Origin of the sequence: Rhizobium sp. MHM7A (assembly GCF_005862215.1) — a bacterium.
GTDB lineage: Bacteria > Pseudomonadota > Alphaproteobacteria > Rhizobiales > Rhizobiaceae > Rhizobium > Rhizobium bangladeshense.
Genome location: NZ_VCHT01000023.1, coordinates 1 through 57,671, shown reverse-complemented (window position 1 = coordinate 57,671; position 57,671 = coordinate 1). Strand labels below are relative to the sequence as shown.

Below are 57,671 nucleotides of genomic sequence, written 5' to 3'. Positions count from 1 at the left end.
TGGGCGCTGATCTTCATGTACATCTGGGCCGGTCCGCATCATCTGCATTACACGGCATTGCCCGACTGGGCCCAGACGCTCGGCATGGTTTTCTCGATCATGCTCTGGATGCCCTCCTGGGGCGGCATGATCAACGGTCTCATGACCCTTTCGGGCGCCTGGGACAAAATTCGCACGGATCCGATCATCCGTATGATGATCGTCGCCATCGCCTTTTACGGGATGTCGACCTTCGAAGGCCCGATGATGTCGGTGAAAACCGTCAATTCGCTCAGCCACTATACCGAATGGACGATCGGTCACGTGCATTCCGGCGCTCTCGGCTGGGTGGGAATGATCACCTTCGGGGCGATCTACTATCTGACGCCGAAGCTCTGGGGACGCGAGCGTCTCTACAGCCTGCGGATGGTCAACTGGCACTTCTGGTTCGCAACCCTCGGGATCGTCGTCTACGCCGCCGTGCTTTGGGTTGCCGGCATCCAGCAGGGGCTCATGTGGCGCGAGTACAATTCCCAAGGCTTCCTCGTCTATTCCTTCGCGGAGACGGTCGCGGCGATGTTCCCCTACTACGTGCTACGCGCCGTGGGCGGAACGCTTTACCTGGCGGGCGGCCTCGTCATGGCCTGTAACGTGTTCATGACGATCCGCGGCCACCAGCGCGACGAAGCTGCAATCCCGACCACTTTCGTACCCCAGGCACAGCCTGCCGAATGAGGTGAGACATGGCATCGATATTGGATAAACATAAGATCCTCGAGAAAAACGCGACGCTTCTTCTGGTCGGCTCGCTGCTCGTCGTCAGCATCGGCGGCATCGTTGAAATCGCACCGCTGTTCTACCTGCAGAACACGATCGAAAAAGTGGAAGGAATGCGTCCTTACACGCCGCTGGAGCTCGCAGGACGCAACGTCTACATCCGTGAAGGCTGCTATCTCTGCCATAGCCAGATGATCAGGCCTTTCCGTGATGAAGTCGAACGCTACGGCCATTATTCACTGGCCGCAGAATCCATGTACGACCATCCGTTCCAGTGGGGATCAAAACGTACGGGGCCGGATTTGGCCCGTGTCGGCGGACGTTACTCGAACGAATGGCATGTCCAGCATCTCGCGGACCCCCGGGCAGTCGTGCCGGAATCGATCATGCCAAGCTACGCCTTCCTCAAGGAGCAGGAAGTGACGGTCAAGGATGTCGTAATGGACCTCAAGGCCAACGAGGACGTCGGCGTGCCCTACAGCGACGACATGCTGGCGAATGCGGAAGCCGACATGAGGGCTCAGGCCGATCCGAACGCGGACACGACGGCCCTGCTCGAACGCTATCCGAAGGCGAAGGTCGGCGATTTCGACGGCGACCCGGCCAGGCTGACCGAAATGGACGCGCTCGTCTCCTACCTGCAGATGCTCGGAACGCTGGTCGATTTCTCGACCTATGACGACGCGACCGGCTACCGTTGAGGTGATCCATGGAAACCTACACAGCAATGAGACACTTCGCCGACAGCTGGGGCCTCCTGGCAATGACGGCATTCTTCGTCGGCGCGGTTGTGTTCACCCTTCGCCCAGGCAGCAAGCAGACGGCGAAAGAGGCCGCCGATATTCCCTTGAAGGATGATTGAGATGTCGGAAAAACACATCGATGAATTTAGCGGCGTCGAAACGACCGGACATGAATGGGACGGCATCCGCGAACTCAACAATCCGATGCCCCGCTGGTGGGTGTGGACCTTCTACGCCACCATTGTCTGGGCGTTGGGCTATGCGATCGCATATCCCGCGATCCCGATGATTACCGACGCCACGAAGGGTATGCTGGGCTTTTCCAGCCGCGCCGAGCTGCGGCAGAACCTGGATCAGGCCAAAGCATCGCAGACGGCGCTTCATGATCTGATCGCCGCCAAGACGGTGGACGAGATCGATTCCGCTTCTGCCCTTCGCGAATTCGCGATCGCCGGCGGCGCATCTGCATTCAAGGTGAACTGCGCGCCATGCCATGGCTCGGGAGCAAGCGGCGGCCCGGGATTTCCGAACCTCAACGACGACGATTGGCTGTGGGGCGGAGACCTGGATGCCATCCAGGCGACGATCGCGCATGGGATTCGCTTCGACGGGGATGCGGACACTCATGCTTCCGAGATGCCGCCCTTTACCGATGTTCTGGATCCCCTCCAGACAAGACAGGTCGCGGCTTACGTCTGGGGACTGACCAATACACCGTCGGACCCCGGTCTCGCAGAGGCCGGAAAACAGGTCTTCCTCGATAACTGTGCCGCATGTCACGGCGACGACGCCAAAGGAAAGGCCGACATGGGCGCGCCGGATCTCGCCGATGCGATCTGGCTGAAGGCACGCGGCGAGGATGCGATCATGCGCCAGGTAGCCGCTCCCAAACACGGCGTCATGCCTGCTTGGGCAGGGCGTCTCGGCGACACGACGGTCAAGGAACTGACGATCTTCGTCCATTCGCTCGGCGGCGGAACCTAAGGAGGATGCCATGTCAGATCATGACCACAATCCAATCCTCGGCCTCTACGGCACGCCGCGCGCCGACATCCGATCGCGTATATCGGAACGCGCTGGGACGATGCCCCCATTATACGATCAGGACGATCCGGCAAAGATCGGCAGTTCGATCGTCAGTTTGACCCGCCTCAAAAACCACCAGCAGACAAGCCGTTAACCGTAATTTTGTCGAGGACGTCCCAGCTGTGGTTGTTCCCCGCAGCTCAGGGCCACGCCTCTCCGGAGGCGTGGCGTTTCGCTTCGCGGGAAGGCCCTCGCTCTTGATCTGCATCAAGGACGGTTGCGCGGCAGATGGGACAACGGCAGGTGAAATCGGATAGGTCCTATGAACCTCTACACTGCATCAGATCCCGAAAACATCAAAAGGCTCAGTGTCAAGCCGGTCAATGCCCGTCGCAATCGACAGCCTCTCTACGCACCTCGAAAGAAGGTTTTTCCCAGGCGTACAGAGGGACGTTTCCGTCGGTTCAAGTGGATCGTGATGCTGATCACCCTCGGCATCTACTATCTCGCGCCATGGATTCGCTGGGATCGCGGTCCTTACGCGCCTGACCAGGCAATCCTCATCGACCTGTCTTCACGGCGCTTTTTCTTTTTCTTCATCGAAATCTGGCCCCAGGAATTTTATTATGTGGCGGGTCTGCTCGTCATGGCGGGGTTCGGCCTGTTTCTCGTCACTTCCGCGGTTGGCCGCGCATGGTGCGGTTACGCTTGTCCGCAGACCGTCTGGGTTGATCTTTTTCTCGTCGTCGAACGTGCGATCGAAGGCGATCGACACGCGCGAATGAAGCTTGATGCTGGTCCCATGAGCTTTGCCAAGCTGAGGAAGCGTGTGGTCAAACATTCGATCTGGCTGCTGATCGGCGTCGTCACGGGCGGAGCGTGGATCTCTTATTTTTCCGACGCGCCGAGCCTGCTTGTTTCACTATTCACCGGCCGCGCGCCTGCAGCCGCCTACACCACCGTCGCCATCCTTGCTGCAACGACCTATGTGCTCGGCGGTCTGATGCGAGAGCAGGTGTGCACCTACATGTGCCCGTGGCCACGTATCCAGGGTGCGATGCTCGACGAAAATTCTCTCGTCGTCACCTACAATGACTGGCGGGGCGAGCAGCGGTCACGTTACCCGAAGAAAGCTCGAGCCAGGGGCCTGCTGGTCGGGGATTGCGTGGATTGCAATGCCTGCGTGGCGGTGTGTCCGATGGGAATCGATATTCGCGACGGACAGCAGATGGAGTGCATCACATGCGCGCTCTGCATCGACGCCTGCGACGGTCTCATGGAAAAGCGGCGGAAGCCTCGCGGCCTGATCGCCTACGCCACGCTGAGCGAATACTCGAGCAATATGTCGCTCGCCACGGACGAAGGACGAACGGCCGTCCAGCCGTCCAGGGTTCGAAATCAGGATGGGACCTTCGTTCCAGCGATCCGACGCTTCAACTGGCGTATCATCTTTCGTCCGAGAACCGTGTTTTACGCAGTCGCCTGGGCGTCGGTCGGCATGGCCATGCTGGTCCATCTCGCCTTTCGGGAGCGCCTTGAACTCAACGTCGTTCACGACCGAAACCCCCAATATGTTCTGGAAAGCGACGGCTCTCTGCGGAATGGCTACACGCTTCGTGTCCTGAACATGGTGCCGACGCCGAGGGATGTGAACATAAGCCTGGTCGGGCTGGAGGGGGCGACGATGCGCATTCCCGAGTTCGGCAAGGAGGACGCTCGCAGCTTTACAGTCCATGCCGAACCCGACGCGGCCACGACGCTGAAGGTCTTCGTTACGCGCAAACCTACCGGAGCCGCGACCAATGAATTTCTGTTCGTTATCGAAGATACCGATCATGCCGATCGGGCAACCTACCGCGCGGCGTTCAATGCACCGGGAGACATCAAATGAAGACCTCCACTCAAGGTTTTACAGGCCTGCACATGCTGCTTTCGACCTCGGCATTCTTTTGTGTGGTGATCGCGGTGAACGTCACCATGGCCTTCTATGCTTCCTCCAGCTGGAGCGGTCTGGTCGTGGAAAATACCTATGTCGCCAGTCAGGAGTTCAACCGCAAAGCGGCGGCGATGAAGGCAATGGCCGCTTCCGGCGTCGCGGGCGATCTCTCCATAAGAGGGCATCAGATCCGCTACGACATTCACGACAAGAGCGGCGCGCCTGCGGCCGTCGACGACGTCGTGCTGAATTTCAAACGGCCCGTCGGAGACCACGAGGACTTCCACCTTGCACTCAGGAAGACAGCCGCGGGGCGGTTCGAAGCGGAGCATGGCCTAGCCGAAGGTGACTGGATCGTCGAGGTCATCTCGCGAAACAACGGCGTTGTCGTCATGCATGAGGCAAAACGCATCGATACCGCGGAGTTAGGCCAATGACCTGCTGTACCATGGACGCGGAAAGCGTGCTTGCCCTCAGCACGACATCATTCAGTGCCGAAGAGGTCCGCCTTGCCAGCCAGCCGCTCGGCGAAGGATTGCGCCAGTTGGACCTGAGCGTTTCCGACGTCCACTGCGGCGGCTGCATTTCGACCATAGAAGGGGCGTTACTGACACTTCCTTTCGTCAAGACGGCGCGCGTCAATCTTACGGCTCGAAGGGTAACCTGCGTCTACCAGGAGGAGATGGAGACACATGCCGCCGATCCGTCCGAGATCCTCGCAGCGATCAACTCGGCCGGATATCGCGCGCATCTGTTTACCCCCTCGGCCGCCGAAAACGACAGAACCAGAAATCAGCTTCTCCTGGCGATCGGCGTTTCCGGCTTTGCGGCCGCCAACATCATGTTGCTCTCGGTATCGGTCTGGTCTGGCGCAGATGCCGCAACACGCGACATGTTTCATTGGATCTCGGCGATGATAGCAGCGCCCGCGCTGGTTTATGCCGGGCGTTTCTTCTTCAAATCGGCCTGGAATGCGCTCCGCCACGGGCGCACCAACATGGACGTTCCGATCTCTCTCGCCGTGACGCTCTCCTATGCCGTTTCACTGTGGGAGACCATCCATCACGGTGAACATGCATGGTTCGACGCGTCGGTTTCGCTGCTCTTCTTCCTGCTGATCGGCAGGACCCTCGATCATATCATGCGGGAAAAGGCTCGGGCGGCGATCAACGGACTTGCAAGGCTGGCGCCGCGCGGAGCCTTGCTGATCAATCCGGACGGGTCCCGACGTTACATTGCGGTAGAAGAGATCGCGGTGGGAGATGAAATCTCGATAGCGGCAGGCGAAAGGGTTCCCGTCGATGGCGTAGTCGTCAGCGGAGAAAGCGACGTGGATCTCTCCATCGTCACCGGCGAGAGCAGCCCCGTCGCCGTCGCCGGTAACAGCGAGGTGAGTTCGGGCGCGATGAACCTGACCGGCTCGCTCGTCCTGCGCGCGACGCGCATTGCCAAGAATTCGCTTCTTTCGGAGATCATCGGCCTGATGGAAGCCGCCGAGGGTGGAAGAGCTCGCTATCGCAGGATCGCCGATCGCGCTGCGGCGCTCTATTCGCCGGCCGTGCATCTGTTGGCGCTGGTCTCCTTTCTTGCCTGGGGCCTCCTCGGCGGAGACTGGAAACAGGCAATGCTGGTCGCGGTAGCGGTCCTGATCATTACCTGCCCATGCGCATTGGGCCTTGCCGTGCCCGTGGTCCAGGTCGTCGCCGCGGGGGAGCTTTTCCGCAAGGGCATCATGGTGAAGGACGGTTCGGCACTCGAAAGACTGGCCGAGACCGACACTGTGGCCTTTGACAAAACGGGCACCTTGACGATGGGCAGTTCGCGCCTTGTCAGAGTGGACGCCATGGACGAGAGCGCCACTGCAATCGCCCGTGGATTGGCAGCGCATTCACGGCATCCTCTTTCTCGGGCTCTGGTGCGGGACACCGAAACTGCCCCCATCTCCTTCGACAGGGTCACGGAAATCCCCGGCGGGGGACTGGAAGCCAGGAACGGAGCGGATATCTATCGCTTGGGCAACGCGGCGTTTGCCTGCGGAACCAGCTTCGTGCCCCGCACCGCCGATAGTCCGTTCTCGGAAGTGGTCTTGTCGCAGAACGGCGTCGATCTTGCCCGCTTCTTCTTCGATGACACGCTTCGCCCGGGCGCTCGCGAGGCCATCGGCCAGCTCGACGCAGCCGGCCTTGAAACGCTGATCGTGTCCGGCGACCGTCAGATCGTCGTCGACAATACGGCGCATGCTCTGGGCATCGGGAGGGCTTTGGGCTCTCTGACGCCGAAACGGAAGGTCGATGAATGCCAGAGGCTGAACGGCGAAGGTCGTCGCGTGCTCATGGTTGGCGACGGGATCAACGACGCCCCGGCGCTTGCTGCCGCGCATGTCTCGATGGCGCCCGCCACGGCCTCCGATATCGGCAGACAGGCGGCCGACCTCGTCTTCTTCAACGATCGCCTTGACGCTGTTCCGGAAGCGATCGCCGTTGCGCGACGATCCGCCAGCCTCATCCGGCAGAACTTCGCTCTCGCCATTGGTTACAACGTTCTGGCGGTGCCGATCGCCATCGCCGGATTGGCGACGCCGCTGATAGCGGCGGTGGCAATGTCGACATCTTCGATCATCGTCGTGACCAACGCACTGCGGCTGAACGCCCTCAGCAAGCGTCCGGATATGCACACTCGAGGAGGGATCGGCAGGAGTGCGGAGGTCAAAGCCGCATGAACATGTTGATCTATCTCATACCGATCGCGCTGCTGATGGGAGGAATAGGACTCCTGGCATTCCTTTGGTCGCTGAAGAGCGGCCAGTATGACGACCTTCAAGGCGCCGCCTGGCGAATCCTCGCCGAGGACGAAACCGATCAACGAGAACCCTGACCGCACACTGGGTCCAAACACGATAGGAAGATGGACAGTCGCGACAAACTGCATCGTCGTCGTTTGTCGGCTCCGCGACAAATGCCCTTTCGCAACCAACTTCACTGCTCGCCATAAATCACTGAAACTTAAGCATATTCTTTTTCGGAATCCGGTCGATGGTTTGGCACGTTTCTTGAAGGCTATTACGCGCCGAGGCGCCAAAGTTGCCTCAAGTGGTTCATGATGCCAAGCACGTGCCAATTTCACGTGAAGGCATCGATCGCCGTACCCTGAGGTCATGATCAGGCATGGTCCCACGAATTAAGTGGAATTCTATCATGAAACTGTCCGCCAATCTCTTACAGCGCCAGACCCAGTCCCTGGTGATGACAGCGCGACTGAGGCAATCCATCCAGTTGCTGCAGATGACGCACTTCGAAGTCAACCAGTTTATCGCTCAAGAAGTGGAACAGAATCCGCTACTCGAATTTCCATACAACGATGATGATGAGGCGGGCGGCGAAGCCGAAGATGATCGATATGCTCATCAGCCCGAGGATGCCGGCTCCGACGACGGCTACGACAACCGCACCGAGGCGCTCTCCAGCGACTGGTATGACAATGGCGGCAGTGCCAGCACCAGCCGGCTGAACGACGAACTCGACGCCAATTACACCAATGTCTTTCCTGATGACGGTGCCCCGCAGCGCCTCGATGCGCCGGAACTCGTCAGCCAGTGGAAATCGATGCCGGGCAGCGGCGAGGGTGCCGATTACGATCTCGACGATTTCGTCGCCGGCCAGGTGTCGCTGCGGGATCATCTCGCCCAGCAGATCCCCTTCGTTCTGCCTGACATGGCCGACCGGCTGATCGCGCAGAATTTCGTCGACCAGCTCGACGACTGCGGTTATCTGCAGGCCGATATCGTCGAGGCGGGCGAGAGATTGGGGGCGAGCCTCGCACAGGTCGAGCGGGTGCTCGCCATTCTCCAGGGCCTTGATCCGCCGGGTGTTTTTGCCCGCAGCCTCGCCGAATGCCTGACGATCCAGCTCATGCAGAAGGACCGGTACGACCCCGCCATGCAGGCTCTGGTCGAAAACCTCGAACTGCTGGCCCGGCGTGATTTTGCCACATTGAAGCGGCTCTGCGGCGTCGACGAGGAAGATCTCCTCGACATGCTCGGCGAGATCCGCCAGCTCAATCCCAAGCCCGGCAGCGGTTACGAGGCGAGTGTTTCCGAAGCGATCATGCCCGATGTGATCGTCAGAGCCTCCTCGGATGGCGGCTGGCTGGTCGAACTCAATCCGGATACGCTGCCGCGCGTGTTGGTCAACCAGTCCTATTTTTCTCGCGTGACCAAGACGAAGGATGCAGAGGTTCAGGCCTTCCTCTCGAATTGCATGCAGACCGCCAACTGGCTGACCCGCAGCCTCGATCAGCGGGCAAATACCATTATGAAGGTGTCAAGCGAAATCGTCCGCCAGCAGGATGCCTTCCTGTTGCACGGCGTCGATCACCTGCGGCCGCTGAACCTGAAAACGGTCGCCGAGGCGATCGAGATGAGTGAATCCACCGTCAGCCGCGTTACGTCGAACAAATATATGCTGACGCCGCGCGGCCTCTTCGAACTCAAATATTTCTTCACCGTCTCGATCAGCGCCGTCGCCGGCGGCGACAGCCATTCGGCCGAGGCCGTGCGTCACAAGATCCGCGCGCTGATCCTGCAGGAGAGCGCGGAGGCGGTGCTTTCTGATGACGATATCGTTGACATGCTGAGGAAGGGCGGCGTCGATCTCGCCCGCCGCACCGTTGCGAAATACAGGGAGGCAATGAACATCGCCTCTTCGGTCCAGCGCCGCCGCGAGAAGCGGGCGCTCGCCAAGGTCGCGGGCTTCTGAGGCTATCATGCTTGGACCTGAACTGAAAAATCCTGCCCCAAGCGGCGCGACTCTATGAAAGCTAGCCCTTGGGTGAGTTTGGATCACGCCCGCGGTGCTTGCGCTGGCCAAGTCTGCCATGTCTATTTTCGGCGCGGCTCCTGTTTCTGGGTCTTAGGCGGTCAAGGAATGTCTTGTGTCGAGATGTGCCCGGCAACGCGCGCTTAGCGTCGCAACAGCAATGGGGTTAGATGGTACCCTGCGCTCGAGCTGGATCAAGAAGTACGGCGGCTATGAAGGCATCTGCGACAGCAAACTCAAATCTCAGATATCCCAGCGCAGAAACAGAAATCGCGGCGCCCCATTATACGACGGAGACGTACAATTTTTCGACAAGCGAGAGCCTGCCCTTTGCGCCATGCCGCGACATCTGCACGATTGTCCGGTACGCAATCTTCGGGAATAATCGTGCCCCTGGGACAGGATTGGGATCTGCCGTGTAGACGCTCTTAACATCTGAATATATCTGGCAGGCTTGCTCTCCCCACATAGCTGCGGTCACGACTGCTGTCAGATCTGAGCTGTTTCTGCCGAGGAACGTTAGTCTGCCCGACTGATCAATTGTCTGACCACCCGCGGCAATGACACTGTCATGCTCCTTGTAGTGCAGCGCTGATTGGCTGAGGATCCACGCTTTTTACTTACGCTCGGCCGAAGTCTGAACTAGAGCGGGATTGTTTTAGGCCTGTTCATATCCGGCTTCCTTGAAGTAGTTTTGGCACTCTTTCAGCGAGACGGTTTGAAGGGTTGCTGCTAGCGCGTCGTCGATGGCCTATCGGGTTCGGGCCTGCGCCTTGCGCAGCTCGTGTTTGATCTTGGCGAAGAGTTTTTCGATCGGATTGAGATCGGGGGAATACTGCGGCAGGAAGAACAATCGGGCGCCGGCCTTGCGGATGGCGGCGCGGATCGGTTCTGGCCTTATGCGAGCCGAGATTATCCATGACGACGATGTCGCCAGGTTTGAGCTCCGGTACCAGCACCTTCTCGAGGAAGCGTTCGCCATTGACGTGCCCCCAATAGTTTAGGCCATTTGGAACTGGAATTTTGCCCTTATGATCCCAGGTGGGAAGAGAAGAAGAGGAGAACTCGATGAAGGCCTCGAAGTTTTCGGAAGCGCAGATCGCATTCGTGTTGAAGCAGGCAGAGGATGCACGCCAATCGGCGAGGTCTGCCGCAAGGCAGGAATTTCGGGCGCGACGTTTTACAACTGGCGCAAAAAATACGCTGGGCTGATGCCGTCAGAGATGAAGCGATTGCGGCAGCTCGAGGAGGAGGACGCCAAGCTGAAGCGGATTGTTGCCGACCTGTCGCTGGACAAGGCGATGCTTCAGGACGTGCTGTCAAAAAAGCTCTGAAGCCTGCCCGCAAGCGCAAGCTTGTCGACACGATCAAGGCAGACTGGAAGGTTTCTATCCGGCGCGCATGTTCGGTGCTGAAGATTGACCGGTCGCTTTATGTCTACAAGTCCAGGCGCGGCGAGCAGGCCGAGTTGAAGCTGAAGATCAAAGACATCTGCCAGACACGGGCGCGTTACGGTTATCGTCGCGTTCATGTCCTGCTCAAGCGCGACGGGTGGCCCGTCAATCCGAAGAGAATCTATCGTCTTTACAAGGAGATGGACCTGCAACTCCGCAACAAGGTTCCCGAGCGTCGGGTCAAGGCGAAGCTGCGAGCCGACCGGACGGAGCCGACCCATTCCAATCACGTCTGGGCGATGGATTTCGTTCATGACCAGTTGGCCACCGGGCGCAAGATCCGGGTGTTGACGGTGGTCGATACCTTCTCGCGCTTCTCACCAGCAGTCGATGCACGCTTCAACTACCGGGGCGAGGACGTGGTCCAAGCGCTCGAACGAGTATGCCGGCAAGTCGGTTATCCGGCGTCCATTCGTGTCGATAATGGCAGTGAATTCATCTCCCGAGATCTTGATCTGTGGGCCTACCACAAGGGTGTCGTGCTCGACTTCTCGCGCCCAGGCAAGCCGACGGACAACAGCTACATCGAGAGTTTCAACGGCAAGTTCCGGGCTGAGTGCCTGAACGCTCACTGGTTCATGAGCCTTGACGACGCGCGCTTGAAGATGGAGGATTGGCGTAGAGACTACAATCCTGTTTCATAACACCCATCTTTCTATGTCATTGAAGGGAATAGGCTTTCCTGATCTGGAGGCGATCCCGCGGGGTGGCGAGGGTTCTTCCGGGCACGATCGAGGATCTGACGTGCTTGTGGGGTCGCGAGTTTGGAACGGCTCAAGATCCATGGGCCATCGGGTAGCGGATGAACCCCCTCAATATCGCCAGCCTCGGCCGCCAGACGCAGCGTCTTTGGCGTTATCCCGAGTAACTTCGCCGCACCGCCCAGATTAAGCCATGGCTCGACCCCGTCGATCTGCGGACGGAAGACCGGAATCTTGCGATATGACCTCAGCGCGGTGACCCGCTCCCGTGTCCAGCGATTGCCATTGCCGGTCGTCAATCCGTTGCGATTGAGGACACCGGCAATCACGTCGTCATTGGCGATCAAGATGAGCTGTCTCACAGCGTCGACAATGTCGTCAGGGGTCGCGTTTCTTTGGCCACGGCGTCGCTTCGGCAGGCGCAGCTCGGTGTGGACGCCTCCAACCCAATGAATGACGAGGACGATCTCAGAGGTTCCATCATCGAGATCGGCGACCACTTCATTGATGAGCGTGCGCACGATGCGCTTCTTCAGTCTTGGATCGGTTGTCGGCGCCGTCCAGACGGTGCGAAGGTTTCCCGCAAGTGCGGTTACCTGTGATGCGGACATAGGGAACGGCTGCGGCGTAACTGTCCGATGTTTGGCAATCTTGGCCTCGATCTCGCCGACGCCAGTCAGCGCCTTGTTCCAGCGCGCCTCCAGCTCCGACGTTACAAGTCTGTTTTCCGGATCGGCCGCGTCATATTGCCGGAATGCCCGGTCGGCTACATAGCGTGCTGCCTCGAGGTCGCGCAGCAGGGCATCCTGAACCTGATCGCGTTGGCTGGCCATATTGCGTTCCGCCTCAACGGCGGCCGCGATGGCTCCCGGTTCGACCACGCCGAGCAGCGCCTCCTCGATCGCATCATCGACCCGCAGACCGCCGAAGGCGATGCAACGTGGTTCGCCACTATCGAGTAGACCACGCCAACAGGAATAGCGCGGGATGTTATGGTTGGCTCCTGTGTAACGAACCGTCAGCTTCCGGCCGCACCTTTTGCAGCGGAACAGGCCGGCAAGCAGAGCGTCGCCATGCTTCGGCGCTCCATGATGGCGACTGGCCGGTACATTGTCGCTGACCATCTTGCGGATCTCCTCCGCCCGTTCCCAACTGATGTAACCTTCGTGCGCGTCCGGGATCAGGGCAAGCCATTCATCACGCGCCTTGCGGCGAATTCCAGATCGGCCATCGTATCCCGGTACGGAACGACTCTTACCATAAGCATAAGCGCCGCCGTAGATCGGGTTCGCAATCATCCGGTGGATGGTGGCATAATTTGGCCTGCGCCAGATGACGTCACCGTTGGCGCACCTGACGGGCAGGTCCAACCCCTGCTCAAGGAACCATAGCAAGGCCTGCCGGGCACTCCCGAGTTCGGTGACCTTGTTGAAGACGAGTGCGATGGCTTCCTGGATGCGTCGGTCTGGATCCTTCTCGATCCTATCACCGGCCTTTACGAAGCCGGCCGGAACAGTGACGACGAGTTCACCGCGGCGAGCCTTCTCATAGCGGGCGGAAAGGGAACGCTGACGCAAGAGATCGAGTTCATACTCGTTGAGGCTGCCCTTCAAACCCAGGAGCAGGCGGTCGTTGCCCTGCGGGGCGCATAAATTGCTTCCTGGTCGACCAGGACGGTATCGACAACGCGGCACATCTCGATGAGTTGCTGCCAATCACGGCTGTTCCGGGCGAAGCGCGATACCTCACGCGCGGCCACGGCGCCAACCTTGCCAAGGCAGACTTCCGCCACCATCCGATCAAATCCAGCGCGGGTCACGCCGCCGGCGGCCGAACGACCAAGGTCGTCATCCACCGTCTCTATATGTGACCATCCAAGCGCTGCCAGACGGTCGCGCATGGCGTACTGGAGGGCGCTGCTCTCTCGATTGTGAAGAACCTGGTGAGCCGAGGACTGCCGAACATAGAGGATGGCCTTCCGCTCCAGATGATGCGGCCCGATCTTCTCATGCATCATGACCGGCCTCCTTCTGTTGGGAGGCATGTCCGCACTTTGCGTGATCGACGAACAGCCGCACGATGAGCACCGTCAACGCTTGGCGGGTCTCCTCCGGCAACTCCGACCATTGCGGCGTCCCTGCCGTCTTCCCCCGCTGCGGGGCCGAGAACAGATCGAACTGGCATGTCATGGGCTGGCGAGGCATGAACATCTCTCCGACTCGTTTCGTGAGAGACCAATGCTGCGCCCATTACCGCAGATTGCGATGAGGCATCAGCGTCCTTCAGCAATCTTGCCAAAGTATGCAGGCTTGCGAGATCGACGTGCGGGACCGCCAGGCTGCGCCAACAACCACTCACTGATCGGTTGAACATCCACGACGGGACCTCAAGAAGTCGACCAGAAGAAGAACCAGAAAGGCTGCAGCGGAAAATATGCGTCCCTTTGGACACCGCCTCATGCACGTGAACGAGCCGTCCGGACCAGGGATGCCACGGATACATAAGCTCGCGAACCTCGGTCCCGTGGGTGTTCTGTCGTCGTGTTGTATAACAAGTTCCGGCCACATAGCGCGATCGGCAACAAGGTACCGAATTCGCTTATTAACGGCTCATCGGCACCCCCGCTGAGCTGAGCCATAACCCCGAAAATTCCTGCTCCCGCTGGCCCAAAAATCGGGGAGCACCTCAAAAAACCGCTGGAGCGAACTCAAAACTGGATACAACTTGGGGGCAAGGTCAGATAGCTTCTTGGAAGACGATGTGTGTGATCCGGCACAGCAGGCTGGGATGTTGATGGTTGCGGGCATTCGCTCTCGTGTCTCAAGCCAACTACGGATGACGCGCCAGCTAACTTATAGCTGCATTCCTAGGCCGATTTCATGTCAGCTTCTAAGTACTTGCGGATACGGCGAGAACGGCGAAAATGCGGGCGCGAAGCAGCCGTGGCCGATAAATATAATCCAGTCTCCAATTATTGCCCCACTGGTATCATAGTTCCCGCCGCCAACGCGAATGACATGCTTGAGACCGACGGCGTTATACAGTTCGACGACTTGATCGAAGGAATCATTCCCTCCTTTAACACCCGGCTTTACAGGCTTCCTTCTCCGGCTTTTGTCCCGTCGACATAAATGCTCATCGCTGTGAAACTAGGGGCGTTTTCCTTGATCCATCGATCAAGGGTGATTCCAACATCTATTGATACTTCCGGAATTTCACTCCCAATTGCTCGTCTCAGCCGGGGATCATGTCAGAAACAATCTGATCGGTAGGGCTGCCGCTATCGCCAAGTCCCTGTTTCACCCCTTTGCGATCGCCCGCAGGACGATTTTGGCTCATCTTGCACTTTCCCTGCAGCGACACGACGGGCATGCGAATACCAATAATGCCGCGAAGTTGAGCATGAATGTAGGCTTCGGGAGCGTCAGTGACTGACCAAGGTAGCGAGTGTGACACCTCGTGGATTCTCGTGAGGCGCGACACAATCTCAAATAGTCGTTCGGCTTCTTCGAAAAACTCGACCGGCCCGCTGGCGTGAACGGCTGTGTAGTTCCACGTTGGAACCACCTTCCTATGCTCTGCTTTCGAAGCGTACCAGGACGGCGTCACATAGGCGTCCGGCCCCATAAAGACTGCAAGTCCATGGCCGATGACAGGAGCCTGCCACTGCGGGTTCGGTCGCGCCAGATGCCCATAGAGGCCGCCCCTTTCTCCTTCGGCCTCATCGAGGAAATAAGTAAGGGAGTGGCCATCGGCCCGTTGGGTGTAGCCGTCACGAAATTGGCAAGGCGACATTGCCGCATCATCTCGTAAAGTTCGGTCGTCTCTTCCACGGCGAAGGCTGGCGGGGTGTACATAAGCTTCTCCTTGACCCAAATGGTGATGCTTCCCTGTTGACGCCAAACATGGTTGCTTTCAGCTTGTCGGTCATTCCAGACACTGCGCAAACCACGGCCATAATCTTATTTCCGCTTACAGACCGCAGCTTACCTAAATTCCGAGCAACTCAAGCGTATTACAAGGATCTCGAAAACTCGAGCCCCCAAAATTGACAATGGTCGTTTTCATGTTTCACCGATCAAGTTATTGGCGATCGCAAGCTGTGCGATGAGGAGTGCGTTGAGTGCGGCCCCAACCTGAAGGTTGTCAGCTACCAACCACATCCACAGCCCGCGCGGATTCTCGGGATTAACTCGGACCCGTCCGACGTGAACATCTGCGGGATCTCCCAGAAGGCGCGGCGTTGGATATCCGTCGCGAATTTCATCAGCATAAAGTCGAACACCTGGTTCATTTGCTAGGAGCTCACGGACCTGTTCTAGTCGAACATGATCGTCGAACTCGACGTATACCGCCTCGGAATGACCCGTCTTTACCGGCACGCTAACGCAGGTGGCGGTTAACTGCAGATGAGGCATACTGAAGATCTTCCGTGATTCTTGAACCAGCTTGCGTTCCTCAAGAGCCACGCCTTCGCGGGAAAACTCTCCGATCTGCGGTATGACATTGAACGCGAGAGGGACAGGAAACCTCTCCGCAGGGGGGCCGGCGCTCCCCTCGAGCACGGCTTCGGCACCGTTTAGTAGCTCCTTACACCCGAGCAGACCCATTCCAGACGCTGCCTGATAGGTAGTCAAAATGATCTGGTGAACGTCGAACGTCGCCATCAGCGGTTTCAGTGCCCGAACCAGCTGTATCGTGGAGCAATCTGGGTTTGCTACTATTCCAGACGGTGGGCGAACGGTAAGTGAACAGGCGTTAACCTGTGGTACGATGAGTGGTACGTCAGAGTTCATTCGAAAGGAGTTCGAGTTGTCAATCACCAAGGTACCTTGGGATGCGAACGGAGCCCCCCAATTGGCGCTTACGTCATCGCCTGCGCAGAAGAATGCGATATCGGTTTTTGTATCGGCGATATCGCCGACGTCGCGGAGTGCCTCAACCAAATATGTTTGGTCTCGATACTTGAATTGGCGCGCACCCGAACCGGAGGAGAACAGCCGCAGTCGATTGATTGCAATCTCGCTTTTCTCCAATAACTTGATCAGGGCCGTTCCGACCGCCCCGGTTGCTCCAACAACAGAAATATCTAATGCTCTCATGAGTATCCTCATTTAGAAGCTCATAGTTGGATCTTGCTTTCAAATTTCGAAGCTCGCTTCCGCCGCCCAAGGAGGTAACCGGAAGGCTGTCGAACTCGTCGGCGGGTTTACATGCTCCGAGGTCGACCTCATCAAGTCCGGACGGGTTGGGCATGACCTTGGTTTCACTCGCGACTGTCGCTTCGGCGACGCAAAGAATAATCACAGAGAGGTAGGTCGCGGCTTGATGCACAGTTCGACTCTCGACCTGGTGTTTTCTGTGATGATTGCCTCCGAATGGCAGGTTGGATGCCCAGAAAGAGCTTCGCGTCGCATGGCCGGCTTTGCTTTCACGCAAAGCTGCCATGCGGCCTTCTCCACGCCATCGAACCGATGCGATTGTCTCGCACTGTGGATGGGCGCCGGCGGCTTCTACCGCGCGGAACGGAATTCAAGGTTCGTGCACCGCACGATTATCAACGACGATATGAGTCTGGCAGTTCTTGGGACAGACGCGGGCGCACGCTCCGCAGCCGATACAGCGGCCCGGATAATCAATGACCATGATCACGCGACTGAGCTCACCATTAAAGTCGTCCTCACCATCGCAGACACCGAGCATTTCACCTGCTTCATCGATGCCGTAGGGATGCATGACCTCACGAGAGCAGACCTTGAAGCAGCGACCGCAGCCGATGCACATCGCAGGATTGATCGAATTCAGATATTCCGGAATCCATAGGGACCCGTCGCGAGTCACGGATGAGCTTGTCATAGATTCCTCCAATTTAGCGAGTTCTGCCGATGACAAATGTAACCGCCGAGGGCGCGCCGATTGCGGGACAAAATGCGAGCTGGCAGCTGTCTAACGCCGCTATCTTTGCCCCGGTGCAGTCCTCCTTCGATACGGTTTCTTCCGATCTCGTCGGAGATATCCTCGAACCTAGCGGCTTCCACGAAGGTCCACGGCGTCGCGCGTCGCGTCATAGATGGCCAATCGTTTGGCCGATGCGAAATGCGCTTTCAGTCCTTTCATAACTTGCGTGGCGATCGCGATTCGCAAAGCGCTCAACTGCCATTTCGACCGCATTGATGAAGTCCGCTATTGAAGAGCGAGACGCGACGAACTGATCTCATTATTGCGATTCCCGCCTGTCGGTTGAGCCACGTGGGCCAGGGGTCGGCGGGCTTTGGTTAGCCTGAATGATGTTCGTGAGTTCGAAAATCACGTCGCGGGTCCCCCGATACAATATTGTAGGCTTGTGCTGGCTGCCGACGCGGTCGAACATGGGGAACCCCACTCGCATCAGCGGAACGCCGAGACGTCTGGCAGCTTCTCGGCCGTGCGAGTGTGTGACGATAAGATCGGCCGTTGCGGCGAGACTTTCCAGATCACTGAGATCGCCGACTTTGACGATCTTCGCCGGTACCATCTCGAGCGCCTTCGAAGTGCCGGTCGTGGTGACCGCGGCCGCAATTTCCGCACCCATGGCAGTAAAAAAGTCGGAGAGCTGGAAAAGTTGATCGGGCTCGGAAGCGATTGCGATCTTCTTGCCAGCCATATGGGAATGTCCGTCGAGCATGGCATCCTGCAACTGCATTCGGTTGCGGCGGACATTGAGCGGTGTCTGTTTGCGTGACATAGCGGCAAGCACGCGAATAAAGCGATCGACGTTTTCTAGGCCCGTCAGCGATCTAAACAGCACGTACGGCACGCCGGTCAGTCTCTGCAGCGCTTCAGCCGGTCGGCGCATATGCTCACCGATTGCGATACACTGCATCGTCGCACCGAGACCGCGGATCTCCTTCAATTTGGTGCCGCCATACGTTATCGGCATCCATTCTTCGGGGATGGAGCCGTCGAGCGCTCCGGATACGTCGGGCAGAATAACCGGGTCGAGGCCGAAGCTTACGGCCGTCTCGCGCAGATGTTCTATGTCAGCAACCGTTAAGTTCCAGCCAGGCAAGATCGCAATCTTCCTCGGATTGCGATACTGCTTGTCAGGTCGCGCTATTGACTCGATCACGGCGGTAACAGCTTTAGACCAACCCTCCTCTATGGCGCCGTCAAAGTCAGGCGTGTTGGCGACTACCACCTCGGTGCCCACAAGTTCCATCGCCCGCCTGCGTTTGATGTTTTCGACGTCACCGGCGACATCCTCGTCGCGGGCCTCTACCGACGCGGTCGTGCATATCCCGATCAGTCGTGGCCTTGTGCGGGCTTTGAGGCTGAGAATTGCCTCTTCGAGACGATCCGCTCCGCCGACGATTATCGCGGCTTCGTTCATCGCCGTCGTTTGCAGCGGGATCGCTTCATTGAAATGCCTCACGAGCAGTGCGAGCGCGAAGCTCGTACATCCCTGGCTGCCATGGAGCACAGGTATTGCGCCGTCGACGCCCAGAAAGGCGAAGGCAGCACCAAGCGGCTGAGACGACTTCAGGGGGTTGACCGCCGCCGACTTATTTTGAGATACGACGCGTGCCATAGTACGACCTCAACATTTTTTGCGAGTGATCTCGCGGTTTTGGTTCGACGCGCTTACGCTTCTCTTTTCGCTCGTTTTTAAACGACCAAGGCCGGCTCCCATGGCGCCGGCTCGCGCACCTGCGGCCACATCGGATTGTGGATTGCCAGGTCAATTTGTCGAGCAAGTTGCACCATTCCCTCATAGCCAGCGTAAGCGTGATGACGCTCCTGGTTGATGTCGAGCCAGGGCAGTTTTGCCTTTAGCGCTATATACTGGGTGCGTCCGCCCGACAGCATGATGTCAGCCTTTCTCTCGAGTAGAAGCGAGAAAAGTTCGCGCGGCGACATCGACTCGAACAGGAGGTTCTCCTCCTTCAGGGTCTGTTTCACTCGCTCTCTATCTTCGAGCGTCGATTTCTTGACTGATGTGCCGACGATCTCCATGCCGATCTCCATCAAGGCATGGACGACCGACCATGATTTCACGCCGCCTGTATTTAGAAGCACGCGCTTGCCCTCAAGGCGAGGTCGGTAGGCTTCCAGCCTCTTCCACACTTTTTCCTCTTCTTCCGCTACAAGGATTTCCGTGCGACGCAAAAGCGAGGGGTCGGCACCTTTCCTTACAAGCAGATCGGCGATCCGCCGGAGCGCCTCCGAGGTGCCGGAAATGCCATAGAAGGAGCCCTCAAAAAATGGAATGTCCCAGCGTTCCTGCATCTTACGTGCCAAAGCAACGAACGCTGTCGAACACACCGTCATCGCTGCGCGTGAGCGGTGGGCGGAGGCGACGTGCAGGTATCGCGCGTCTCCCGGGATACAGGCGCGGACGCGGATGCCGAGCTTATCCAAGAGCGGCTTCACCAGCCAGAGCTCACCCGAGAGGTTAAATTCGCCGAGGATGTTGATGTCGAAAGGGCCCGGTTCATCGGGCTCCACGGTACCTATGACATGCTTGATAAGCGCCTCGCCCGCTAGCTTGTTGCCGAGGTTTTTAGATCCGACAAAGCCAGGCGCATTGACTGGCACCACCGGTAAGGCAAATTCGTCCGTCGCTCGCTTGCAAACAACGTCGATGTCGTCACCGATCATCGCTGTAACGCAGGTTGAATAGACGAAGATCGCCGCGGGCGCATACCCATCCTTGATTTCCCGGATCGCTTTAAAGAGCTTCCGTTCACTGTGTCCCATTACGATGTCGATTTCCGTAAGATCAGTCGTGAAGCTCGTGCGCCAAAGTGTTGGACCTGACGAGGCAGCGCCGCGGTTGTCCCAGGAATTTCCCTCGCAGGCGAGCGGCCCGTGAATCAGATGTGCGACATCGGTGATCGGCTGCAGTGCGACCTTGGCGCCGTCGAAAGCGCAACCGCCGACGGCCGTTCCCGGGGACATTGGCCTCCCGCAATTCCTTCGGCGCGCCTTGGGGCCCTTGCTGCCGCTCCCTTCATTCGCTAGCTCGTGGAAGGCATCCTTGATGTTGGCGTTGAGCGAGGACATTCGTCTGCCTTCATATCTGGTTGAGAGATGGGCGGCCTGGCCGGCCGCTTGGCCGGCCGCTCTTAGCGAGTGAGGTCATACGAATAATCTGTCACACCCGCGTGCATTGTTTCGCGATCGAGGTTGTCGAAGATCTTGTCGAGGATCGCCGTTAAAAGACGCAGTCCGCCTTGGTAGCCCATGAGGGGGAATCGGTGATGATGGTGCCGGTCGAAAATCGGAAACATCAGCCGAACCAGTGGGGTACCGGTGTCCCGTTCGAGATACTTCCCATAAGAATTTCCGATCAGGAGATCCACCGGCTCGGTGAACAGTAGCGAGCGCAGTGCCCAGAGATCTTTGCCTGGCCAAACCTGTGCATTCTTCCCGAAGGGCGAGGATGCGAGGAGTTCCTTCATCTCGTCCTCCCAAGCTGAGGTGCCGTTAGTGGCCAGGCAGTGGGTTGGCTCGCCGCCGGTCTCCATGATGAAGCGCGCCATCCCATAAACGAAATCTGGATCGCCGTAGATCGCGTATTTTTTTCCATACAGCCAAGCTTGGCTGTCCGCCATCGCGTCAATGAGTCGCCCGCGCTCCAGACGAATCGCCTCGGGAATTTCTCTCCCGGAAATGTCAGATATCGCCATCAGGAGTTCGTCGGTAGCTTCGACGCCGAGAGGATAGCGGAAGGAGGTCGTCGCTTGTCCAACTTCTCTGCAGTAATCCAGCGTCTTGCGAGTGTTGTAATATTGCAGGGACAACGTCCCCTCCGCGTTCAACGCCGCCTTCACGTCATTGATTTTGGTCCCCCCGTCATACATACGAAAGTTACCATCGGAGGGGGTATCGAACTGATCTGATGCGTCCTGGATGAACAGGTAAGTCACTTGCATCAAGTCGAGCAGGCGTTTTAATTCGCGATTGTTCCCAACGCAGAAGCCATCAAATCCAGGAATGATGTTGATAGAAGCGGTGGCTTCACTTCGCGCGGTGCCCTTCCAGAAATTCTCCAGCACACCTTTTACCATGCTATCGTAGCCATCGACATGGCTGCCGACAAAGGCTGGTGTGTGGGCGAAGGGGACATCGAAATCGCGCGGGACCGAACCTTCACTTTTGGCATTTTCGATAAAACCATGCAGGTCATCTCCGATGACCTCGGCCATACATGTGGTCGAGACCGCGATCATCTTCGGGTTATAGAGCTTGTACGTGTTGGCGAGACCGTCGACCATATTCTTCAGGCCACCAAATACAGCGGCGTCTTCTGTCATCGATGACGAGACCACCGATGACGGCTCCTTGAAATGGCGCGATAGGTGCGATCTGTAGTAGGCAACGCAACCTTGGCTGCCATGGACGAACGACATCGTTCGCTCGAATCCCGCCGCTGCGAAAACCGCGCCGAGTGGCTGGCAGGCTTTAGCCGGATTGACGACAAGGGCTTGGCGGGCCAAGTTTTGCTCGCGGTATTCCCAGGTCTTCGTGAATTCGCGTTGGTCTGACACGACCTGATCAGGGTGCGGGCATTCGAAGTTCAACTTTTTCTCGGCCAACATCTGCCTGTATTCCGGCTCGCAGAATAGGGGCGCGTGGTCGAGAGTTTTCTCAGCTGATTGCGGCATAGGGTCACCTCTTTCGATCTGGCCGCGGCTCAAGGGCGGTCCAGAAACATGCGTCGCTTAAGCCGTTGCGCGTTTTTTACGCGCGAACGCTATGTCCTCACCCAGCAACCGCCGCCAAAGCGCGGTCATTTTTCCAGGGCGCGTCGTAGAGACCCCAAACTGGATTGTTGATGGCCATGTCCATGTCCCGAGCGAAAATCGCGAAGCCGTCATAACCGTGATACGGACCAGAATAGTCCCAGGAGTGCATCTGACGGAATGGAATGCCCATTTTCTGCACCGGGTATTTTTCTTTAACGCCGGACCCGACGAGATCGGGCCGAATTCCCTCAATGAATTTCTCAAGTTCATAGCCAGTCACATCGTCGTAGATCAGCGTGCCTTCTTTTACATAGTGGCCAGTGCGCTGATAGTCGTCGCCGTGACCGAATTCGTAGCCGGTTCCTACGATTTCCATACCGAGATCCTCATAGGCGGTGACGACGTGACGAGGACGCAATCCCCCGACGTAGAGCATCACCCGTTTGCCGGAAAGGCGCTGCCAGTATTTGTCGATTACGGCCCAAACGAGGGGTTGGTATTTGGCTATGACCTTTTCGGCTTTTTCTTGGATCTCCGGCCCGAAGTGTTCGGCTATGTTGCGCAGCGAGGCATCGATTTGGGAGTGTCCAAAGAAATTATACTCCATCCAAGGGATGCCATATTTTTCCTCCATGTGCCTGGAGATGTAATTCATCGACCGATAGCAGTGAATGAGGTTGAGTGCCGCTCTCGGCGCGCGCTCCACTTCGGCGAGAGTTGCATCTCCCGACCAGTTGCCGACCACGCGCAATCCGATCTCCTCGAGCAGGATGCGCGAGGCCCATGCATCGCCGCCAATGTTATAGTCGCCTATGACATTAACGTCGTAGGGACCTGCCTCGAATTTTATATCTTTCTTGTCGAAGACCCAATCTCGAATTGCGTCGTTGGCGATGTGGTGGCCAAGCGATTGCGACACGCCACGGAAGCCTTCGCAGCGTACCGGCACAACGGTCGTCGCGTGTTCTTTGGCCTTTTTTCGCGCTACGGCCTCGATATCGTCGCCGATCAGGCCGATCGGACATTCTGATTGCAGGGTGACGCCATTGCTTAGCGGGAAAAGTTCAGCGATCTCATCGATGACCTTTTCCAGTTTCTTGTCACCACCGAAAACGATGTCCTTTTCCTGAAAATCGGATGTAAATTGCATGGTTACGAACGTGTCGATGCCCGTCAGGCCGACGTAATAGTTGCGACGTTGCGACCAGGAATATTGACCGCAGCCGACCGGCCCGTGTGATATGTGAACCATATCCTTGATTGGTCCCCAGACGACACCTTTTGAACCGGCGTAAGCGCAGCCGCGGATCGTCATCACGCCTGGAACAGACTTGATGTTCGACTTTACCTCGCATTCGATGGTCGCGTTTGCGTCCTTTTCGCTCGTTGCAAGGCTAAGGTGCTTACTGCGGCGCTTTGCTGCTTTGTCCGGATATTGCGACAGCACATCCGCGATAAGCATCGCATGTAAATCACTGTCATTGGCATAATTGAAGGTCATTGACCCAACCCCTTGGAAAATCCGGCTTAAGCCTGAACGGCGAAACCTCCCTCACGGGATGGCGGGCGCTTTGCGTGTCGCTACTCGCTCGGGTCAGTGTGATCACTGGGCAGCTTTCAACTTGGCATCCCTGGCTTGAAGTTCGGCAAGCATCTGCTCGTCGGTCTTCATGATCCCGAAATCGAGAAGCATGTCTTCAAGTTCTTCCATGGTGATGGGGGTCGGGATGGTGCCTTTGCCAGAATTGTCATGTATTCTTTGCGCAAGTGTCCGGTACTCGGCCGCTTGCTGCGAGTCCGGCGCATATTGGATCACCGTCATCTTTCTAAGCTCGGCGTGTTGGACAATGTTGTCGCGTGGCACGAAATGGATGAGCTTGGAATTGAGTTTGGCAGCCAGCGCTTCGGCGAGGTCGAGTTCGCGGTCGGTCTGACGCTCGTTACAAATGAGCCCACCCAGGCGCACGCTGCCGCCTGCAGCATATTTCAGGATGCCCCTGGCGATATTGTTGGCGGCATAGAGTGCCATCATTTCGCCGGACATGACGATGTAGATTTCCTGAGCTTTGTTTTCACGGATCGGCATCGCGAAACCGCCGCACACAACATCACCGAGCACGTCATAGGACACGTAGTCGACATCGTTGTAGGCGCCGTTCTCTTCGAGAAAGTTGATCGACGTGATAACGCCGCGTCCCGCGCAGCCGACGCCTGGCTCCGGGCCGCCAGACTCCACGCATTTGATACCTTTATAGCCTACCTTTAGCACGTCTTCGAGTTCAAGGTCTTCAACCGAACCTCTCGTTGCTGCGAGATCAAGGACCGTATCCTGGGCCTTCGAGTTCAAGATCAGGCGCGTAGAATCAGCCTTCGGGTCACAGCCGACGATGAGGATCTTCTGCCCATGGTCCACAAGGGCGGCTAGCGTGTTTTGGGACGTAGTGGACTTGCCAATTCCGCCCTTTCCATAGAATGCAATTTGACGCAGAGCTGCCATGCTTGGCGTTCCTTCATGTGTTCGAAGCAATTGGGTATTCCCGCAACGCGGATGCCGTTCCGCTGCCTCGCAATAGCTCTCAAGATTCGTGCCAAGCAGGCCGATTGAGATGAGGAACAATAGTTCGCTGTGATTCCAGTTATGTGGGCGTAAAATACGGGATTGAGAACAGGAACGCTTGTCACGTAACCGACAAAGGTGATGACAATGTCGAAATGGATTGTCACCCTCTGAGGGCCGATTAATGGTACTGTCAGGATGTCTCATTTATCCATGTGTACGCTTCTAGGATTATTGTTCGAACAGCCTGTATCCCATCACCAGACCAGCCGTAACGAATTCTGATCACTGCCGCAAAGCGCTGTTTCCGGCGATGATCAAGCGCCATGTCACTTCGATTACGCCACGGCTAGCGATCCACTTCACCGAGAAGACGTAATTGATGCCGGGTCTGGTGCCTGGCATAGGGTTAACGTCCTACTCTGCTGTCCATCATGATGGTGGCAGCGATGTCAACGAAGCTCTCGCCCCGCACAAAACATGACCCTTAGACGACGAAGAAGGCGCCATTCGTGACCACACGTCGTGCGGCACGCGTCCAAGTGGCCTAGCTGCTTCTTCAAGGGCACCCGCCCGGCGTAGATCGTTTAGAAAGCTCGACCTTTCAGTGGCGTCTATCCTTCGCCAGCTTCAGAATAAATGATCTGCTCGTAATGTTCGAGGCCTTCGCCGGGTACCTTACTTTTCCCGTCAGGGATCTTAATTGGCAAATTCCAAATGGCCCATTGAATTGGGGTACGTCATGAATTGCGGCTTTGTCGCTACCTTTGTCGGTTGCGAGACAAGCGTTCCTGTTCTCAAGCCCGTATTTTACGCCCACATAACTGAAATCGCAGCGAATTATTATTCGTCATCTCAATCGGCCTGCCTGGCACGAATCTTGAGAGCTATTGCGAGGCAGCGGAACAACCGCCGCATCTGCATAGCTTCGAACACATGAAGGAACGCCAAGCATGGCAGCCCGACTAGTGGTACTGATTGTCGGCACGCATTCGGCGGCCGAGCAGAAGGCCATACGCCGTCACCTGCAGCGCAAACGCAGCGTCGATGACGATTTCGTCATCCGCACCGTCTTCGTGCGAAGCGTCGAGGACGCGCTACACGAGACGCGCGTCAACACCGAGATCCAAGCCGTGGTTATTCGCAACGGGTTGCCCCTCCGCTCCCAGGACCGTCATCTGGCCACGTCGCACTGGGGGCTCGAGGGGCTGGGCGCGGACATCGAGGCCGTTCCGGAATCTGAGCGCGGCCCGACGCTCGGCCGCCTGATTGCGGAGTTTCGACCAGAGCTCGATCTCTATCTCTTCACCGACGGCAATGTTGAGGAAATCGCCGCGCGCACGGGCGAGACCTTCACGCGCATCTTCTTCCGCGAGGAGGACTGCGACGAACTCTATTCATCCATCATCCGCAACGTCGTGCAGCGCTACGATGCGCCGTTCTTCTTTGCCCTGCGCGACCACGCCAAACTGCCGGTAAGCAACTTCCACGCCTTGCCGGTCTCCCGCGGCAAGTCGATCAGAAATTCGAAATGGATCGGCGCCTGCGCTACGATCTAGTTGGCCGTCGAAGTGCCGTTAAGAAGAAAAGAAGCGCGATCAAGCGCATGAAACACTCGAAGCGAACGAGGGCCAATCATGAAATGCATTAGCGATATTGCCGAGCTTCGCCTCTTCATGCTCCGCAACGAACGACCGATCTATTTCATCTCAGCGTCGCTTTTCAATCTGATGGGCATCGACGAATGGGTAGGGAGCTTCAAGTTCATCAGCTACATCGACCCCTTCGACGGGCGCCATCCCGACGTTTTCGTTCCCTCCAAAATCCCCGGTTTCAAGCCCAAGAGCATCGAGGACATCACCAACCACCTCCTCCAGCACCCGGAAGTGATCGACTATATCAGCAGGCGCGGCGGCCGCCCCGGTATCGTCTGCCTGATGTTCAACGAAAAGACCGAAGAAATCTGCAAGAAACTCGGCGTGGAGATCTTGCTCCCGACGGCCAAGTTGCGCCAGCACTTTGACAACAAGATGGAAACAGTGCGCATCGGCAACAAGGCGGGCGTGCCCTCCGTGCCCAACACGCTAGGCCCCGCCCGCACCTATGAGGAACTTGATTGTTCGGCGAGAAAGGCTGGTCTCGGCGCCGACCTGGTGGTGCAGACCGCCTTCGGCGACAGTGGCAAGACGACCTTCTTCATCGCCAGCGAGGATGACTACAACCTCCACGCCGCGAAAATTTCCGCGGAAGATGAGGTCAAGATCATGAAGCGCATCAACTGCCGCAGCGCGACTATCGAGGCCTGCACCACGGCCTCCGGCACGCTCGTCGCCCCACTTATGACCGAAATCATCGGCAAGCCGGAGCTGACGCCCTACAAGGGCGGCTGGGCTGGCAATGAAATCTTCGCCAACGCCTTTTCCGAAGAGGTTTGCGCCAAGGCGCGTGACATGACCATCCGCCTCGGCGATCAGTTGCTCCAGGAAGGCTATCGCGGCTGTTTCAATGCTGATTTCCTCGTCGTTCCCGAGGACAATGAGGTCTATCTCGGCGAGCTCAATCCGCGCATATCCGGCGCAAGCTCGCTGATAAACCAGGCCGCCTTTGCCTTTGCCGATGCGCCACTCTTCCTATTTCACCTAATGGAATTTCTCGGTATCGAGTACGATATCGACGTTAAGGAACTTAACGATCGTTGGGCACGGAAGGAACTCATCGATTCCCGGTCGCAGTTGATTCTCAAGTCGAGCGAGGACGTGGGGATTGCCGCCCATGCGCCGGCGACGGGCATTTACCGGATGGCGCCGGACGGCAGCGTGTCATACGACCGCTTCGCCTGTAGATGGAAGGCGATAGAGAACGATGGGGAGGCGTTCTTCTTGCGCTTCACCGGCCGCGGTGACGCCCGCTACAAGGGCGCCGACCTCGGAGCCCTTGTCGTGCGCGGGCGGGGGCAGGACGACGAATTTGAGCTAAACGATCGCGCCAGGAACTGGATCAAAGGCATCAATCGCCTTTATGTCAGCAAGCCGGCCACCGAAGTCCAGCACGCCTAAGCGAAGGAGCCGATCCGTTGAAGATTCTGCAGGACGCCATGGACTTCAAGTTCGAAGCTATAAACGAAGATGTACCCGGTCCCAAATGGCGCCGGGTGTTCGATCGCCATTGGCCCGTCTACAGCCGCTGGTTCGTGCGCGAAGGTGTCCGATCGCGCCCGACCTATTCCGTGAGCCTCAGTGCATTGCGGACACATATGCCGAAACTGCTGCCGACCTACGAGGCGATCGTGGAGACGGCCGGCGGCGGGGATCTCGAAGCCCGCTTCCTATCCATGTGGTGCCCGCCCTTCTATGTGGGCGGCTGCTCGCAGGCGATCGTGACCGGTGCGGAGCCGTCGCTCATTCGCAACTATGACTATAGCCCGCGCCTTCTCGAAGGCACCTGGCTCGCGTCGCGCTTCAACGGCAAGCGCGTCGTCGCGGTGGTCGATTGCCTGTGGGGCGTGCTCGACGGCATCAACGAGGACGGGCTGGCGGTCTCGCTCGCCTTCGGCGGGCGCACAGCCGTGGGGCAGGGGTTCGGCATGCCGATTGTGCTGCGATACGTGCTGGAGTTTGCCAACACCACGGCCGCAGCCGTTGCCATGCTCCGTGATATTCCAGTGCACATGTCCTATTCCATCGCGGTGATCGACCGTCAGGGAAACTACGCGACCGTCTATGTAAATCCGGATCGCCCAGCGGAAGTGGTGGAGCGTCGCGTCAGCACCAACCACCAGCACGGCGTAGAATGGGCGTGCTACGCCGAGATCACCAATTCGGTCGAGCGCGAGGCGGCGGTGGAGAAATTGCTGCCCGCCTCGGCGAGTATCAAAGACGTTCTTTCCGGCTTCCACCGACCCCCCGTGTATCAGACACACTACGGACGTGACTGCGGCACGCTCTACACCGCCGTCTACCGGCCGCTCGACGCCTCGGTGGAACTGGTCTGGCCGGGGTCAGTCTGGCGGCAGTCCTGCGCGGATTTCCAGGACGAGGTGCGGACCATCCGCTTCAACGACGGGGATTTCGGCCTCGCGCCGACCTTGAATGGGGCTCGGTGAGCAGCTGACGATCATGTGGATCGATTATTTTGCCCTCGTGTAACTGATATCCAGCAGCAGCGATTTCGTGTCTGTCGCAACAAAGCACGATCCATTGTCACTCAGCCATTCGACGGCTTAGGAAGGGTATTGATGCGGCCAAACGGTTTTCGACGGCCGTGACGACAAGGTTCTGAACATCTTCGCTTTCGATGCCTTCACCTTTGGTTCGGACGGTGCAACAGCTCCCGCGAATGTGGAAGTGATCCCTACGAGGGGGGCTGGACATGGGCTGCCATGAGAAAAGGCCGGGCGACCGGTGAAGACGAACCGCCGCGTTGCGGTGAGCCTAGCGCGTCTGCACCGCTCGGGCGAGCTGACCGCGGTCTGAAAACATCCTGGTTCTTGATCTAGCCCAATGCAATCTTCCTGCATTCCTGCTCTTTCTGGAGGTGGCTCACTACCACGATCTTATCAGCAACAAAGACCGCGCACTGGAATTGCTCGAGCTCCCCCTGACGTCGCTGGACGGGTAATGCCTGGGGCGGGAGGTCTGAAAGAGAGGGCCTTATCATATCTGCTGCAGACCCTGACCAACTACACGCGAGAAGTTTTGTTGCGTGGCTCAGGGGAAGAATGTTGCCGAACTCCCCAGTCCCGCAATTTGATCAACTCCAGCAAAGGACAATGGATGGCGCGCGAATACTTCCATTCCCTGGCTGGGTCGACGCACCCAGCCTTGCAACCGCACGGCGACACCGATCCATCAACACCAGTAGCTTATGCAGCGGACAACTCTGGCACCACACAAAGCCGATCTGAGCCGACAAAGCTCAGGTCCAAGACGGAGGTGCCAGACGAAACACTCGGTCAGTTGATGAAGCGCGTCATTACCGTATCCGCAATCACTTTCTGCTTACTGGTGCCCACCCCATCATTGGCGGCCGCAAACAACGCTTTGTATTCCTTCGACGACGGGAATTTCTTCGGCGGACTCGGCCTCGCCAACATCAAGACCCAGGAATTTGTCTATAACGGCGACCACAAGAACAGCCAGCTGAACTGGGAAAGCAATGGGATGACCCTCTTCGCTGTTGGTGTGGACGCGAAGATCGACAACGACAGCGTAAAGGGCAGCGTCGAAATCGGCAGCGGCGGCAACGGCCACATGGTTGACTACGACTGGAAGAGCACCGGGCACGATGACTGGAGCGACCGCTCAATCCATCCCCTCACCGAACTCGATCACTATGTCGCCGGAGCGATCCAGTTGAACCGGATCATCTACGGCAACGCGACTACCAGTATCGCGGTCGGCGCCGGTATCCACTATGCCGACGTCAAGTGGACCGCCTATGGCGGGTCCGGCATCTATACGAAGGAAAAGTTCCGGGACACACCTAAGGTTTGGCCAGACTGGGAAAGAGGCATCAGTTACCGGCAACAGATACCGATTGGCTTCCTCAGCCTGAGCGGCGAACACGTCCTCGGCGATCTTACGATCAGCGGCGGCCTTCAGACCGGCTTGAGCTTCGGCATCAACGACACCGACGACCATTGGCTGAAGCATCTCCGTTTTCATGATGACATAAACCCAGCGCCGACGATCGGCGCAACTGTTGCCCTTGACTACGCGATGACGCCAGCTGCTTCGCTCTATCTGTCCGCTTCATTCGAGCGGGTGTTTAACAGCCGCGGGAAAACGCAAGTAGACGACACCGAGAAGGGCACACGCTCCGCTTGGGAGAAGGATGCGACCGGGGCAAACTTTCAGTCGATGTCGATCTTCCTCGGGGTAAAGGCCACGTTTTGACCTGGCAGCATGACTATTTTCATCAGAAGGCTATCGCCGCACATCAGTCTGACTATTCCGGGACACAACAGCCTGGAAGATTGGAGTCGGAACAAGGGCAGTTCGGAAATCGTACGAAAGTCTGAACGGAGCAGGAACAGGCGCTCAGACGGAAGATCAAGGCCTGATCGGGTCCAGCGGTTAGCCATGTTAACGCCTCAGGAACTGAAGTAATTTCGCGGAGAGCTGACATTGGAGAACGATTTTTAGGCGGAGCGCTCGGCAAGGACGGTTGGAGAGAGGTTCCAGTCGGTCAGTCACGGAGAAACCGACATGGCACAGGCCATTGACAAAATCACCCTCACCGCAGCCCGCGATATTCTCGTTCAACAAGCTGTGCTCAGTCAGCAGAACGTCCGCAAGATCAAGGTAAGCGTGTCGATTGAAGACCTCGCGGAAGATATCGCCACCGTGGTCTTTTGACCAGCCTCAATGTTGCACCGAACTCGACGACGATGGGGTTTAGACCGGCATCTATCGCTTCCCGCCGGCGGTTGCCGGTATCGTGCCCTTGAACGGCTGTTGCGCAGAAGCGCCTTGCCAGGACCGCCGGCGTTCCCTGCATCGCCAGCCGCGGCGAGACGCTCGAGGTCGAGGATTCCGTTGCCGGGAACGTTCAGCGCGTCGGCGTTCATCCGCTCGACCAGTTCCGCGCCCTCCAGAGCCTGCGGGAACAAGGGGCAAACGCTGCTGCAGCCTGTCGAGGTCTTGAGTCTTCACCGCCTCAATCGTTGCACCCGTTCTGTTCGGTTGGGGGCGAGCTACCGTAACGGCCCAGGCCGTGAGCGGGTGACCTTGCAGAGTTTCTCGTTGCAGCGCGGGCGATCGGCCGATATTTTTTTATCTCTTGCGATCGGCGAGTGAGACGATGTTATCTTTTCAACTTTGATGTTGACAATAGTTAATAATCCCACATAACGTCTCCCCTTGCCGAAAGGCACAAGAGAAATATCGGGAGGAGAACAAGATGAATTCCTTGAGCGGATTCCGCCCACGGGGTGCGGGCGCGGTGTTGCGCGGCAGTGCCCTCGTCGCGATGGGTTTGTGTTGGGCCGTTCCGGCATTCGCCGACGATGTAATTCGCGTCGTTTCGCCTTACCAGACTACGACGCTTGATCCGATGCGCTCCGCGGCCGCCGGCAACATCGAAACTTACGGCCAACTTTATTCGCGTCTGCTGCGCCGGAACTCTGAAACCGGCGCGCTCGAGCCGGGGCTCGCCGAGAAATGGGAGATTTCGCCCGAAGGCAGGAGCTACACCTTTCATCTGCGCGATGCCCAGTTCTCGGACGGTTCGCCGATCACGGCTGCCGACGTGGCCTTCAGCCTCAACCGTGTCCGAAGCGACAAGAGGTCGGCTTATCCTGCGCCGCTGGGGGCGGTGGAATCGGTGACCGCGGCGGATGCGAAAACCGTGTTGATCACGCTCAAGTCGGCCTTCGCGCCTTTCCTTGGCAACGCGGAAATCTGGAACACGGGCATCGTCTCGAAGAGCGATGTCGAGAAGCGCGGCGATGAGGCGGCTTTCGCCACGGTCCCGGTTACGTCCGGCCCCTATGAAGTCAAACAGTGGAAGCCGAACGAGAAGCTTGTTCTCCAACCCAATCCGCACTACTGGCGCAAGGGCTATCCGAAGTCGGACGCCACGGTCGAGCTGATCGAGATCACATCGCCCGAAACCCGCATCGCTATGCTGAAGGCCGGCGAGGTCGACGTGGTGCGCGCGGTGCCGTGGGCGCAGATCGACGAGCTGAAGGCGGCCGAGTCGGTGGATATGCGGCTCGAGCCTTCGACCACGATCTACATGACACTGCTCAACCACAAGCGCGAGCCTTTCTCCAATCTGAAGGCGCGGCAGGCGGCTGGCAAGGCAATCGATAACCGCGCCATGGCCGCGGCCATCACGCGTGGCTATGCCGAACCGGCGAACACCACGCTGCCGGGCAGCCTCGATTTCCATGACAAGGATTATCCGGGCATCCCGCACGACCCCGCCAAGGCAAAGCAACTGTTGGCCGAATCCGGCATGGTGGGGCGCGAGGTAAAGATCCTGGCGGCCGCCGATGCGCCGTCCCAGCAGACGGCGCTGCTGATGCAGGCCCAATGGCAAGCGATCGGGTTAAAACCGGTGATTGTGAATGTCGATAGCGGCGCTTGGTGGGATGCGACAGGCAAAGGCGACTACGACGCCGCAGCCAACTGGTGGTACAACGAGACTCCCGATCCTGACCTTGCCGTCCGCTGGGCCGTGTGCGGATCCTGCGGCTCGAACTCCTACAACACCTTCTATGCAAATCCGAAGGTGGACACGCTCGTGGAGCAGGGCACCAAAGAGGCGGATCAGGCCAAGCGCGCGGAAATCTACAAGAAGATTCAAAAGATCACCACCGAGGAGGTGGCGCAGATCCCCCTCTATTATGCGCCAAATGCGGTTGCCTATTCGAAGCGTCTCCAGGGTCTCAAGCTGACGCCCTCGCTACAGTGGACGCTGGAAGAAACCTCCATCGGCCAGTGAGCCGCCTTCGCCCCTGACACTCGAACCGGAGAACCGGATTGACTCTACTGCAACTCATTTCGCGGCGCCTGCTGCAATTGATCGGTGTGCTTGCCGGTATCAGCCTCGTGACGTTCCTTTTAGTGCACATGGCGCCGGGCGATCCCGCGCGGCTTCTTGCCGGGGAGAGGGCGAGTGCTGAAACCATCGCTGCGATCCGGTCGCAATATGGGCTCGACCTGCCGCTCTGGCAGCAGTTCCTGACCTATCTTGCCAATCTCGCTTCGGGCGATATCGGCCTGTCGCTGCGCTTTCAGCGACCGGTGAGCCAGCTTATTGAACAGTTCATGTGGCCGACGCTGTTCCTGACCGGCTATGTGCTGTGCCTCGCCATCCCACCGACGGTCGTGCTCGCCTTCCTCGGCGCCCGCCGTCCAGGCGGCATCGCAGACCAGGTCGTTCGCCTTTTGGGGATTGCCGGCCTCACCATCCCGGTATTCTGGCTAGGCATCATGATGTCGCGCTTCTTCGGCGTCAGCCTCGGCTGGTTTCCGGTCTCGGGCTACGGCGCCGGTTTCACAGGCCATCTTCATCACCTCTTCCTGCCGGCCCTGTCGACGGCCATCTGGCTGGTACCGGTTCTGACTCAGAGCCTCCGCGCCGCCCTTATCGAAAAAACGACGGCCGACTTCGTCACCGCCGCGCGGGCGCAGGGCGCCACAGAGCGGCAGATATTCTGGCAGACCATGTTGCCGAACGCCGCGCTGCCGACGCTCAACCTGCTCGGCGTCATGGTGGCCTTCATGATCGGCGGCGCCGTCATCGTCGAAACCGTCTATGCGGTGCCCGGCCTCGGCACGCTGATGGTCAACGCGCTGCTCGGGCGCGACTACTATGTCGTGCAGGGCTTGACGCTGATCTTCGCGGTCTCGACCGTCCTGATCACGCTTATGGTGGATCTGCTCACCGCCTTCATCGACCCGCGCGTCCGGTTCTGAGGAGATAGCCCATGGCTGACAGCCCTATTCTTGTGCAAACCGCGCCACCCGTCGGCAGCATTACCCCTACCATCCTGATTGCAGTCGTCATTCTTGGTGGATGGCTTGTGATGGCGCTAGCCGCCTCCGCGATCGCGCCCTATGATCCCAATGCTATTGACATCATGAATATGCTTTCGCCGCCGAGTGCCGCCCATTTGTTCGGCACGGACCAAGTCGGTCGCGACGTCTTCTCGCGGGTTCTTTTCGCAAGCCGGGTCGATCTGCTGCTGTGTGTGGCCGGGGTGCTTCCGCCCCTCCTGATCGGCACGACGATCGGGCTGTTGAGCGGCTATTTCGGGGGTGCGGTCGATACCGTGTTCATGCGCATCTATGACCTCACCGTCGCGTTCCCCTTTTTTGTTCTGGTGCTGGCCATTGTCGGCGTGCTCGGGCCGGGGCTCGTCAACTTCATCCTGGCGCTGACCCTCGTTGGCTGGGTCAGCTATGCGCGTTTGGTGCGGGCGCAGGTCCTGACGATCCGCGAAAGCGAGTATATCCAGGCGGCCAAATGCCTCGGCTATTCTCCGGCCACCATACTCAGCCATCATGTGCTCCCCAACGCCATCGGACCGGTCATCGCCTATGCAGCCAGCGACGCGGTGCTCGTCATGCTCGCCGGCGCAAGCTTCGGCTTCCTCGGCATGGGCGCGCAGCCGCCGCTCGCCGAATGGGGCGTGATGATCGCCGACGGTCAGGCTTTCGTGGAGCAAGCCTGGTGGATCTGCCTGTTTCCGGGATTGGCCGCCATTTCGCTCGGCCTCGGTTTTGCTCTGCTCGGCGATGGACTGGGGCAGATACAGCGGATGGGAGTTACGGCATGAGCGGGGGGGAAACGGGCAAGCCGCCGCTGCTTGAAGTCAAGGATCTGTGCGTCAGCTTCGGTGGTTTCGCGGCGGTGAAGAACGTATCGTTCACGCTCCAGCCGGGAGAAATCCTCGGCATCGTTGGCGAAAGCGGTTCGGGCAAATCCGTGACCTGCCGCGCCCTGATGCGGCTGCTGTCGGCTAAGGCACGCGCCGACGGCACGGTTAGGCTCGACGGACGCGACCTGCTGACGCTTGGCGAGGACGAGCTGTGTGCCATTCGCGGCCGCGACATCGGTATGATCTTCCAGAACCCGGCATCGCATCTCGATCCATTGCGCCGCATCGGCCCGCAGGTCGCGGCGCCGATGATCCGGCACCTCGGGATCGGCATGCGCGAAGGCCTACAACGCGCGATTAACCTGCTGGAGGATGTGGGTATACACGAGCCGGAAAAGCGCGCACGGTCCTATCCGCACGAGTTTTCCGGCGGCATGAAACAACGGGCGATGATCGCCGCCGCGATCGGCTGCCAGCCGAAGCTGCTGATCGCCGACGAGCCGACGACCGCTCTCGACGTCACGGTGCAGGCCCGCATCCTGGAACTGCTCAAGGAGCTCAATCGCAAGAATGGGCTGGCGATGATCCTCATTTCGCACGATCTCGGCGTCGTCGCGGATATCTGCTCGCGTGTGGTGGTCATGCGCAATGGCGAGGTGGTGGAACAGGGGCCGATCGACGACGTCATCAACCGGCCGCGCCATCCCTATACAAGACTGCTGATCGAATCCCAGCCAGGCCGCAAGAGCTATGGCACTGCGAGCGGTCCGGATCGGGCAATGCCGCTGCTCAGCATCGAAAATCTTTCGGTGACCTTCCCCGCCGGACACGGCCTGCTCAGCGGCTTCGGAACCGACAATTCCTTCCGGGCCATCGACGGCATAGATCTTATGATCAATACCGGCGAAACCGTTGGTATCGTAGGCGAAAGCGGCTCCGGCAAGAGCACGCTCGCCCGGTCGATAATTCGCCTGAACACGCCGAGCGGCGGTGCGATCCGCCTAGACGGGCAGGATGTCGGCGCACTCGGGGGGGAGGCGCTGACGGCGTTCCGTCGCCGTGTGCAGATGGTGTTCCAGAACCCGTACGATTCACTCAATCCGCGCCTGACCATTGCCGAGGCCGTCGCCGAGCCGATCTGGCGGCATGGCATCGCGGACCGAAAGACGGCGCGGAAAGAGGCCGACGTCTTGCTGGATATGGTGGAATTGCCGAGCAGCCTGCGCGATCGCAAGCCACAGCAGCTTTCCGGCGGCCAATGTCAGCGCGTCGGCCTTGCACGAGCGTTGGCGCTGAAACCGCAGCTTCTCATCGCCGACGAAATCACCTCGGCGCTCGATGTCACGACACAGGCGCAGATCCTGGAATTGCTCGTGCGGCTCCAGCGTGAGCGCTCGCTGACGCTGCTCTACATCTCGCACGATCTCGCCGTGGTGAGCAGCCTTTGTCAGCGCGTCTACGTCTTCAAGGCCGGGCGTGTCGTCGAGCAGGGCGCGGCGCAGCAGGTTCTGTCCAGACCGCAGGATCCTTATACGCAGGCGCTGGTCGGTTCGCTGGCCCGGCTGCCGTCGGTCCGGACAATTTCCCTTTCACAAGCGGTAGTAATCCATGCGCCTTGATGAATATGCAGCCCATGATGGAACCGGCCTCGCCCGGCTGCTGGCGAAAGGCGAGGTCACTCCGAAGGAGCTCGGCCGGTGCGTCGAACAGGCCGTCGCGGCTGTGAACCCGGCGCTGAACGCCGTCATCGAACTGTATCCGGACGCGCTCGAGACCCTGCCGGAGGCGGCGTCCGCCACCCCCTTCTGCGGCATTGCCACCCTCACCAAGGACTTCCCGATCGAGGCGGGCCGCCCGGCCGAGTTCGGCAGCCGTCTCGCGCGAGGTTTCCGCGCCGGCCATGACTCCGTCTACTGGACACGGTTGCGCGCCGGTGGCCTGAACAATGTCGGCCGCACGACAAGTTCCGAATTCGGCGTGCCAGCGGCGACGGAATCGCCCCTTTATGGCGCAACGCGCAATCCTTGGAACCCAGAGCGCGGCGTCGCGGGTTCCAGCGGCGGCGCGGCGGCGGCCGTCGCCGCAGGCATCGTGCCTTTTGCACAGGGCAGTGACGGGGGTGGATCAATTCGCAATCCGGCCGCGTTCTGCGGCTTGATCGGTCTGAAACCTTCACGCGGGCGGGTTACCGGCGCGCCGAATGGGAATGCCCCGCTTCTGGGCCTGGCAACGGCCTTCATGCTCACGCGCTCAGTCCGCGATACCGCAGCCCTGCTCGACCTGTGCCATGGCCCGGAAGCCGGCGACGGCTATGAGATCGCGCCGCCAGTGGTCACCTATCTCGACGCCATCAAGCACCGGCCGCAGGGGCTGCGCATCGCCCTGTGCACGCGCTCATGGTCCGGTGTGCAGATCGACCCGGAGGTTGTCACCGCGACAACATCGGCGGCGGAGCGGCTTTCATCCCTTGGCCACCATGTCGAAGAGGCCTCGCCGGATTTTGATTATCCGGCCTTCCTCCAGGCGCAGAAGGTCATCTGGGCCGCCGACGCCGCCGCACATATGCCGGCGATGGCGCGGCATATGAATCGCTTGCTCGAGGAAGCGCTTGGCACGAGCGTATATGCTCTTTATCGATGGGGGCTCGGCATCAGCGGTGCACAGCTTATCGACGCGCTTGCCGTCTATGATCGGGTGACGCGGCAGGTTGGGCGCTTCCTTGCCGGATATGATCTTTTGCTGACACCGACCAGCGCAATGCTGCCGGAACCGATCGGCACGTTCGATCCCGATCGAGCGGGCATCGATGCGGAAGGCGTATTCAATGATCTTGCGCCGAAGGAGACTTATACTGCGTTGTTCAATGCGACGCGACAGCCCGCGATCTCCCTACCGCTTGGAAGCAGCCGGGATGGTCTACCTATCGGGATTCAGCTTGTCGCCCGTTTTGGACGTGAGGATCTGCTGCTTGCGGCGGCGCTGCAAATCGAGGAAGAAGTGGACAGCGCTCCCGGCGTCTGGGGGCAGGGGCGTCCAGCCATTCACGCCGGCAATTTCTAGGAGTCTGTCACTGTGGTGAAAGCACGAAGCGGCAAGGATGCTAACGGATCGAGCGACGTTGAGCAGAAAATAGACATCGATGCGATCCTGCGCGACCGCATGTCCGGTTTCTCGCCCTCGGAGCAAAGCCTTGCGGCTTATATCTTGGATAATATTCAAATATTGCCCTTCGAGACCGGCAGCAGCATAGCTGAGGCGGTCGGCGTCAGCGAAATGACCGTCACGCGGTTCGTTCGTGGCCTCGGTTTCGAGAACCTGCGCGACCTCAAGAAGCGGTTGCGCGTCGCGGTCGCGGACAAGGACAGCGAGGTCGACGATTACATGGCTCGTTTTCAAATGCGCGAAGGCCGACAGCAGATGCTGCAGGAAAGCCTGCGGCTGGAGCTCGACGCTGTCGTGAAGGCCTACGTCTTGACTACCACGGACGTGTGGGACGAGGCCGCAAGCCTGCTCGTGAAGGCGCGCACCATCTATGTCGTCGGCTTCCAGGCCTCGAAGGGGCTGGCCATGGATTTCGCCAGCCGCCTGCTCTGGGCGCGCTCCAACGTGATTTTCATCGACAACGCCTCGGGCACGTTTGGCGAGATCATCAATGCAGATCCCAAGCAGAGCGCCGTCGTCCTCGTTGACACGGCCTCGTATGCGACCCGCGGCATCAAGCTGGTGGAGAAGTTGAAGTCGATGGACATGCCGCTGGTCATCGTCACCGACAAGTTCAGCCACTGGGCTTTTGCCTATACGCGCTTCGTCTTCGAGGCGCATACGCATGTGAAAACCTTCTGGGATTCTACGGCAAGCCTCAGTGTCGTACTCAATCTGCTCATCGACGCCGTTGCCACCAAACTAGGGCCGAAGGCTAAGCGTAACTTCGCCAAGATGAGCGACATGGGCACCCTCTTCGGGGAGTTCGTCGGAGGCAGCTATCTCCGCCGCAACGATTGATCCATTTCAACCGCAAATGAGAGCATGAATGACCAGTATTTCGCCATTCCGTGATCCGACTTTACCCTGCAATATTCGCATTCCAAACCAAGACTGGGACCGCGCGCCCTGGAATCGCTGGACCTTCCAGCATGTCCGGGAAATACTGCCGACAACGCAGGTCTGGCGCGGAGCGGGTCCGGCAAGCGTGTTGCCGGCCGATCTTCGGGATATCGAGGTCATCCCCTTCGAGGTGGAAGAGCAGGCTTATACCATTGGCAGCTTCCTCGAGACGAGCTATGCCAATGGCTTCCTGGTGCTTCATGGCGGCAAGATCGTCGCCGAGCGTTACCTGAACGGTATGACACCGTATACCCAGCACCTGTCGCAATCGGTCGCCAAGTCGGTCGTCGGCACCCTTGCAGGTATCTTGATCGGCCGCGGGATGGTCGACCCGACCGCGTCTCTGACGCACTATCTCCCCGAGCTGGCGGCGACGGCCTACAACGGCGCGACCGTGCAGCACGTGCTCGACATGACAAGCGGCGTGGCCTTCGACGAGACCTATACTGCGCTCGATTCCCACATGGCGCAGTTGGATGTCGCCAGTGGATGGAAGACGCTTGTCAACCCGAACTGGCATACGAATGTCTGGGACCTGATGCTGTCTTTGAAGGATCTGGAGTGCCCGCACGGTACCTCCTTCCGCTATCGATCGATCGAGACGGATGTACTGTCCTTCGTTCTACAGCGTGCCGCCGCTACCCCGCTTGCAGAACTCGTCAGCCGTGAATTGTGGGCGCCGATGGGGGCGGAGGAAGACGCCTATTTTACCGTGGACGCTGCCGGCTATGCTTTGGGTGATGGCGGGTTCAATGCGACTCTTCGCGACTATGCGCGTCTCGCCCTGCTGCATCTTCGCGGCGGCGAGATCGACGGCCGGCGCATCGTGCCGACCGAGTGGATTGCCGGGACACGGTTCGATGCTGATCCGAGGCTCTTCGGTGGCATCTATCAAGAGGTTCTGCCCGCCGGCGCGTATCACAACCAGTTCTGGATCGAAGATACCGCACGCGGCGTGTATATGGCCCGCGGGGTATTCGGGCAACTGATTTATATCGACCCGGGGGCGGACTTCGCGGCGATAGTCTTGTCGAGTTGGCCGGAATTCGTCAGCACGACGCGGACGCGGACAGCGCTGACGGCGGTGAGGGCTGTAAGAGAAGCGCTGTCGTAGTCGCAATCGGGCTATTCTCTTGTTCAGATTGACGTGATCGCCAAGAAGCTGCACCGATATCGCTCAACCATTCTCCGTGAGCTGCGCCGCAATACCTTCGAGGGTCGTGAGATGCCGGAGTGCGACATCTGCCGGAACATAGTGCCGGACGTCGGCCCGGTACGTCAGGGGCCGACATGTCCGGGTTTTTAGCCGGGAGGTCAACATTCTGAACCCCGATGTGGTCGCCGCACGCAAGCAGTTCGGGTATCGGGAATGCGATCTGATGCAGTTCCGCAAGAAGTTCGGAAAGGCCACCGTGACGTCGCTGGTCGAACGGGTCATCCGATTCCATGATGGACGACTTAACAGGCTGCTGAAATTGACGCTGCGTTGCCGGCGCCCTTCCTGTCGCGCGACGCAATCGTCGCAGAGGCTAGTTCCACTTGGATGGGCCAGACGGAGCACTTTATCGAACATCACGGCGTGATCGATCCAGCCGGTAGCTTATGAAATGAGGTAACCGCTGCCGGCCTTCAGCACCGTCCGGCAAGAATTCAAGAGACCCTCCCCGCTTCCGTGGGGAGGGCCTCATTTCTTCCTATTCCGCCGCCACTTCCGCTTCCTCGGGGTGATTGGAGAGGGAGCCGCCGGACTGGCGGTCCCAGAGGTCGGCATAGATGCCGCCAGCCTCGATCAACTCGCCGTGCGAGCCGGCCTCGATGATCCGCCCCTTGTCGAGTACGATCAGACGGTCCATCTCCGTCAGCGTCGACAGCCGGTGGGCGATGGCGATCACCGTCTTGCCCTCCATCAGGGTGAAGAGGTTTTTCTGGATCGCCGCCTCGACTTCCGAATCGAGTGCCGAGGTTGCCTCGTCGAGCACCAGGATCGGCGCGTCCTTCAGGAAGATTCGGGCGATCGCGATGCGCTGCCGCTGGCCGCCGGAGAGCTTGGCGCCGCGTTCGCCGACCTGCGCGTCGAGCCCCGCGCGGCCCTGGATGTCGACGAGGCCTTCGATGAACTCCCAGGCATTGGCGCGTTTGGCGGCCTCGATCACCTCGTCGTCCGTTGCTTCGGGGCGACCATAGGCGATATTGTCACGGATCGAGCGATGCAGCAGCGAGGTGTCCTGCGTCACCACGCCGATCAGCGAGCGCAGGCTTTCCTGGGAGACGCCGGCGATATTCTGCCCGTCGATGGTGATGCGGCCGGCCTCCAAATCATAGAAGCGCAGCAGCAGGTTCATCAGCGTCGTCTTGCCGGCGCCGGAACGGCCGACCAGACCGACCTTCTCCCCCGCCTTGATGTCGAGCGACAGGTTGTCGATGACGCCCTTGCTCTTGCCGTAGTGGAAGCGGATGCGGTCGTAGTGGATCGCGCCCTTCTTCGCCGTCAGGGTGGGTGCGCCCGGCTTGTCGATGATGTCATGCTGTTTGCTCATCATCTCCATGCCGTCATAGACCGTGCCGATATTCTCGAACAGCGCCGTGACTTCCCGCATGATCCATTGCGACATGAAGTTGAAGCGCATGGCAAGACCGATGGCGATGGCGATGGCGCCGACCGAGATCGCTCCGTTCAGCCAGAACCAGATCGATTGGCCCGAGATGACGAAGAGCGCAACACAATTGTTCATGTAGACGCAGATGTGGAAAAGCGCCACCTTGCGCAACTGCTTGTGCACAATCTGCAGGAACTCGTCCATGCTTTCCTTGGCGTAGACCTCCTCGCGGCCCGCATGCGAAAACAGCTTGACCGTCGCGATATTCGTATAGCTGTCGACCACGCGCCCCGTCATCATCGAGCGCGCATCCGCCTGCTGGGCTGATATTTTGCGAAGCCGCGGCACGAAATAGGCAACGATGCTGACATAGACGGCCAGCCAGACGAGGATCGGGATCATCAGCCGCCAGTCGGCTGCCGCAATCACGACGATCATCGTCAGGAAGTAGGTGACGACATAGACGAAGACATCGAGGATCCTGATTACCGTTTCGCGTACCGCAATCGAGGTCTGCATCACCTTGGTCCCGACGCACCCGGCCGCCTCGTTGGCGAAGAACGACATGCTGTGGCGCAGCAGGAAGCGGTGCATCTGCCAGCGCGCGCTCATCTGATAATTGCCGAGCATCATCTGGTGCATGATGAAAGACTCGAGCCCGGCCGTCAGCGGCAGGCCGACCAGCACCAGCGCCGCCATCCAGAAGAGCTTGTGGCCTTCCGTCTGCAGGAAGGTGGGGCGGTCGGCATTGGTCAGCCAGTCGACGATGTCGCCGAGGAACTGGAAGAGCGCCACTTCGCCGATCGCGATCAGCGCCGTCAGCACGGCTATCAAGCCGAGCCAAGGCGCAGCCAGTTTGCTGTAGTGCCAGCAAAAAGCAAAGAGACCTTTAGGAGGGGCGACGGGCTCCTCGCTCGGAAAGGGATTGAGGCGCTGTTCGAACCAGCCAAACATTGATTGCTCCAAGGGGTTGCTCTCAGTTGATTTTTCCCATCGTCGTCACGACATTTCCTCCAGGTTTTGAGCCGTTTCTCTATTGACGGCAGCCACACAAGCTGCCGTCTTTACCTGAGAAGACCTTGAGGCGTTGTGCCAGATGGCGCTGGAGATGCAGTGCTAGCGGTCTCACCTCAGTCCTTAAAACTTGTCCGTCCCGAGGGCCTCCATAGCTGCGGCAATCCGCGAGAGGGCAAGAACGTAGGCGGCGGTGCGCAGGGTGATGTTCTTCTCGCGCGCATATGCCCAAACGGCGTCAGCTTCCCTTTCCATTGCCGTCTTCAGTCGCGCAAGCACCTGGTCGAGGGTCCATCGATCGCCCTCGCGGTTCTGGACCCATTCGAAGTAAGAAACCGTAACGCCACCAGCGTTCGCGAGGATATCCGGTAGGATTACGACGTTCATGGCCTTGAGGACCTCATCGGCCTCCGGGGTGACCGGGCCGTTGGCGAGCTCGACGATAAGGCGGGCCGTTATGCTTTCCGCGTTGCCCTTGTGAACCATATTCTCCAGGGCTGCCAGGACGAGGACCTCGCAATCGACCGCGAGGAGCTCGTCGCCAGGAATCTCGGAGACCCCAGCCGAACCTGCCATATTAATGACCCTTCCGCAGCGTTTGGCGGCAAGCAGTTCGCCGATGTCGAAACCAGCCGGGGCATGGACCGCACCCTTCGAGTCCGAGACCGCCACGATCTTGTATCCGTCCGCGGCCACCAACTGCGCCATGTGCATGCCGGCGTTGCCAAAGCCCTGGATCGCCACCCGCGCTCCACGCTTCAATCCGAGAGTGCGGGCTTTATGTTGTATGATGTTATAGGCTCCGCGTGCCGTCGCATCATCGCGGCCGAGCGAGCCGCCAAGGGCGACCGGCTTGCCGGTAATTACCGCCGGTGTCCTCTTGCCGACAATGGTGCTGTATTCGTCCATCATCCACGCCATGGTCTTTTCATTAGTACCGACATCTGGCGCTGGGATGTCTCGGTCTGGGCCAATGACATGAGCGAAAGCCCGGACGTAGGCGCGGGAGAGGCGTTCATGCTCCATGTTGGAGAGGCTGTGAGGATCAACCATCACTCCTCCCTTGGCGCCGCCAAAAGGCAGGTCCATCACGGCACACTTCGAGGTCATCATTAGTGCAAGCGCCATCACTTCATCGCCGTTCACTTGCTGATGGAAGCGGATGCCGCCCTTCGTTGGACCGAGGCTATCGTCATAGCGGCAGCGGAAGGCCAAAAAGGACTTGGTCGAGCCATCGTCCATTCGGATCGGCAGGCGCGCCTGCGTCATCTCGAGCGCGTTTTTCAGCTTTTCGAGAAAACCTGGATCAAGATCCAGGTGCTCGGCTGCTTCAATGAGGCGCTTTAGGGTATTGTCAAAAAGGGTGGCCATTGGCGCATTCCTTTGGCGAATGTCGGGATCAAGATCCCGGTTCCTCTCTGCTTCCAAAAGGGACTGGAAAATATTTTCAAGAAGGGGATCCATTGGTGTCTTCCTTTCTTGGTGTCTCCTAGCACTCGTCGTGCCAGGCCGATGGCGCGCTGATTACCTTGGGGATTTCAGACCAATCCGCTTTCGCCAGGGGTCCAAGTGCGACAGCTTTGTCAGCTTTGCGACAGCGGGTGTCTGCTGCGCTCGGTAGGCCGCAACACTGCTTCCGAGATTGTTTAACGGCCGAAGATATGCCCCGCAGCCCATTGGTTTTGGCGTCCTTTGTGCTCTATCCTTCGTTGGACCGAGGCTATCGGCCGCTAGCGTGTTTTGGGACGTAGTGGACTTGCCAATTCCGGCCTTTCCATAGAATGCGATCTGACGCAGAGCTGCCATGCTTGGCGTTCCTTCATGTGTTCGAAGCAATGCGGATGCGGAGGCCGTTCCGCTGCCTCGCAATAGCTCTCAAGATTCGTGCCAAGCAGGCCGATTGAGATGACGAACAACAATTCGCTGAGATTCCAGTTATGTGGGCGGAAAAAGGCGCAAGATCGAGGAGGTAGCCTTTGTCGCTGATCTGACAAAGGTGACGACAAGGTCGCAAATCGTTGTCATGCGTCTGACGGACCACAAGCTGGCTTCGGTTTGTTCGTTTGGTCAACCGATCAGAACGGCGTTGATGTAAACGATTGAGACGGAGAAAAGCCAAGAGCTCGATGCGCTGCAGCAGCGTCTATGGACGGCTTTCGATTGATATTTCCAAGGGTTTCTCCACGCTTCTGGCAATGATCCTGCATCAGCTAAACCGCTTGTCCAACCTCACTAGGCGCCCGCAGCGTTATTTTCTCGATCGCTGTGCTTCTGATCGCGCATACGGTGTCGCTAGTCAGATTATCAATGGTAAACCGAATCTCGATACACGCCCACCGCACCAGAACGTCAGTCCCCTTGCTATCTCCCGGCGTATTATTCGGCGTTGAAATCTTCCGGCTCGTGGCGCAGCTATCACGGACTTATCCGACCTGAAGCCTATCGAACCGCCCTCCGTTCGCGGTGGTGATCGGGGCGGATTGCGACACGACATGTCGGCAACCCTACAAAACCCCTCCGCATAACGACAACGAAACATGTGCAATCTCGAAGGCTTACCGGCGCAATCTGATTGGCACGAGTAGTGCTCAGAGTAAGCCGGGTCCCTAAAGCCCAAATCCGATTGGGAGCTTAAACGCCTATGCAAATCGTGGTCTGTATCAAACAAGTGCCGGGCTTCGGACGCCTGGTTTCTTCTTCGTCGGGACGCAGACAATTGACGGCGACACGGCCCCGGTCTGACCGGCATCGGAAGGAGGCTGACCCTCCAGCAATCGACTTACATAGCGAGGAGATTTGGAATGGCCTCCTGCTCCATCTGCATCAGAGCTCGGCATCTGCTGGGTCTTCAAGAGCCTCACGACATGTGTGCGACATTGTCGTCGCCTTTGTCGGCTCCATGACGCCCCCGCTAAACGTCTGCGGCAGCACATATTTCCGTTCTGCCCCATCAATCAGCTGAAAATTGTTCTCGGGCTGCGACGGAACCAGTCGCGTCTGATGTGGCGGAATCCACACGGCAGCTGCGACTAGAGCTAGGAGAATAACGATGGCAGCACTTACCCCTGAAATCTCGATAAATAATTGTCTCGGTATTTCGGAACTCCGCTCTGACAATTGGAAATCATTGGAAGACAATCTGGGGCGGCTTTCGACTATCTCCGCCGACCATTCCGATTTCATTACAACTTCTCAGCAGGTGACTCGCGCTATCGAGACTCTGTCTCCATTAGAGGCCTACTTGGGTTATCCCGGTGCACGCGCCTTCGCCAAGCTGAAGGTGATGATACAGAGACTGGAGCTGGTCAGGGCGCATCTCCTGGCTCGGGGGTTTCGAAAGAAGATCGCCAGCCTGGCCCACCGTCAGCGCTATTCCGAAGTGCTGTTTGTCGGCAAGTTGTCGTCCTCCGAGGAGAAGGCCCGACGCCGCTGGCTGAAGCGCAAAAGCGGGATCGGCGATTTCGCCTTTGACACTGTCTTCGTCCAGACATCCGAGGATGCTCTGAACGCATTGCGTGTCAATCCTATCCTCCAAGCCGTGGTTATCCATGACGGCTTTGCCTTCCGCTCGCCGGATTGTCATCTGAACACGTTGCATTCGATTCTCGACGAGCTGGACGTCCTTTTCGAGGCCACTCCGGAGTCCAACCGCGGCCCGCTGCTCGGCACCCACATTGCGAAGCTTCGGCCAGAGGTCGACCTCTATTTCGTCGCCGACTCTTGTGTCGAAGACGTCGCCGAGCGCACGGGCGAAATGTTCAAGCGCGTCTTCCGTCGCGGCGAGGACCAAGACGAACTCCTTCGCGCGATCATGCGCGGCATCGAGCAGCGCTACGAGGCGCCCTGGTTCAATGCCGTAATGGATCACGCCGGACGGCCGATAAGCAACTTCCATGCCCTGGGGATTTCCCGCGCGAAATCTCTCAAGAATTCGAAATGGATCGATGATTTTGAGCAGTTCTATGGCAAGAACCTGTTTCTGGCGGAGACCTCCGCCACCTCGGGCGGCCTGGATTCCCTGCTCGAGCCACGAGGCCCACTGAAGTTTGCGCAGGAAAAGGCTGCGCGCGCCTATGGGGCCAAGCGCACCGTCTTTGTCACCAACGGCACTACGACGGCTAACAAGATCGTGGTACAGACGCATGTCAGGCCGGGCGACGTGGTGCTGGTCGACCGCAACTGTCACATATCAAACCATTTCGGGCTGATGCTGGCGCGCGCGCGGGTACGCTTTCTGAATGCCTATCCGCTGAACGATTATTCCACTTATGGCGCAGTGCCCCTGCGGGAACTCAAGCGAGAGCTTCTCGCCTACAGGCGAGCCGGCGAGCTCGATCGCGTTCGTCTGATTATGCTCACCAACTGCACCTTCGATGGCATCATCTGTGACCCCAAGCGCGTGATGATGGAATGCCTGGCGATCGCGCCGCATCTCGTCTTCGCGTGGGATGAGGCTTGGTTCGCCTTCGCGTACTTTCATCCGACGTACCGGGGGCGCACGGCGATGGGAACCGCCGCCGAGCTTGAAGCGATGTTTCAGGACCCTGACTACGCCGCCGGCTATGAGGCCTTCAGCGCCGAATTCGGTGCTGAAGCCTGGGCGGATGACGAAAGAGTCCTGAGCACGCGGCTCCTCGCGGATCCTTCGAAGGCGCGGGTGCGAGTGTATGCGACCCAATCGACGCACAAGACGCAGACGGCGCTGCGGCAGGGGTCAATGATTCACATCTGGGATCAGGACTTCAATAAGACCGCCTTCACCAATGCCCATTTCACACATACCTCGACCTCACCAAACTACCAAATCCTTGCGTCGCTGGACGTCGCCCGGAGGCAGGCTGACCTGGAAGGTTACAGGCTCGTCCAGCGCCAGCTGGAACTCGGCATGAGACTGCGCAAGCAAGTTTCAGGCGATCCGCTACTTAAGAAGTATTTCCGGGTCCTCGGCCCTGACGATCTCGTACCGCCGGAATATCGCGAGTCGAACGCGGAAACCTATTTCGACGAGAAGACCGGCTGGAGCAATTTCGAGACGGCCGTTCGGACGGACGAATTCGTCCTCGACCCGTCGCGCATCACGCTGGAAATCAGCGGGACGGGCTTAAGTGGCGACACGTTCAAGAAGCGCTTGATGGATAAGTTCGATATCCAAATTAACAAGACCACGCGCAATACCGTGTTGACCATGACCACTTTCGGCACCACGCGCTCCGACGTTGACAATCTCATTCAGGTGCTGCGGAAGTTCGCGCTCGACTGCGAAGAAAAGATGCGCAATTTCTCCCAAATTGAGCAGCGCATTCACGACGATAAAGTTCGCTCGCTGACGCTGACACAGCCCCTGCCATACTTTTCAGCTTTCCATCCGGCGTTCTGCGCGCATATGGAGACCGGAGACGGCGACATAGGCTTGGCGAACAACCTGGCCATGGAAGATGTCAACTGCGAATATCTCCACCCCGCCGACGCCGAACGCGCCATTTCCGGAGGCCGCGTAGTGGTCTCTGCGATTCTCGTTGACCCTTATCCGCCGGGCTCGCCCATTCTCGAGCCGGGCCAGGTGATCGACATTCCGACCCTCAAATACCTGCGCGCGCTCGATGTTCGCGAAATACACGGCTTCGACCATGAAATCGGTTTGCGGGTTTTCACGGAGGAAACGCTCAGCAGAATTCTGGACGAGCGAAAATCCGCCGCCGAGCATGGAGGCACGTCGTGAGCGTCCTGCGGCACCCTGAGCCGCAATTTACCCACCCGCGTCATCAGCGTGCGGCCGTAATGGCCGGAGCGGTAGCCGAGCCGTTCGGGCGTTCGTTCGCCTTTCGCGGGCTGCTAAAGCCTCGTCCATCTCGGCTTCAAGGACCTCCTGCATCACCGCGCGCAGCACCTCGTGCAGCCCATCGGGATTCGAAAGCAGAATATCTTTGACGGCGGCAACAGCAGTCTTATCTTCAGTCTGGTCATGGTAGCGTTCCTTCCAGGGAATCAGGTGACGTTGAACATCAACAACCTGCCATGACCGCCCTCTCAGTGAAATTGCAGAACCTTCCGCACACTACCCTCATTCCCGCACCCCGCATGGCTCCTGTCTACACTTCAGACCCCGCGTTGTCGCGACGCCCGCAAGACTCGGTCCCGGCTTGCCCGCTATGGCTTTGGCCGGATTGGACTTGCACCCAACAAGCAGCTATCAGCTTGGCATGACGTACTCCCAGGGCGTGGTGCTAGATGTTTAGTCCCGGCATTTGATGGTGCATTATTTTCCTCAGAATGGAGGGAGGCACTATGGGCCAGGTTCTGCACGGGAGCGCCACAACGACAGAGGCAATCCGTCGAGCAATACAAAATAGTGAAGAGAGCCTGAGAGCGCTTTCAAAGCGGTATGGGTAAATCAGAAGACGATAGCCAAATGGAAGAGACGGACGTCATTGGCCGATCTTCCGACAGGCCCGAAGGACCCGCATTCGACAATCCTCTCCCTTGAAGAAGAAGCCGTCGTCGTCGCCTTTCGCAGGCATACGTTGCTGCCTCTTGATGACTGCCTCTACGCTCTTCAGCCGACGATCCCGCATCTGACGCGTTCGTCGTTGCACAGGTGCTTGCAACGCCACGGCATTTCACGTCTGCCGGAGGTTGGAGGCGACAAGGAGCCGAAGAAGAAGTTCAAAATTTATCCGATCGGCTATTTCCACGTCGATATTGCCGAGGTGCAGACGCCCGAGGGCAAGCTCTATCTCTTCGTGGCGATTGACCGCACTTCCAAGTTTGCCTTCGCTGAGCTCTATGCCAAAGCTGGCAAGATGAATGCCGCCCAGTTCCTGCGCAACCTGATCGCGGCGGTACCCTACACCATCCATACTATCCTGACCGATAATGGCATCCAGTTCACCAACCGAGCCTGTGACCAAAAAAGTGCTTTCCAGCACATTTTCGACCGAGTCTGTGAGGAATACGAGATCGAGCATCGCCTGACAAAGGTTAAGCACCCATGGACCAATGGGCAGGTCGAGTGGATGAACCGGACGACCAAGGAAGCTACTGTCAAGCGCTTCCACTACGACGATCACGCACAAGTAGCATCTCGCCGACTTCATCGACGCCTACAATTTTGGGCGCAGGCTCAAGACACTAAAGGGCCTCACCCCTTACGAGTTCATCTGCAAAAGGTGGACTTCCGAGCCAGATCGATTCAGCATCGATCCTATCCATCAAATGCCGGGACTAAACAGCTAGATCCTAATTACCTGCGGCTGGACTGGCGATTCCAGATGGTCGGACATCAGGGGCTGCCAATCTCTTTTGGCCTGCTCAGTTGCGTGCTGGAGACGGCGGGGCTGTTCGCTCGGAAATGAACATGCGCGCCGCTCCTATCGCGCCCCGCCTCGCTATCTTACCGTCGCCGGCAGCACTTCGAATTTCCAGAATTTTTCCGGGCTCAAATAGGTCGCTGCAAACGCGCGGATATCCCCGGCGGTGACCTTGCCGTAGCCGCTGAGACTATCGCGTATCCGGTCCAAACGACGCGAGTCCGTCTGGGCGTGGTGCAGATATGCGATCCAATATTCGTTGCTCTGCTGCCGATGCTTCAGTGTCTCGACGATGGGTTCCCGGGCGCGCGCAAGCTCATCCGGAGAGACATCATGCGACCACAGGTCGTTGGCGATCTCGTCGACGAGTGCGTAGAAGCGCGCGACCTTTGCCGGGTCTGTCTCGACGTAGAAATAGGCGTAGCCGTAGCCAGGGACTCCACTTGACAGGTCAGCATCGCCCTGCAGGGCATAACTTGCTCCTTCTGCAATGCGAAACTGGTCGATCAACCTGTTTTGGAAAATCTGGGTGGCAATATTGGCGGTGAAGGACCGTGGCAGGTCGGAAAGCAAATCGCCAATCGGAACTGCGAAGGCAGCGGCTGCAATATCCGCCCCGCCGCTATGGGTCTGCAAAACGGGCTTCTCGGTCGTCGCCGGAAAATGCACGTCGTCCCGATCGTTGCTTGACGCCGTCTCCGGGCGCGGCGGCAAAGCGCCAAAGGTTTCAGCCGTCAGCCGGATCGCGTCGTCCACTGTTACGTCGCCGACGATGGTGATGTCGATGGGGCCATTGGAAACCATAGGCCGGAACAGCGCCTCGAATTCGTCTGGCTTGGCGGCGGACAACTGCGCGCGATCAGGGAAGGTCCAGCGCGGATCGCCCGAATGCACGAGACCTGCGAAATTACGACTGACAACGCCGTCGGGGGTCGCCTGATCCTGACCGAGGCCGCTCAAATAGACCTGCTGCACCCGCTTGAATGCCTCTGGGCGGTATGCGGGATCGGAAGTGTATGCCGCCATCAGCTGCAATTGCGTCGCAAGATATTCCGTCCGCGTGCGACCGTTGAACCTGAAGGAACTGTCGCCGACCGAGAAGTCGATGCTGACGATGGTCGCCGTCAGTGCTTTCTGGATATCCTGGTAATCCATGGCCTTCACGCCGGACCACGCGACGGCCCGAGATGCCCAGATCGGGGCGGAGCGGTCTTTCGGCAGGCCCAGCCGGCCGCGGCCGATATCTTCGCGCACCAGCACTTCATTGGCGCGCAGTTTGGTCGGCTTGACGGTAAGGCGCACGCCGTTGGAAAAGCGTACCATGGTCAAACCCAGATCCTCGACCGTACGGCCTTCGACCACGGCACCCGGTTCGCCGAAATGGGTGTAGGGCCAGGCGACATCGGCCGCACCGGATGGTGCCGAGACGGCAACGGCATTGACGCATCGTAGACTTGCCGAACCGCGTCGGCTCCGCCCTCAGGTGATTGGGCCGTCTGTAGCACGACCTGCGGACCGTTGCCGGAGAAAGCACGCTGCAGGGCCTGATTGACTTCGACCGCCCTGACGCCGTTCGTCATCGTCTCGAACAGCGAGAGGTCTTCGGCAGGCGAGGTGAAGACTTGATTGTCATCGACGCTGCCAGCCAGCGCCGAGGCGATGTCGGTGGTCGTGCGCGTCGCGGCTCCGGCCGCGGCAGCCTGGAGGAAGGAGCGGTATCCAAGAATTTCGCGATCAAGTTCAGCCTGCCCAACGCCGAACTCCTGGATGCGCCGCTGTTCCTGGTCAATGGTCGTCAGCGCCGCCTGCCATTTGTCGGTCTCGGATTCTGCCTCGATCTGGACGACATGAGCGGAATGAAGGAGATCCCGGGAGCCGGCGATCGCACTGATGAATGGGGCATCCGCCTTGCTGGCAATGGTGCTCAGGCGACGCTGGAGCACCATCAGGCCGAGATCTTCGATAAGCTTGATACGGCGCTTGGCGAAGGTGTCAGGCGCCGCGTCATAGAGACGCGTCCAGGCGACCTGTACGCTCGTCATGCCGCCGGGAACAACGATGAGGTCGGCGCTTTTGCCTTTCGTCACCAGCGTGCCGAGATCCGGTTTCGTCGGCGCCGGATCGACGGCCTTCCAATCGCCGAAGCGCTGCCGGATTTCCGTTTCCATGGCGGCGGGGTCGATATCACCCACCACGATCAGCGTTGCCCGATCGGGTCGGTAATTGGCCCGGTAATAATCACGGACGAGGGCCACAGGCGCATTGCTGATGATGTCGGCTTTACCGATCGGCGCCCGCATGGTCGCGCGCTTGCCGGCGAGCAGCGAATTCATGATTTCGAGAGCCGCGCGATACTGCGGCGTGTCGCGCAACCGCTCTTCCGACAGAATGACGCCGCGTTCGCGATCGAAGGCGCCGGCATCGAGGGTCAGCTCGCTCGCCGTCTCGCGCATCAGCATCAGGCCCGTCGAAATCGTGTCGGCATCGCCCTGGGGCAGATTGAGGAAATAGACAGTCTCGTCATAATAGGTGTGGCCGTTGATGTCCCGCCCAAAGGCCAGGCCCTTGCGCTGCAGGATACGGATCATCTCCCCTTCAGCGACATTCGTCGAACCCTTGAAGGCCATGTGCTCGAGAAAATGCGCCAGGCCCTGCTGGTCGTCGTTTTCCTGGAGCGAGCCGGAGCTGATACGAAAACGGACCGATACCTGTCCGGGCGGCGTGACATTGCGCATGATCGCAAACCGCATTCCATTGGCCAGCGTCCCGAAATGGACATCGGGGTCGGCTTGGAGATCGCTTTTGTGAGACATTTTTATCCTGGCGTTGAGATGAAGGGGGAAATGGCGTTGATCGGCTATTCGACATGGTTGATCGCATCAACGATGTGGTTGTTGAGGCCTAGCAAATGCATCGTCATGCTGCTTCTCTTGTGAAGACGAGCATATACGCGAGACTTACCCGCAGCTCAACGCGAGTATGACACTATCTATCAAACTCATCATGATCTTGCGGAATCCCATGATGATTTCATCACGAATGCGGCTTGCTAATTCCACGAGATTGCGAAATCCTAGTGCCGACCGGGTTTACTGACGAAGAGGTGAAAAATGGCGGCAAAATCAAGACCGACAGCGGCCGACGTCGCAAGGCGTGCGGACGTTGGCGTGGCAACGGTCGATAGGGTTCTCAACGGCAGAGCCCCTGTGAGAAAGGAAACGGCCGATCGCGTCAGAGAGGCGGCCGAAGCTATCGGCTATCATGCGCTGCCCCTCATAAGACACCGGACGAACGCAAGGAACGTAAGGAACGTCCGACTTGGCTTCGTACTTCAGAAGGGGACGGATCCATTCTATCAGAATGTCGCTACTGGCCTTAGAAAAGAGCTTTCATCCAGGCTTGACGTTAAGGGAAAGCCCGACATCGTTTTCGTGGATGACATCGCCGCGGAGTCGCTGAGGAAGAAAATCCTGGAGGTCGGATCGAGGACGGACGCGGTCGCGTTCGTAGCGATCGACCATCCGCTGGTCGTGTTAGCCGTTGATGAACTCAATCTCCGAAAGAAGCCCGTCTTCACTTTGCTGTCGGGAATTTCAGCGAGCGGGGTCACCGGGTATATCGGTTTAGATAGCCGCAAGGTCGGCCGCACCGGCGCTTTCATCATCTCCAAGATGGCCGGAGCCAAAGGCAAAATTGCCACACTCGTGGGAAGTCATAGATACCTGGGGCAAGATCTCAGTGAGATGGGGTTTCGATCCTATTTCCGTGAAATAGGAGAAGAGGCCCGGTTGCTTGAAACAATTGTCAATTTCGACGATCCAGAGGTGGCTCGTGAAGTCACAACGAGCCTCCTTGATAGACACGCCGATCTCGCTGCCATATACGATGCGGGTGGCGGACAGGACGGGATTGTTCAGGCAATTCGAGCTCATAGTAGCGGCCAGCGGCCGGTCGTCGTTTGCAACGATCTGACTGACGCGACGCGACCCGCGCTGATTGACGGCGTTATCAGTTGTTTCCTCTGCTTACCAATCGAGGCATTTGCGCGTGCGGTCATTGACGAGATGGTTTCCTCCATCATAGGCATACGGCCGGCCGCGCCAAACCGGACCCTGCCATTTGACGTCATTTTTGCCGAGAACTTGCCTGCATAGTCGGCGGGTCGTTCAAGTCTCGCGGTAAGCTTTCACCACGGTCGTCCCTCGGTACCGGCTGGAGGTCGATGTCACGTTGTTTCATCCAAGTTAGACTGCTGCATGGCCTCCAAGAAACTCAACCTCAGATCCCGCAAAGCGTTCGCCGAGCTGTCATTGCACGACAAGAACGCTTACCTGCAGGAAGTCGCCGGTCTAATCATGGCCGTGCGGGGTGAGGATCCGCCCGAATTGGACAAGGACGCGCTAGCGCGTTTGCGCCGCTACTACAGCCGTCGCTCCATGGCTGACCTTCGCCTCAACGAAATGGGCGGACCGCTCCGCCGCGCCTTCGAGAGCTTGGCTGACGGTATTCGCAGCGACGAGGTTCTAACCCTCCTCAAACACGAGCTGCCAGCAGCTCGCCGTAGCGCTGCGTTTTCGCGTCCGGCACCGATCGGTGACGCCCAGCGGATGTTTTTCGTGCCGTCTGTTCACGACGTGCCGCTCAAGGACGACTTCAATCTCATGGACATTGCACCTTTTGCGCTGTCCAAATCCGGCGGGGCAGGGGTTATTCGCTACGAGCTGAAAGACTCCATCATCACCGTCGAAGGAGGTGCGGAGGTCGGGCTGGCAACGGCTTACGATTACGACATCGTCATCAACATGACCTCGCATCTGGCGGAAGCCACACGGCGCTTCCGCATCGACGAGGCCAAGGGCCTCAAGCCGAGCATTCCGCCCCAGGTGTACCGCCCAGCTGCAGCCGAAATCCTCAAGTTCTGCCGGCGTGAGCTTGGTGGTAAGCAATACGAGGATCTGGAGCGTGCGTTAGCGCGCCTGCAGGCAACGAATATCCGCATCACCAATCTTAAAGGTGATCGTCGAGGCTGGTACCGCCGCTCAACCGAATCCTTCCCGCTGATCGGGCGCTACAAGGTCGTCAGCCGCACCAACCGGGATCGGATAGACCAGGTCGAGATTGATATCCCGGGGTGGGTCTATGAAGGGGTTGTGCGGCCTGATGGAAAGCCGACCATCCTGACGCTCAATCCCGACTACTTCCTGCTGTCACGGCCGATCACCCGTTTCATTTACCGCCTTGCCCGTAGGGCTGCCGGCGACACCACGGCCTTTTATTCCTTGAAGGAACTGCACAAGCGTAGCGGTGCGAAGGCTCCGATGCGGAAATTTCGCCAGACGATTGAGGAGATCGTCGAGACGGCCAAGACTACCCCGCTACCTGACTATGACCTCAACCTTGAGGATCGCGGTCACGATCAGATCTTGCACATGCGCAAGCGCAACAAGAGCCTTCCCGCGGAGAAGGATCTCGCAGCGATCGCCTAATTTTGGCAAGCGACGTACTTCGATCCGCCCATTTTTGACAAAAATATCAGCGCGCGATTCGCAGGCGATATTTGTCACAAAACCGTACTTCAATCCGCCTCTTTTGGACAAAAATGGCTGGGGCACGATGTTGAGGAGTTATCCCCGGTGGCTGTGGATATGTCGAAGTCCACCGTACTTCGGTCCACGATAACCGTACTTCGTTCTGTCGGCGCCGTACATCATTCCGTCAACTCCCGTACATCGTTCCGTCAAAACCGTACTTCAATTCCAAATCGCCTTATAAGCTACTGATATGGGAAGCTTTTTTTCCCCTAAAACTAGGATGAAACTTTTCTTTTAAAACTATCAAAACCCAGAGAAAACGCTGACGCTGACATTTTTTAAATTTTTCGGATTTTTAAAAAGGGCGTTAGCAGTGCAAGAGAACCAGATTTGTCGAAGCTCCGTATTTAGCCGACGCCAAAAATGAAGCAACCCTGGGGGCCGTCTGCCCCCAGACAGAGGATACTTGCCAAAGGGTTAGCGAAGGGCGGTTGGGTAGGTTTTGCAGAGGAAACGAGGGGTAGGTCGGCTGGGGACGCAAAACGCGTTTAAAGGGCGCCTGAACGGCGAATGCCACCACGTTTCCATGGTGGCATCTACCCTTTACGGTCATCGGCTTCCCAGCCTACCGTAGCCACAGTGAATCACGCCAGTCAGGTATTGCCAAGCGGAATTCTTTTGCCGGCCGCCATGAGGTCCTGAGAGGTTCTGATTCATGAGCACGAGCAATACACCCCAGCTGACCCGCGACGCAAAGACCGGCCGCCTTACCCAGGCGCGTGCCGAAAAGATCAGTGCTGTCGAACGTATGGTGCTCAGCCCGCGCATGCGCAAAATCCTCGCCCTGACCAAGGACCAGCCAGCCGAGGAGCGCCGCGCGCAGTTCGCTCGCAAATCCGCCTAAATATTGGTCTTTACCCAAGTTGCTGAAGGCTCAAGGGCCGACACCACGGGTCATGATCACCGACAAGCTCCGGTCCTTTGATGCCGCCACGCGCGACCTCATGCCCGGTGTCGAGCACCGGTTGCACAAAGGCCTCAATAATCGAGCGGAAATTCGCACCAGCCGACCCGGCGACGCGAAAGGACCATGAAACGCTTCAAGTCGGCACGCCAGCTTCAGCGGTTCGTTTCCATCGATGATCCGATTGCCAACCTGTTCCACTTTCCCCGCAATACGCTGTGATTGGCTCAACATCGAGACCTGCGTAACGCCGCCATGCAAATCTGGAACAAAATCGCGTGTGTCGCCGCAGCCTGACAGCCGTCCCGGCCAGCTATCGCTGCATCAATCCGCTGATAACTTTAGTTCCTACCTTGATCCATCTCAACTGGAGCATTTTTCGCTGTAGCAGGAGTAGGCCATAAGGCCCACTCCTGTCGCCCTACCAATCAGGCGTCGACTTTTTGCTTGGCAAACAAGTTATAGGTTGCTTGCAATGACTGTATTGCAAGGGTTGCCGTCTGCGAATTTTGTGCACTGTCGGCGTTGACCAAAGCGCGTCCCCCCCACCTGCCTGATCACCTTCGAGCGGAACCGCTACAGCGTGCCTGCGTCTTTTGCGAACCGGCCCGTCAGCCTGCGGATCTATCCCAAGCGGCTGGTCGTTGCGGCCGAGGGCAATATCCTCTACGAACAGACGCGGGTGATCGAGCGCAGTCACGACAAACCACCGCGAACGATTTACTGGCGGCATTGCCTTGCCGTCATCCAGCGCAAGCCCGGTGCCTTGCGCAATGGTGCGCCCTTCCTGGAATTATCGTTGGCGTTTCGGCGGTTGCAGGACCAGATGCTTCGCCGCCCCGGCGGTGATCGTGAGATGGCCGATATCCTTGCTCTCGTCCTCCATCATGACGAACAGGTCTTCCTCCGCGCTGTGGAACTGGCCCTGGATGCGGCGTGGCAACCAAAACGCATGTGCTGAACCTACTGCATCGACTGATCGACGGCAAAACCACTGATGGTCCCGATATCGACACACCACAGGCGCTGACCTGGCGATGTCACGTTGTCGGCAACTTAACGGGTGGCGGATAATTCGGTTGAGATGACCTCATCGACCATCAGCTACAA

Annotated in this window: 39 protein-coding genes and 12 pseudogenes (1 of these 51 running past the window's edge); 31 read left to right on the top strand and 20 right to left on the bottom strand. The window is 58.5% G+C overall.

Annotated features, from left to right (window positions below):
• The 10 genes from ccoN to rpoN all read left to right on the top strand — a co-directional run.
• On the top strand, positions 1–714 hold the final stretch of the coding sequence (gene ccoN / locus FFR93_RS37270) for a cytochrome-c oxidase, cbb3-type subunit I (RefSeq protein WP_138396857.1). 909 nt of this gene lie to the left of the window's left edge; 714 of the gene's 1,623 nt are visible here — the last part of the coding sequence; its start codon lies beyond the left edge, outside the window; the stop codon is at positions 712–714.
• 8 nt (positions 715–722) lie between these two features.
• Positions 723–1,457, top strand: coding sequence for a cytochrome-c oxidase, cbb3-type subunit II (gene ccoO, locus FFR93_RS37265; protein ID WP_138396856.1), 735 nt, complete (start codon positions 723–725; stop codon positions 1,455–1,457).
• An 8-nt stretch (positions 1,458–1,465) separates the two neighbouring features.
• Positions 1,466–1,618 (top strand): cbb3-type cytochrome c oxidase subunit 3, encoded by a 153-nt coding sequence (locus FFR93_RS37260; protein ID WP_010067378.1) that lies wholly within the window; start codon positions 1,466–1,468, stop codon positions 1,616–1,618.
• 1 nt (position 1,619) lies between these two features.
• Entirely contained in the window at positions 1,620–2,483 is an 864-nt protein-coding gene (gene ccoP / locus FFR93_RS37255) for a cytochrome-c oxidase, cbb3-type subunit III (protein ID WP_138396855.1), read from the top strand.
• Positions 2,484–2,493: 10 nt separating this feature from the next.
• Positions 2,494–2,679: a hypothetical protein gene (locus FFR93_RS37250; RefSeq protein ID WP_138396854.1), complete on the top strand. Its 186-nt coding sequence runs from the start codon at positions 2,494–2,496 to the stop codon at positions 2,677–2,679.
• A 168-nt stretch (positions 2,680–2,847) separates the two neighbouring features.
• Positions 2,848–4,416: a cytochrome c oxidase accessory protein CcoG gene (gene ccoG, locus FFR93_RS37245; RefSeq protein ID WP_131712722.1), complete on the top strand. Its 1,569-nt coding sequence runs from the start codon at positions 2,848–2,850 to the stop codon at positions 4,414–4,416.
• The gene (locus FFR93_RS37240; protein WP_138396853.1) at positions 4,413–4,898 is read left to right on the top strand and encodes a FixH family protein; all 486 of its coding nucleotides are present in this window, start codon (positions 4,413–4,415) and stop codon (positions 4,896–4,898) included. The genes ccoG and FFR93_RS37240 overlap by 4 nt, the downstream gene beginning before the upstream one ends.
• Positions 4,895–7,180: a cation-translocating P-type ATPase gene (locus FFR93_RS37235; protein WP_138396852.1), complete on the top strand. Its 2,286-nt coding sequence runs from the start codon at positions 4,895–4,897 to the stop codon at positions 7,178–7,180. Before FFR93_RS37240 ends, FFR93_RS37235 begins: the two co-directional genes overlap by 4 nt.
• A complete protein-coding gene (ccoS, locus tag FFR93_RS37230; RefSeq protein ID WP_003549679.1) occupies positions 7,177–7,335 on the top strand; it encodes a cbb3-type cytochrome oxidase assembly protein CcoS in 159 nt (52 codons plus the stop codon). Before FFR93_RS37235 ends, ccoS begins: the two co-directional genes overlap by 4 nt.
• A 320-nt stretch (positions 7,336–7,655) precedes the next feature.
• A complete protein-coding gene (rpoN, locus tag FFR93_RS37225; protein WP_138396851.1) occupies positions 7,656–9,215 on the top strand; it encodes an RNA polymerase factor sigma-54 in 1,560 nt (519 codons plus the stop codon).
• 388 nt (positions 9,216–9,603) lie between these two features.
• On the opposite strand, the pseudogene FFR93_RS37220 reads toward rpoN, so the two are convergent.
• Both FFR93_RS37220 and FFR93_RS37215 read right to left on the bottom strand, forming a co-directional pair.
• Positions 9,604–9,925 (bottom strand): annotated as a pseudogene (locus FFR93_RS37220) (uridylate kinase); the annotation flags it as partial.
• Positions 9,926–9,933: 8 nt separating this feature from the next.
• Positions 9,934–10,258 (bottom strand): annotated as a pseudogene (locus tag FFR93_RS37215) (transposase); the annotation flags it as partial.
• Positions 10,259–10,343: 85 nt separating this feature from the next.
• Here FFR93_RS37215 and FFR93_RS37210 point away from each other — a divergent pair.
• Positions 10,344–11,361, top strand: a pseudogene (locus tag FFR93_RS37210) (IS3 family transposase); the annotation flags it as partial.
• A gap of 23 nt (positions 11,362–11,384) precedes the next feature.
• On the opposite strand, the gene FFR93_RS37205 reads toward FFR93_RS37210, so the two are convergent.
• The 11 genes and pseudogenes from FFR93_RS37205 to nifH all read right to left on the bottom strand — a co-directional run bounded on the left by FFR93_RS37205 (position 11,385) and on the right by nifH (position 24,654).
• On the bottom strand, positions 11,385–13,007 hold the full coding sequence (locus FFR93_RS37205) for a recombinase family protein (protein ID WP_246661401.1): 1,623 nt from the start codon (positions 13,005–13,007) through the stop codon (positions 11,385–11,387).
• A 32-nt stretch (positions 13,008–13,039) separates the two neighbouring features.
• Positions 13,040–13,447 carry a recombinase family protein gene (locus tag FFR93_RS41750; RefSeq protein ID WP_246661400.1) on the bottom strand — a complete coding sequence of 136 codons (408 nt, stop codon included), beginning with the start codon at positions 13,445–13,447 and terminating at the stop codon, positions 13,040–13,042.
• Positions 13,437–13,634 carry a hypothetical protein gene (locus tag FFR93_RS37200; protein ID WP_065283532.1) on the bottom strand — a complete coding sequence of 66 codons (198 nt, stop codon included), beginning with the start codon at positions 13,632–13,634 and terminating at the stop codon, positions 13,437–13,439. Before FFR93_RS37200 ends, FFR93_RS41750 begins: the two co-directional genes overlap by 11 nt.
• A gap of 1,030 nt (positions 13,635–14,664) precedes the next feature.
• Positions 14,665–15,287 (bottom strand): annotated as a pseudogene (locus FFR93_RS37185) (FMN-binding negative transcriptional regulator).
• 207 nt (positions 15,288–15,494) lie between these two features.
• Positions 15,495–16,532 (bottom strand): aspartate-semialdehyde dehydrogenase, encoded by a 1,038-nt coding sequence (locus FFR93_RS37180; RefSeq protein ID WP_138396850.1) that lies wholly within the window; start codon positions 16,530–16,532, stop codon positions 15,495–15,497.
• A 430-nt stretch (positions 16,533–16,962) separates the two neighbouring features.
• A complete protein-coding gene (gene fdxB / locus FFR93_RS37175) occupies positions 16,963–17,286 on the bottom strand; it encodes a ferredoxin III, nif-specific (RefSeq protein ID WP_138396849.1) in 324 nt (107 codons plus the stop codon).
• Positions 17,287–17,647: 361 nt separating this feature from the next.
• On the bottom strand, positions 17,648–18,997 hold the full coding sequence (gene nifN / locus FFR93_RS37165) for a nitrogenase iron-molybdenum cofactor biosynthesis protein NifN (protein WP_138396848.1): 1,350 nt from the start codon (positions 18,995–18,997) through the stop codon (positions 17,648–17,650).
• Between the two features lie 77 nt (positions 18,998–19,074).
• Positions 19,075–20,472: a nitrogenase iron-molybdenum cofactor biosynthesis protein NifE gene (nifE, locus tag FFR93_RS37160; protein ID WP_138396847.1), complete on the bottom strand. Its 1,398-nt coding sequence runs from the start codon at positions 20,470–20,472 to the stop codon at positions 19,075–19,077.
• Positions 20,473–20,534: 62 nt separating this feature from the next.
• The gene (gene nifK / locus FFR93_RS37155; protein WP_138396846.1) at positions 20,535–22,076 is read right to left on the bottom strand and encodes a nitrogenase molybdenum-iron protein subunit beta; all 1,542 of its coding nucleotides are present in this window, start codon (positions 22,074–22,076) and stop codon (positions 20,535–20,537) included.
• A 97-nt stretch (positions 22,077–22,173) separates the two neighbouring features.
• The gene (nifD, locus tag FFR93_RS37150) at positions 22,174–23,658 is read right to left on the bottom strand and encodes a nitrogenase molybdenum-iron protein alpha chain (RefSeq protein ID WP_138396845.1); all 1,485 of its coding nucleotides are present in this window, start codon (positions 23,656–23,658) and stop codon (positions 22,174–22,176) included.
• A 102-nt stretch (positions 23,659–23,760) separates the two neighbouring features.
• Positions 23,761–24,654: a nitrogenase iron protein gene (nifH, locus tag FFR93_RS37145; RefSeq protein WP_011654205.1), complete on the bottom strand. Its 894-nt coding sequence runs from the start codon at positions 24,652–24,654 to the stop codon at positions 23,761–23,763.
• 1,013 nt (positions 24,655–25,667) lie between these two features.
• Here nifH and FFR93_RS37140 point away from each other — a divergent pair.
• The 3 genes from FFR93_RS37140 (at position 25,668) to FFR93_RS37130 (ending at position 28,816) form a co-directional block, all read left to right on the top strand.
• Complete coding sequence (locus FFR93_RS37140) at positions 25,668–26,273, top strand: hypothetical protein (RefSeq protein ID WP_205910759.1); 606 nt, start codon at positions 25,668–25,670, stop codon at positions 26,271–26,273.
• 78 nt (positions 26,274–26,351) lie between these two features.
• A complete protein-coding gene (locus tag FFR93_RS37135) occupies positions 26,352–27,770 on the top strand; it encodes a biotin carboxylase (RefSeq protein WP_138396844.1) in 1,419 nt (472 codons plus the stop codon).
• 17 nt (positions 27,771–27,787) lie between these two features.
• Positions 27,788–28,816: a C45 family peptidase gene (locus tag FFR93_RS37130; protein ID WP_138396843.1), complete on the top strand. Its 1,029-nt coding sequence runs from the start codon at positions 27,788–27,790 to the stop codon at positions 28,814–28,816.
• Between the two features lie 45 nt (positions 28,817–28,861).
• Here the strand turns inward: FFR93_RS37130 and FFR93_RS37125 are convergent.
• Positions 28,862–29,015 (bottom strand): annotated as a pseudogene (locus tag FFR93_RS37125) (IS3 family transposase); the annotation flags it as partial.
• 471 nt (positions 29,016–29,486) lie between these two features.
• On the opposite strand from FFR93_RS37125, the gene FFR93_RS37120 reads away from it, so the two are divergent.
• From FFR93_RS37120 to FFR93_RS37075, 10 genes and pseudogenes are all read left to right on the top strand, one after another.
• Positions 29,487–30,608 (top strand): omptin family outer membrane protease, encoded by a 1,122-nt coding sequence (locus FFR93_RS37120; RefSeq protein ID WP_246661399.1) that lies wholly within the window; start codon positions 29,487–29,489, stop codon positions 30,606–30,608.
• A 312-nt stretch (positions 30,609–30,920) separates the two neighbouring features.
• Positions 30,921–31,327: pseudogene (locus tag FFR93_RS37115) on the top strand (DNA-binding protein); the annotation flags it as partial.
• A 287-nt stretch (positions 31,328–31,614) separates the two neighbouring features.
• On the top strand, positions 31,615–33,162 hold the full coding sequence (locus FFR93_RS37110) for an ABC transporter substrate-binding protein (protein WP_138396842.1): 1,548 nt from the start codon (positions 31,615–31,617) through the stop codon (positions 33,160–33,162).
• Positions 33,163–33,200: 38 nt separating this feature from the next.
• Positions 33,201–34,139 carry an ABC transporter permease gene (locus FFR93_RS37105; protein ID WP_138396841.1) on the top strand — a complete coding sequence of 313 codons (939 nt, stop codon included), beginning with the start codon at positions 33,201–33,203 and terminating at the stop codon, positions 34,137–34,139.
• A gap of 11 nt (positions 34,140–34,150) precedes the next feature.
• Positions 34,151–35,002 (top strand): ABC transporter permease, encoded by an 852-nt coding sequence (locus FFR93_RS37100; protein ID WP_138396840.1) that lies wholly within the window; start codon positions 34,151–34,153, stop codon positions 35,000–35,002.
• A complete protein-coding gene (locus FFR93_RS37095; RefSeq protein WP_138396839.1) occupies positions 34,999–36,663 on the top strand; it encodes an ABC transporter ATP-binding protein in 1,665 nt (554 codons plus the stop codon). Before FFR93_RS37100 ends, FFR93_RS37095 begins: the two co-directional genes overlap by 4 nt.
• Positions 36,653–38,104 carry an amidase gene (locus FFR93_RS37090; protein WP_138396838.1) on the top strand — a complete coding sequence of 484 codons (1,452 nt, stop codon included), beginning with the start codon at positions 36,653–36,655 and terminating at the stop codon, positions 38,102–38,104. The genes FFR93_RS37095 and FFR93_RS37090 overlap by 11 nt, the downstream gene beginning before the upstream one ends.
• A gap of 12 nt (positions 38,105–38,116) precedes the next feature.
• Complete coding sequence (locus FFR93_RS37085) at positions 38,117–39,046, top strand: MurR/RpiR family transcriptional regulator (protein WP_138396837.1); 930 nt, start codon at positions 38,117–38,119, stop codon at positions 39,044–39,046.
• 28 nt (positions 39,047–39,074) lie between these two features.
• The gene (locus FFR93_RS37080; RefSeq protein WP_138396836.1) at positions 39,075–40,262 is read left to right on the top strand and encodes a serine hydrolase; all 1,188 of its coding nucleotides are present in this window, start codon (positions 39,075–39,077) and stop codon (positions 40,260–40,262) included.
• 122 nt (positions 40,263–40,384) lie between these two features.
• Positions 40,385–40,593: pseudogene (locus tag FFR93_RS37075) on the top strand (IS30 family transposase); the annotation flags it as partial.
• Between the two features lie 249 nt (positions 40,594–40,842).
• Here FFR93_RS37075 and FFR93_RS37070 read toward each other — a convergent pair.
• The 4 genes from FFR93_RS37070 to FFR93_RS41740 all read right to left on the bottom strand — a co-directional run bounded on the left by FFR93_RS37070 (position 40,843) and on the right by FFR93_RS41740 (position 46,549).
• Entirely contained in the window at positions 40,843–42,699 is a 1,857-nt protein-coding gene (locus FFR93_RS37070) for an ABC transporter ATP-binding protein (protein WP_138396835.1), read from the bottom strand.
• Positions 42,700–42,882: 183 nt separating this feature from the next.
• Complete coding sequence (locus FFR93_RS37065) at positions 42,883–44,130, bottom strand: Glu/Leu/Phe/Val dehydrogenase (protein ID WP_138396834.1); 1,248 nt, start codon at positions 44,128–44,130, stop codon at positions 42,883–42,885.
• 1,452 nt (positions 44,131–45,582) lie between these two features.
• On the bottom strand, positions 45,583–45,942 hold the full coding sequence (locus tag FFR93_RS41745) for a hypothetical protein (protein ID WP_138396833.1): 360 nt from the start codon (positions 45,940–45,942) through the stop codon (positions 45,583–45,585).
• A 46-nt stretch (positions 45,943–45,988) separates the two neighbouring features.
• Positions 45,989–46,549 (bottom strand): hypothetical protein, encoded by a 561-nt coding sequence (locus FFR93_RS41740; protein WP_246661398.1) that lies wholly within the window; start codon positions 46,547–46,549, stop codon positions 45,989–45,991.
• Here FFR93_RS41740 and FFR93_RS37050 point away from each other — a divergent pair.
• Positions 46,514–48,478, top strand: a complete 1,965-nt coding sequence (locus FFR93_RS37050; RefSeq protein ID WP_246661397.1) for a beta-eliminating lyase-related protein — start codon at positions 46,514–46,516, stop codon at positions 48,476–48,478. The genes FFR93_RS41740 and FFR93_RS37050 overlap by 36 nt on opposite strands.
• 2 nt (positions 48,479–48,480) lie before the next feature.
• On the opposite strand, the pseudogene FFR93_RS37045 reads toward FFR93_RS37050, so the two are convergent.
• Positions 48,481–48,745: pseudogene (locus FFR93_RS37045) on the bottom strand (transposase); the annotation flags it as partial.
• 299 nt (positions 48,746–49,044) lie between these two features.
• Here FFR93_RS37045 and FFR93_RS37040 point away from each other — a divergent pair.
• Positions 49,045–49,992: pseudogene (locus tag FFR93_RS37040) on the top strand (IS481 family transposase).
• Between the two features lie 152 nt (positions 49,993–50,144).
• Here FFR93_RS37040 and FFR93_RS37035 read toward each other — a convergent pair.
• A pseudogene (locus tag FFR93_RS37035) lies at positions 50,145–52,879 on the bottom strand (insulinase family protein).
• 297 nt (positions 52,880–53,176) lie between these two features.
• Here FFR93_RS37035 and FFR93_RS37030 point away from each other — a divergent pair.
• From FFR93_RS37030 to FFR93_RS37005, 5 genes and pseudogenes are all read left to right on the top strand, one after another.
• Positions 53,177–54,220 carry a LacI family DNA-binding transcriptional regulator gene (locus FFR93_RS37030; protein WP_138396832.1) on the top strand — a complete coding sequence of 348 codons (1,044 nt, stop codon included), beginning with the start codon at positions 53,177–53,179 and terminating at the stop codon, positions 54,218–54,220.
• A 102-nt stretch (positions 54,221–54,322) separates the two neighbouring features.
• Positions 54,323–55,552 carry a replication initiator protein A gene (locus FFR93_RS37025; protein WP_138396831.1) on the top strand — a complete coding sequence of 410 codons (1,230 nt, stop codon included), beginning with the start codon at positions 54,323–54,325 and terminating at the stop codon, positions 55,550–55,552.
• A gap of 760 nt (positions 55,553–56,312) precedes the next feature.
• The gene (locus FFR93_RS37020) at positions 56,313–56,501 is read left to right on the top strand and encodes a hypothetical protein (RefSeq protein ID WP_138396830.1); all 189 of its coding nucleotides are present in this window, start codon (positions 56,313–56,315) and stop codon (positions 56,499–56,501) included.
• Between the two features lie 10 nt (positions 56,502–56,511).
• Positions 56,512–56,783: pseudogene (locus tag FFR93_RS37015) on the top strand (DDE-type integrase/transposase/recombinase); the annotation flags it as partial.
• A gap of 310 nt (positions 56,784–57,093) precedes the next feature.
• Positions 57,094–57,635: pseudogene (locus tag FFR93_RS37005) on the top strand (IS21 family transposase); the annotation flags it as partial.
• Between the last annotated feature and the right edge of the window lie 36 nt (positions 57,636–57,671).

Bases quoted from the DNA above. Each gene is read 5' to 3' on its own strand.
- ccoO (WP_138396856.1), top strand. From the start codon at position 723: ATGGCATCGATATTGGATAAACATAAGATCCTCGAGAAAAACGCGACG.
- FFR93_RS37260 (WP_010067378.1), top strand. From the start codon at position 1,466: ATGGAAACCTACACAGCAATGAGACACTTCGCCGACAGCTGGGGCCTC.
- ccoP (WP_138396855.1), top strand. From the start codon at position 1,620: ATGTCGGAAAAACACATCGATGAATTTAGCGGCGTCGAAACGACCGGA.
- FFR93_RS37250 (WP_138396854.1), top strand. From the start codon at position 2,494: ATGTCAGATCATGACCACAATCCAATCCTCGGCCTCTACGGCACGCCG.
- ccoG (WP_131712722.1), top strand. From the start codon at position 2,848: ATGAACCTCTACACTGCATCAGATCCCGAAAACATCAAAAGGCTCAGT.
- FFR93_RS37240 (WP_138396853.1), top strand. From the start codon at position 4,413: ATGAAGACCTCCACTCAAGGTTTTACAGGCCTGCACATGCTGCTTTCG.
- FFR93_RS37235 (WP_138396852.1), top strand. From the start codon at position 4,895: ATGACCTGCTGTACCATGGACGCGGAAAGCGTGCTTGCCCTCAGCACG.
- ccoS (WP_003549679.1), top strand. From the start codon at position 7,177: ATGAACATGTTGATCTATCTCATACCGATCGCGCTGCTGATGGGAGGA.
- rpoN (WP_138396851.1), top strand. From the start codon at position 7,656: ATGAAACTGTCCGCCAATCTCTTACAGCGCCAGACCCAGTCCCTGGTG.
- FFR93_RS41750 (WP_246661400.1), bottom strand. From the start codon at position 13,447: ATGATGCATGAGAAGATCGGGCCGCATCATCTGGAGCGGAAGGCCATC.
- FFR93_RS37200 (WP_065283532.1), bottom strand. From the start codon at position 13,634: ATGCCTCGCCAGCCCATGACATGCCAGTTCGATCTGTTCTCGGCCCCG.
- FFR93_RS37180 (WP_138396850.1), bottom strand. From the start codon at position 16,532: ATGAGAGCATTAGATATTTCTGTTGTTGGAGCAACCGGGGCGGTCGGA.
- fdxB (WP_138396849.1), bottom strand. From the start codon at position 17,286: ATGACAAGCTCATCCGTGACTCGCGACGGGTCCCTATGGATTCCGGAA.
- nifN (WP_138396848.1), bottom strand. From the start codon at position 18,997: ATGGCACGCGTCGTATCTCAAAATAAGTCGGCGGCGGTCAACCCCCTG.
- nifE (WP_138396847.1), bottom strand. From the start codon at position 20,472: ATGTCCTCGCTCAACGCCAACATCAAGGATGCCTTCCACGAGCTAGCG.
- nifK (WP_138396846.1), bottom strand. From the start codon at position 22,076: ATGCCGCAATCAGCTGAGAAAACTCTCGACCACGCGCCCCTATTCTGC.
- nifD (WP_138396845.1), bottom strand. From the start codon at position 23,658: ATGACCTTCAATTATGCCAATGACAGTGATTTACATGCGATGCTTATC.
- nifH (WP_011654205.1), bottom strand. From the start codon at position 24,654: ATGGCAGCTCTGCGTCAAATTGCATTCTATGGAAAGGGCGGAATTGGC.
- FFR93_RS37140 (WP_205910759.1), top strand. From the start codon at position 25,668: ATGGCAGCCCGACTAGTGGTACTGATTGTCGGCACGCATTCGGCGGCC.
- FFR93_RS37135 (WP_138396844.1), top strand. From the start codon at position 26,352: ATGAAATGCATTAGCGATATTGCCGAGCTTCGCCTCTTCATGCTCCGC.
- FFR93_RS37120 (WP_246661399.1), top strand. From the start codon at position 29,487: ATGGCGCGCGAATACTTCCATTCCCTGGCTGGGTCGACGCACCCAGCC.
- FFR93_RS37110 (WP_138396842.1), top strand. From the start codon at position 31,615: ATGAATTCCTTGAGCGGATTCCGCCCACGGGGTGCGGGCGCGGTGTTG.
- FFR93_RS37100 (WP_138396840.1), top strand. From the start codon at position 34,151: ATGGCTGACAGCCCTATTCTTGTGCAAACCGCGCCACCCGTCGGCAGC.
- FFR93_RS37095 (WP_138396839.1), top strand. From the start codon at position 34,999: ATGAGCGGGGGGGAAACGGGCAAGCCGCCGCTGCTTGAAGTCAAGGAT.
- FFR93_RS37090 (WP_138396838.1), top strand. From the start codon at position 36,653: ATGCGCCTTGATGAATATGCAGCCCATGATGGAACCGGCCTCGCCCGG.
- FFR93_RS37080 (WP_138396836.1), top strand. From the start codon at position 39,075: ATGACCAGTATTTCGCCATTCCGTGATCCGACTTTACCCTGCAATATT.
- FFR93_RS37070 (WP_138396835.1), bottom strand. From the start codon at position 42,699: ATGTTTGGCTGGTTCGAACAGCGCCTCAATCCCTTTCCGAGCGAGGAG.
- FFR93_RS37065 (WP_138396834.1), bottom strand. From the start codon at position 44,130: ATGGCCACCCTTTTTGACAATACCCTAAAGCGCCTCATTGAAGCAGCC.
- FFR93_RS41745 (WP_138396833.1), bottom strand. From the start codon at position 45,942: ATGAAATCGGAATGGTCGGCGGAGATAGTCGAAAGCCGCCCCAGATTG.
- FFR93_RS37050 (WP_246661397.1), top strand. From the start codon at position 46,514: ATGTTCAAGCGCGTCTTCCGTCGCGGCGAGGACCAAGACGAACTCCTT.
- FFR93_RS37030 (WP_138396832.1), top strand. From the start codon at position 53,177: ATGGCGGCAAAATCAAGACCGACAGCGGCCGACGTCGCAAGGCGTGCG.
- FFR93_RS37025 (WP_138396831.1), top strand. From the start codon at position 54,323: ATGGCCTCCAAGAAACTCAACCTCAGATCCCGCAAAGCGTTCGCCGAG.
- FFR93_RS37020 (WP_138396830.1), top strand. From the start codon at position 56,313: ATGAGCACGAGCAATACACCCCAGCTGACCCGCGACGCAAAGACCGGC.